Origin of the sequence: Cedecea sp. AS113 (assembly GCF_037152415.1) — a bacterium.
Lineage (GTDB): Bacteria > Pseudomonadota > Gammaproteobacteria > Enterobacterales > Enterobacteriaceae > Cedecea.
The window spans coordinates 1-56372 of record NZ_JBBCMI010000014.1; the positions used below are offsets into that span (position 1 = coordinate 1).

Here is a 56372-nt window from a genome sequence, read left to right on the forward strand (position 1 = left end):
GCGCAAGCGCTGTTCAAAAACGTTCCTGACGTTTTAGTATTCGTCTCATCCCTGAGACTCACCCCATAAGGGGCCAGCGCAAGCGCTGTTCAAAAACGTTCCTGACGTTTTTGTCCGAGTCCGGGCACCACTATTTAGAAGAACCCGCCTATGGCGGTTTTTTTGCTTTTGGCGATACGGACTCTACATCGAACTGAACGATTACACGACTGCATCGACATCGCCCTCTTCCAACCGCTTTTCCAGAGCCAAATAAAAACTACAGCGCTAATCTGCACTAGTATCTCAACCAGGCGCTGGCCTGTATTTCTGAGTAAAGCAGGGGCTGGTGGTTTTTTAGAACTCAGGAAGAACAGAATCTACTGAAGCCAAAAATTCAGCGTGATTAGGCCGCAGGTCAGCAGCGCGGTGAGGATTAATTCGAAACTGTAGCGTCGCAACATTATCTGAACTCCAGAAAGAAACACCCGGCAAGCCGGGTGTTTGTGTTAACGCTTCAAGCTAACGGGGTTGCCCCGTCAAACTTATGCAGCTGGCTTAACAGCCGGTTTTGCAGCAACTTTGTGATGTTTTTTCACGTGTTTCTTAGCAGCCTGCGCTTTCTGAGCAACAGGTTTTACTGCTTTTTTGTGGTGCTTTTTAGCAGCCTGAGCCTTCTGCGCAGCTGGTTTTACTGCTTTTTTGTGGTGCTTTTTAGCAGCCTGAGCTTTCTGCGCAGCTGGTTTTACTGCTTTTTTGTGGTGCTTTTTAGCAGCCTGAGCTTTCTGCTCGGTGGCTGGCTTAGCGGCTTTTTTGTGTTTCTTTTTAGCGGCCTGTGCTTTCTGAACGGCAGATTTTTTGTGTTTCTTGTGGTGCGTTACTTTTGCCGCTGGCGCTTTAGCAGCAGGCGCAGCGGCGGTGGTTGCCGGCGCAGCAGCTGGTGCGGTAGCGGTAGTGTCAGCAGCGAAAGCGGCGGAAGACAGACCCATAGCAGCGGCAACAACCAGAGCTAATACTTTTTTCATTTCGACATCCTCGAATTTGTTTTCGTGTTTACCCCACTGCGGGGCCGTTGAAATGAACTATAGGCGCGTGGAACAAACTCTTCAGTGAGTGATTGGTATCGGCGTGTAATGAAATGTACAACGTCAAATTGAGCGATGAGCCACCACATCATGCCGCCTCTTTCCGGCAACACGGCCGTTCACCGCTGTGCTAGATTGGCTGACAAACAGCCTTCCCCCCTACAGGAGCAAAGCATGGCCGCATACTGGATTGCCCACGTAACCGTTCACAACCCTAAGCAGTATCAAAACTATATCGATTTATCCCCGGCAGCCTTTACGCGCTACAACGCCCGCTTTTTGGCGAGAGGCGGCAAAGCGGAAGTTGTAGAGGGTGATGCGGCTTTCGCCCGGCATGTCGTCATTGAGTTCGCCGATATGGAGACGGCGCTGGCCTGCTACCACTCACCGGAATACCAGCGCGCTCGCCAGGAAAGGGCCAGCGTCGCAGAAGCGATGATCACTATTGTAGAAGGCCTGCCTGGCTGAGCCTTGTAAACCCGGCCCAGGTTTTTAGTCGTTATTTTTTGAAACGTCCCGGTACACCATCAGGTTGTTACGCTTCTCACCGGGGCGATTATCTTCCCAGAAAAAAACCATTCCCTTCGGCGCGGGCTGCAGCTTGTCGCCCAGCACAATCAGCCAGCGGCAGCGCTCAGGCTGGCGGAAGGTTGTTTGTGGCTGATGCAGGATCCCGGCAAAGTAATAAAGCATCGGCGCCTCTGACTCCCCCAGCCGGTAAGAAGCCATGCAGTCATCCGCCAGGTACTGCCCCGCCAGATGGCTTTTGAGATCCTTAAATACCCCAGCATAACCTTTGCTGTAGTCGAACCAGCCCACCATTAACGTGAACGCCACGCTCCAGACAACGGTCACGCCTAACCCCCAACTGAATGCCGCGCGCAACACCGGGTTGAGTGCCGCAGATAAACGCCCCCGACAGATCCACAGCGCGGTAACGACCAGGGCAAACACAAATGGCGGCCAGGATAAATGCAGCTCGTAGCTCGCCGGCAGCCAGCGCTCAAGCGGAGCCAGCCAGCCTTTTTGATCGCCACCCACCTTAAGCAGATAAATGCCCCAAACCCCTGCAAGCGAAGCTGACCATAGCGCGACGGCAAAACAGGAGAAATAACGCAGTGCTTTCTCTTTTATTGCAGGTAAAAGCTGGGATCCCAATATAGCCATTGGGGCCACAAAGGGCATTAAATATAAAGCGCGACTGGTGGCCGACATCTGCAGAATAATAATGCCGAGCAACGGAAAAAGCGTAATCACAAACTCATCCGGGTTTCTCAACCGCTGAAGTGGATGACGAAGAAAATAAACTGTCGCTAACATCCCGGCTGGCAGAGCAAAAAGCGCAACGGCCTCAGGCACACGCATCAGGTTTGCTTTGGCGCCCAGCTTAGCAACGGAAAAGCCAAGAAAACGGCCAATGTTATTTTCCCAAAACCACGCCATAAAAAGATCGGGATGTTTACTGTAAAGCAACACTGGCCAGGGAAGAATAAAAATAAGCGCTAGCAGTCCTGAGAGAATAACCGGATACCAAAATGCTTTAGTCCGGCATTGTGTGAAAAAGAAAGCGCTTAAAAATAAAGTTATCCATAATACGCCGGGAATAAATACGCCTTTGGATAACATCGTTGCTATTGTGCCCAGGCCAAGCCATACCGCCGAGGCGGCCACTTTCTCCTGGCGAATCAACCCGACAATGCCATACAGCGCCACGGTTGCGCCTGCGGTGAGCGCGGTATCGCTGAACATATCATGGCTGTGGCGCAGGATGCCCGGGGCGCTGATATAAACGGCGAAGGCCAGCCAGATACGGTAATCTACCAGGCTTTCACTGCGGAATACTCTTCTCGCCAGCAGAATAAAGAAGGAAAAATTAATAATTGAAAACAAAAGCGTCGCACTTCGGGCAGCATCGTGGAGCGGCATCATACCGGAAAATAAATGCGCCATTAGCGTTGCCGTCCAGTAATAAAGCGGCGGCTTTTCCATAAACGGCTCACCGGCGTTCACAGGCACTAACCAATTGCCCGTTTCATACATGGTTTGAATGACGCCGAAGGTATAGTTTTCATCCTGCTTCCACGGCGTATGGCCGTATATTCCCGGTAGCAGATAAATAATAAGGAAACTAATAAATAAAAGGAGTATTTTCCCGTCCCTGTGCAGCAACATATAAACATCACTCCTTTACATAAATTGGCTAATTGTTTCTGGCTGTATCTCATCGGAAACACGTTCGGGATAATAATATTTTCCCACCACAGGACATTACAAAGCGTCAATGCAATGGAAAATAAACGGCATTCCTCTTTCCAGACTCACTGCTTTTTTTTGTAGGTTCGTTGAGGAAATAAACAGGTTAGCAACATAAAAGTGATACGTTCTGCGCCCGGGCGCAGAAAGTTCCCCCTCTTTGGCAGGCTCACCGCGCACGGGCCCATCTCCTTTGACCAAAATCAAAGTTGCATCTGGTTAGCAGGTTAAACGGTGGATATGTACGCTACTCCTGGCTATAAAGGCGAACGATAATAAATATCATTAACGTTCACAAGGATGGGTTTATGCCAGGGAAATGTGAAACCTACGCAACCTTTTCAGTCGTACCTCTGTTGATTGCCGGCGCACTTACCGCACCGGATAGCGCTTTCGCCCAGCCAAACACCGCGCCTGATGACACGATTATCGTCAGTGCCAGCCGCACGGAAACCAACCTCTGGAACAGCCCGGTTACCGTCCAGGTGGTTGACAGCAAAACGCTGGAAAACTCCACCAGCGTCTCCATTGCAGACGACCTCAAAGATATTCCCGGGGTAGAAGTCACCGATAACGCGCTCGCGGGCCGCAAGCAAATCCGCATCCGGGGCGAAGCCTCATCGCGCGTGTTGATTCTGATTGATGGTCAGCAAGTCACCTACCAACGCGCCGGGCAGGACTACGGCGCGGGGCTGCTGGTGGATGAATCGGCTCTGGAGCGTATTGAAGTCATTAAAGGCCCCTATTCCGTGCTCTACGGCTCACAGGCCATCGGCGGCGTGGTGAATTTCATCACCAAAAAAGGCGGTGATAAGCCGTTGGCCGGGCTGGTCAAAGCAACCTGGAACTCCGCCACCGCAGGCTGGGAGGAATCCGCCGCCGCCTGGGGCAGCATCGGCCAGTTAGACTACCGCATCAACGGCAGCTACTCGGACCAGGGCAACAGAAAAACCCCGGATGGGCGGCTGGATAACACGCACTTCCGCAATAACGGCCAGGGACTGTGGCTGGGTTACCGTTTCGATCGTCAGAAAATTGGCCTGTCTCTCGACCGCTACAGCCTCGCCACGCAAACCTGGTACAACGATCCAGACCAACAGTTCGACGCCTTTAGCGTCAGGATCCCGAAAATGACGCGGGAAAAAATCGGGCTGTTTTACGACCTTGATGTCGACGGAAATTACCTGAAAAAAATCCATCTGGATGCCTACAGCCAAACCGTCGAACGCCGGTTTAACAATGAAGTCGCGACTACACAGGTGATTCCTTCGCCGGCCATTCAGGCGCTAAGCGTAAAAAATCAGACCCAGACCAATGACAAGCAGTACACCCAGGGCGTCACGCTGCAAACAAACTTCTCCCTGCCCGCCGGAAACGATCTGGTGCTTGGGGCGCAGTATCAGCACGACAAGGTAGACCAGAGCGGCAGCGGCTACACGCGGCAGACGGCCAAAACCGGGATCTTTGATACTGAAACCCACAGCCAGTCGCAGGACAAATCGGAACAAAGCAATACCTCACTGTTTGCGCAGAACGCCTGGCACCTGGCAGATGACTGGACATGGACGGCGGGTGCCCGCCAGTACTGGCTCTCCTCCAAACTCATTGATAGCAGCACACAAAAAACCCAAGGCGGCGTCACAACCCACACCGCAACCGGCAACAAATCCGCCAGCGATAACCAGTTCGTGGCGGCGACCAGCCTGAATTACTCCGGGTTTAAAGATATCGAGCTGCGTGCAGCCTTTGCCCAGGGCTACGTCTTCCCGACGCTGGTGCAGCAGTTTATGCAGACTTCCGCCGGCGGCGGCGTGACTTACGGCAACCCTGATCTGCGCCCGGAACACTCCAACAACTACGAAATTGGCGCCCGCTACAAAGGCAACCTGTGGCTGATTGACAGCACGCTCTACTATTCCGAAGCCAAAGATTACGTCGCATCACGAGCCTGCGAAGGGCAAGCCCTCTGTCTGGGGAACAGCAGCAGTTCCCGGGCCAACTACCGCTTTTATGACAACATCAACCGGGCCAAAACCTACGGCATTGAGCTGAGCGCGGAGTACAACGGCTGGGCCGTCTCCCCTTACCTGAGCGGCAATCTCCTGCGTCGTCAGTATGAAAGCGACTCGCTAAAAACCTGGGATACCGGCGAGCCTGTCGTCAATGGCCGCTTCGGGGTCAGACATACGCTGATGCTTAACGCCATGAATATCACCTCCGACGCCTTTATTCGCGCGGCCTCGCGTGCCAAAGAAAACACCGGTGACAGTGAAAGGCGCTACTCCGGCTGGGCCACGTTAAACCTGGCCGTCAACGCCGAGTTTGGTGACAACGACCAGTACCTGGTCAACCTGGCGCTGAACAACCTGACCAACAAACGCTACCAGACCGCCCACGAATCTATCCCGGAAGCGGGCTTCAACACGGCCATCGGCTTTGGGTGGAAATTCTGATGAAGAGACATTTTTTTGCCGCACTGCTGGCACTGACGACTTCTTTTTCCAGCCAGGCTAGCGAGCGGCTGGTCGTCGCTGGCGGCTCCCTGAGCGAGCTTGTTTATGCCCTCGACGCGGGTAGCCAGATGGTTGGCGTGGATGAAACCACCACCTGGCCGCCGGAAACGGCAAAGCTGCCGCACATCGGTTCCTGGATGCAGCTCAGCAGTGAATCCATCTTGTCGCTGCGCCCCGGGCGCTTCATTACCTGGCAGGACGCCGGGCCGCACATCGTCATCGGGCAGTTGGAAAAGGCAAAGGTGAATGTCCTGCAGCTCCCGCGAGTGCCCGCCACCGTCGAGCAGATGTACACCAACATTCAAACTCTGGCGATGACCTTACAGCGCCAGCCGCAGGGAGAGGCGCTGATTGCCAGCCTTAAACAGCGGCTGGAGGTGATTAGCAAACGTAACGTGCTGAAGCCACACCCCGTCAAAGCGATGTTTATTCTCTCCGCGGGCGGCAGCGTGCCGCAGGTTGCCGGCGCGGGCAGCGTGGCCGACTCCATCCTTAGCATGGCCGGAGCAAAAAATATCGCCCGGCATCGTCAGTACCAGAGCTACAGCACCGAGGCGATGATCGCCGCCAACCCTGAGGTCATCGTCGCGACGACTCAAATGACCCAGGGCAACCCCGAAGCGCTGAAGGCCATTCCCGGGATCACCCATACCTCCGCCTGGAAAAACAAGCGGATAGTCATTATCGATCAGGCTTTGATTCTGGGCATGGGCCCGCGCGTCGCAGAGGCCGTGGAACTGCTGCATCACCAGTTTTGGCCCGAGTCCGGCCAGAAAGATTAAGGATTACTTTGAAATGAGCGATGTTGAACATGAAACCTGAACTGGATCTCCAGGCGCACTTTGCGCTCCCCGGCGGGCAACCCTTTAAGGATCGTCACGCCACCATGCCGTGGCGCGGCGCAATGCCCATCGCCAAAGAACAGCTGGAGCACACCTGGCAACAGGTGATTACCAGCCCAACGCCTCCCGGCAAAAGGCTGGTTTACCTCCATATTCCCTTCTGCGCAACGCACTGTACCTTCTGCGGTTTTTACCAGAATCGTTATGAAGCAGACCACTGCGAACGCTACACCGACGCGCTGCTCAGGGAAATCGAGCTGGAGGCCAGCAGCCCGCTGCACCAGTCGGCCCCCATTCACGCCATCTACTTTGGCGGTGGCACGCCTTCGGCGCTGTCAGCCAAAGATTTAGCGCGGATCATTACCGCCCTGCGCCGCAGCCTGCCGCTGGCCCCGGACTGCGAAATCACCATTGAAGGCCGGGTGCTGAATTTTAATGATGAGCGCATCGACGCCTGCCTCGACGCCGGAGCCAACCGCTTCTCCATCGGCATCCAGTCGTTTAACAGCAAAATCCGCAAAAAAATGGCGCGCACCTCCGACGGCCCCACCGCCCGACGCTTTATGGAAAACCTCTGCAAACGCGATCGTGCCGCCGTGGTCTGCGATCTGCTGTTTGGCCTTCCGGGGCAGGATCAAAAGCTGTGGGCCGAAGACCTGGCTATCGCGCGGGACATCGGCCTCGACGGGGTCGATCTTTATGCCCTGAATTTGCTACCGCAAACGCCGCTGGGTAAAGCTGTAGAAAATGGACGCGTCACGCTGCCTTCCCCAGCCGAACGCAGGGATTTGTACCTGCAGGGCTGCGACTTCATGGACAGCGCAGGCTGGCGCTGCATCAGCAACAGCCACTGGGCTCGCACCACGCGGGAACGCAACCTTTACAACCTGCTGATTAAACAGGGGGCAGACTGCCTGGCCTTTGGCTCCGGCGCGGGCGGCTCGGTTAACGGCTACTCCTGGATGGTTGAACGCAACCTGGAGACCTGGCACGCCGCCGTCGCCGCCGGAAAAAAACCGCTGATGATGATGGCCCGCACCACTGACCCAGGCTACCGCTGGCGGCATCGCCTCCAGGCAGGCATTGAAACCGCCCGCGTGCCTCTCGACGAGTTAACCGCCGATGCGCATCTGCTCCAGCCGCTGCTGACTCAATGGCACGACTCCGGCCTGACCCGGGATGACTCAACCTGCCTGCGCCTGACCGACGAAGGCCGCTTCTGGGCCAGCAATATCTTCCAGTCGCTGCAGACGCTGGTTGCCGCCCTCAATACCCCCATAACAACGGACAAAAAACCACAAGGAGCAACGCTATGACTTCCGTTTCCCTCGCCGATTACTTAAAAACCCAGCCGGACGGCACGCTGGAATCTATTGCCACACAATATAATGTCACCCTGCTGGATGTTGTCTCCCAGCTCCCCGCTCAGGCGCTGGTTAGCGGCGAGCAGTTCGACACCGTTTGGGACACCGTTGTCGAATGGGGCAGCGTCACCACGCTGGTACACACCGCCGATGTGATTATTGAATTTTCCGGGGAACTGCCCTCCGGCTTCCACCGCCACGGCTATTTCAACCTGCGCGGCAAAAAAGGCATGACGGGGCATATCAAAGCGGCCAACTGCACCCACATCGCGTTGGTGGAGCGCAAGTTTATGGGGATGGACACCGCCTCGATTCTGTTCTTCAATCAGGCGGGCAGCGCGATGCTGAAAATCTTCATCGGGCGCGACGATCACCGCCAATTACTGACAGACCAGCTGGCAGCTTTTCGTGCGCTGGCAGAGACACTTAAGGGAAATATTGCATGACGCCATGGTTAATTTTTGGGGCCGGGGGCAAGGGCGTAGGCGCGCTAACCGCGAAGCTGGCTTTGGCAGAAAATCGCCCCGTTGTTGCACTGGTGCGTAACGAAGAAGCCGCCGCAAAACTGCGTGAGGCAGGTGCCCAGGTTATTACCGGCGACGCCTGCGACGCAGACGCTGTCGCAGAAGCCTGCCGCCTGGCGGGCAAGGACGCCACCGTCATTTCGACGATGGGCGGTTCACAGGATTACCAGGCGCACCGGACAGTTATCGACTGCGCCGAAAAAGCCGGGATCTCACGCATGGTGCTGGTCACCTCTTTAGGCTGCGGAGAAAGCTGGGCTTATTTATCCGACCGGGCAAAAGCGGCCTTTGGTCAGGCGGTACGGGAAAAATCCCTCGCCGAAAGCTGGCTGCAAACCAGCACGCTGAACTTTGCTATTGTTCGCCCCGGTGGCCTGCTTCACGGTGAACCCACCGGCAAAGCTGTGCTGAGCCAGACCCCCGAAATTCACGGTATGGTCATGCGGGCCGATGTCGCCGCGCACGTCGCAGAACTGGCAAAATCCTCCCACCTGAATCACCAGGTTTACAGCCTCGTTGAACCGGGGCTGAAACCAGCCTGATGCCACGCCGGGCTTTCGCTTTTCTGGCGGTATAGCCCGGCAGGCTCTTCCCTCTTGCTACACTTCAAGATAGTTTCATCAGATAACTAACCTGAAAAGAAGGCAGATCACGCGATGTCCGAACACAACTACCAGCCCCCAAAAGTCTGGACCTGGAACAAGACCGAAGCCGGTCAGTTCTCCAGCATCAACCGCCCAATTTCCGGCCCGACTCATGAAAAAGCGCTGCCTGTCGGCAAACACCCGCTGCAGCTCTACTCGCTCGGTACGCCGAACGGGCAGAAAGTCACGATTCTGCTGGAAGAGCTGCTGGCGCTGGGCATCAGCGGGGCAGAATACGACGCGCACCTGATTCGCATCGGCGAAGGCGACCAGTTCTCCAGCGGCTTTGTCGAAGTGAACCCAAACTCTAAAATTCCGGCGCTGTTTGACCACTCCGTCACGCCGCCGCTGCGCGTGTTTGAGTCCGGCAACATCCTGCTTTATCTCGCGGAAAAATTCGGCCACTTCCTGCCGAAGGACATCGCCGGGCGCACCGAAGCGCTGAACTGGCTGTTCTGGCTGCAGGGTTCCGCCCCTTATCTGGGCGGCGGCTTCGGCCACTTCTACCACTATGCCCCGGTCAAAATCGAGTACGCCATCAACCGCTTCGCGATGGAAACCAAGCGTCAGCTGGACGTGCTCGATAAACAGCTGGAGAAAAACCGCTTTATCGCCGGAGATGATTACACTATCGCCGATATTGCTATCTTTACCTGGTACGGCGCGCTGGCGAAAGGTGGCCTGTACGAATCTGCCGAGTTCCTCGACATAGCCTCCTACAAACACTTTGGCCGCTGGGCCGATGAAGTGGCTAACCGCCCGGCGGTGAAGCGTGGCCGCATCGTGAACCGCACCTGGGGCGATGTGCAGTTGGCCGAGCGCCACAATGCTTCAGATTTTGATGCATTAGGGCTGTAGGCCTTTCACACCAATCCTCTCTTGGGAAGGGGGAGGATCTATTTCATATCGTAGTTTTTCCGTTCACCAATAGATCGCTTTCCCCTGCACGTTCCCGGCACGGTGAACGTGTCCGGGGGATAACGCCATCCCCCGAACAGCCCCGGCGCCCGGCGAGCTCATCGCCGCTGAAGCGGTAAACCCACCGGCTATCACCCAAACATTCGGGGTCGTTCGCGATTCGTTCCCGACGATCGCTCTCTTTCACTGTTCCCGACAGCTCAACCCCGCCTGAGTTGGGTCATCACCGGGGGCGATGAGAGCCGGGGACAAGGGCGTGGCTTTGAGATCTGAAGCGAATATAACGTTTAAACGTTGCTGTAGGTTAAAAGCGAGGCACGGTTCCGGCTTAAATCGCCTCTGTTTTCTCTCCGACTGGCCAGGGTCCGGACGTCGGGAACGGCCGGAGGCTGAGAGCGTCGGGAACGCGTCTCAGCCGACCCAGGACTGGGAGATAAAACGGAGGTCTGCCGCTTCAGCGGTCGATTTATTTCGCCGGGAGTCCGGGGTCTCGGGGGAGTGACGGTGGCTCCCCCGAGCCGTTCACGGATACGGTGGCTGTATATAAAACAGGGGGAGAAGTGAACGGACCTTAGCCTGTCCGACATAGACCGAGAGCTTTGTTATGAAGAAACAACCAGAACAAGCCCCCCACATTTAAATCACACAAATGATAATAGTTTGCATTTAGTTATAGCAGCAGCTATGTTTTATAGCACTTGCTATAAACGCCGAATCTATAATCACTCGTGAGGGAAGACGATGCCCGGGAAACTGAAGTTAACGCAAAGTATTGTCGCTGCCGCCGCCGCGCTGGCGATGTTGCTGGGTGCCGCTCAGGCGCAGGCAAAATTTAAGGCGATCACCACCTTTACTATCATCGCCGATATGGCGCAGAACGTAGCCGGTGACGCGGCAGACGTGGAGTCTATCACCAAGCCCGGAGCGGAAATTCACGAATACCAGCCGACGCCGGGAGACATTCGCCGGGCGCAGGGCGCGCAGCTGATCCTGACCAACGGGCTGAATCTGGAACTCTGGTTCGCGAAGTTTTATCAACATCTGAAAGGCGTGCCCGAAGTCGTCGTCACCACCGGCATTCAGCCTACGGGCATCACCGAAGGCCCTTATAACGGTAAACCTAACCCTCACGCATGGATGTCCCCGCAAAATGCGCTGATCTATGTCGATAACATCCGGGATGCGTTCGTCAAATACGATCCAGACAACGCGGCGACCTATACCCGCAACGCCGAAGCCTACAAACAGAAAATTCAGCAGACCATCGAGCCGCTGCGCAACGAACTGGCAAAAATTCCGGCGGATAAGCGCTGGCTGGTCACCAGCGAAGGCGCTTTTTCCTACCTCGCCAACGACTTTGGCCTGAAAGAACTCTATCTGTGGCCGATCAATGCCGATCAGCAGGGCACCCCGCAGCAGGTGCGCAAAGTGATCGACAGCATTCGCCAATACCAGATCCCAACGATCTTCAGCGAAAGCACCATCTCCGACAAACCTGCTCGCCAGGCGGCGCGGGAGTCTGGCGCACACTATGGCGGCGTGCTTTATGTCGATTCTTTAAGTGCCGCAGACGGCCCGGTACCCACCTATCTTGATCTGCTGCGCGTCACCACCAGCACCATCGTGAACGGCATCAATGCAGGGCTGAAAAAATGAGTCGTCGTCCCGGCATAGTCGTTCAGGACGCCAGCGTCACCTATCGCAATGGCCACACCGCGCTGCGGGCGGCCAGCTTTGAAATCCCGACCGGCACCATTGCGGCGCTGGTCGGCGTCAACGGTTCCGGGAAATCCACGCTGTTTAAAGCGATCATGGGCTTTGTGCGCCTGGCCAGCGGTAGCATCTCGATTCTGGATATGCCCACGAAAAAAGCACTGCGCCACAACCTGGTGGCCTATGTGCCGCAGTCCGAGGACGTGGACTGGACGTTCCCGGTGCTGGTGGAAGACGTGGTGATGATGGGCCGATTTGGCCACATGGGGATGCTGCGCATTCCCGGCAAGGCCGACAAACAGGCGGTAGACAACGCCCTCGCCCGCGTCGGCATGAGCGACTTCCGCAAGCGACAAATTGGCGAACTGTCCGGCGGCCAGAAAAAGCGCGTGTTCCTCGCCCGGGCAATTGCCCAGGACGGCCAGGTGATTCTGCTGGACGAACCGTTCACCGGCGTGGACGTGAAAACGGAAGAGCAGATCATCGCCCTGCTGCGCGAGCTGCGGGACGAAGGCCGCACGATGCTGGTTTCAACCCACAACCTTGGCGCCGTGACCGACTATTGCGACTACACCGTGCTGGTGAAAGGCACCGTGCTGGCCTGCGGCCCGACCAATGTCACTTTTACGCAAGAAAACCTGGAACTGGCGTTCAGCGGCGTACTGCGCCACGTCACCTTAACCGGGAAAGAAACCAGCGTCCTCACCGACGACGAGAGGCCGTTTATCCACGGCGCGCCGTTAAAAGGGGAGCCGTAATGTCCGTCCTGCTTGAACCGTTTAGCTATGGCTACATGTTTAACGCCATCTGGGTATCAGCGCTGGTCGGCGGCGTGTGCGCCTTTCTTTCCTGCTACCTGATGCTGAAAGGCTGGTCGCTGATCGGCGACGCCCTTTCCCACTCCATCGTGCCTGGCGTAGCCGGAGCCTATATGCTCGGCCTGCCGTTTTCCATCGGCGCGTTTTTCTCCGGTGGCCTCGCCGCAGGCACCATGCTGTTTTTAAACCAGCGCACACGCCTGCGCGAAGACACCATTATTGGCCTTATTTTTTCGTCATTCTTTGGCCTCGGGCTGTTTATGGTGTCGCTCAATCCGACGTCGGTAAACATCCAGACCATCGTGCTCGGCAATATTCTCGCCATCGCCCCGTCGGATATCGTGCAGTTGGCGATCATCGGCTTTGTCTCACTGGCGATTCTGCTGCTGAAGTGGAAAGACCTGATGGTGACCTTCTTCGACGAAAACCACGCGCGGTCCATTGGCCTTAACCCTTTGTGGCTCAAAGGATTATTCTTCACCCTGTTGTCGGCCACCACCGTGGCGGCGCTGCAAACCGTTGGCGCGTTTCTGGTGATTTGCATGGTGGTCACGCCGGGCGCAACGGCTTATCTATTGACCGACCGTTTCCCGAAACTGCTGATCATTTCCGTCACGTTAGGCACCTTTACCAGCGCCTTCGGCACCTGGATAAGCTACTTCCTCGATGGCGCCACCGGCGGCATTATCGTGGTGCTGCAAACGCTTATTTTCCTGCTAACCTTCGTGTTTGCCCCCAAACACGGCCTGCTGGCTAACCGTCGGCGCGCGCGCCTGAGCCTGGAGCAAACGCCATGAGCCTGTTAGACACGCTGCTTTCGCCCTTCCAGTTTGGCTTTATGATCAACGCTCTGACCATGACCACGCTGGTCGCCATTCCGTGTGCGCTGCTCTCCTGCTTCCTGGTGCTAAAAGGCTGGGCGCTGATGGGCGATGCCATGAGCCATGCGGTCTTCCCCGGCGTGGTGATCGCCTGGATGGTCGGCCTGCCGCTGGGCTTCGGCGCGTTCGTGGCCGGGCTGTTTTGCGCCTTCGCCACCGGCTACCTGCAGGACAACAGCCGCATCAAGCGCGATACGGTGATGGGCATCGTCTTCTCCGGCATGTTTGGCGCCGGGCTGGTGCTCTACGTCTACCTGAAACCAGATATCCATCTAGACCATATTCTGTTCGGCGACATGCTGGGCGTCAGCGGCAGCGATATTCTGCAAACGGGCGCTATCGTGCTGCTAACGGTAATTGTTGTGGGGCTAAAATGGCGGGACTTCCTGCTGCATGCGTTCGACCCGATTCAGGCCCAGGTCTCCGGCCTGAACGTGAAGCTGTTGAACTATGGCCTGCTCTGCCTGGTTTCGCTGACCATCGTCGCGGCGCTGAAGGCGGTGGGGATTATCCTCGCGATTTCCTTGCTTATCGCGCCAGGCGCTATCGCTTCGCTGCTGACCCGTACCTTTAAAGGCATGATGTTGGTCGCGCTTGGGCAGGCTATCGTCACGTCGTTTCTTGGCGTCTACCTTTCCTTCTTTATCGACAGCGCCCCCGCGCCGACCATCGTTGTGCTTTCTGCCCTGGTCTTCATCGCCGCGTTTATTCGGGCCACGATCAAGCAACGACGTATGGAAGCGATTAGTGAGCCATTCTGAATCCAAGTGAAGCGACCCTGGCAACGGTTTTATGGTACAAAGTACCTTCTCTTTTTTGCACAAGTACCAGGGTCGCGCCATGAGCTACACCATCGATATTATCTCCTGCATCACCGACCGTTTCGTTGAGCTGACCGCCACCGAAAAGCGCATTGCGCAGTTTATTCTGGACGACGTGCAAACCGCCGCGGCGCTGCCCATTTCGGAAATGGCGCGCCAGACGCAAACCAGCCAGGCGTCGATAACCCGCTTTGCCCGCGCCATCGGCTGCAAGGACGTGCGCGAACTGAAGGTCAAACTAGCCCAGTCGCTGGCGGTGGGGCAGCGCTTTATTCTCGACGTGCCGGACCTCGAAGGCGTGCAGGGGATCTACGAAACCATCATCAACGTGCTGGATATCAACCGCCGCGCGCTAAACCCGGAGTCACTCAACAAGGCCGTGACCTGGCTGAGCAACGCGCGGCAAATCCTGGCGCTGGGCATGGGCGGCGGATCAACCATTTGCGCGCAGGAGTTACAGTTTCGTCTCTTTCGCCTGGGCCTGCCGGTGGTGAGCCAAAGCGATGGCCTGCTGGCGAGAATGATGGCGGCGTCGGTGGCCTCCAACGATGTGGTGGTGGCGCTATCACTGGGAGGCTACACGCCGGAAGTGGTGGAGAGCGCGGCGATTGCCCGCCAGTACGGCGCAAAGATCATCGCCATTACCCCGCAGGGAACACCTCTGGCTGAACAGGCCGATATCGTATTACCGCTGATTATTCGCGAGAACGACTACATTTTTAAGCCGAGCACTTCGCGTTACGCCATGCTGGCGATGATTGATGTGTTGGCCACCGAACTGGCGATGGCCAACAAAAGCCAGGCGAAGGACCGGCTGCGCCGCATCAAGCTGGCGCTGGACAGCCATCGCGGCGGGGCAGACAGGCAGCCGCTAGGCGATTAACCCCGGTCGGCGCGGTAGCAGGTCACATCCACTTCAACTTTACAGTCCACCACCAGGTCCGCCACGCAGCACACGCGGGCCGGCGGGTGGTCACCGAAGAACTCCCGGAACACTTTATTGAAGGACTGGAAGTAGCGGGCGTCAGTCAGGTAGACCTTCACGTGGACCACGTCAGCGAGGGTGTAGCCCGCTTCAGTCATGATATCCACGCAGTTTTGAATCGCCAGCCGCGACTGGTCGACAATCCCGCCTTCAACCACTTCGCCGTCTTTCATCGGCGTCTGGCCGGACACATACAGCCACCCGGCCGCTTCTACGGCTTTGGCAAAAGGTAGCGGCTGCCCGCCGGTGCCGGTACTGCCGCCCACGCCATAACGTTTAATGCTCATCATTGCTCCTTGTTGATCGGTTTACCCTCACCCTAACCCTCTCCCTGGAAGGGAAAGGGGACAAACGTCCAGCTCGGGAACGGCTTCACCTTTCCCCATTGAGCAGAGGGCCGGAGTGAGGAAAAAGAAAAGATCTAATCCCAAATTCACGCTTGTTTTCCCCCTCTCCCCTCTGGGGAGAGGGTCTAAATTCACTTCTGCCGACGCAGAAATCGCCCAGCTCGGCCAGTCACCTTCTGCTCGACCCCATAGCTCATCACGCCGTTCACCATCACCGCTTCAATACCCGCCGCAGGCTGCTTCGGGTTATTGAAGCTCGCGACGTCGCGCACGGTCAGCGGGTCGAACAACACCAGGTCAGCATAATAACCGCGCTTCACCAGGCCCCGTTCGGGCAACTGGAACCGTGCCGCCGACATTCCCGTCATCTTATGCACCGCCTGCGTCAGCGGGAAAAGCTTCTCATCGCGGCTGTAGTGCCCCAGCACGCGGGGGAATGCGCCCCACAGGCGGGGATGCGGCATCGGATCGTTCGGTAGCCCGTCTGACCCGACCATTGTCGCCGGGTAGCGCAGCACACGCCGCACGTCCTGCTCGTCCATGTTGTAGTAAATCGCCCCTGCGGGCATCAGTAATTTTCCCGCTTCGTGAAGTGACATCGACCAGTCATCAGCAATTTGCTTCAGCGACCGCCCGGCGACCTCCGGGTGCGGTTCAGACCAGGTAATCACGATCTCGAACTCGTCGGTGATCTGTTTCATGTCCAGCGTTGAAGAGCTGGCGGAATACGGATAGCAGTCGCAAGAGACATCCTGCTGCTCGCGTACTTTGTCGAACAACTTCAGCGTTTCAACCGTGCGGCCCCAGTTTTTCGCCCCGGCGCATTTGTGGTGCGACACCACAACCGGCACTTTCCCGTGGCGGCCAATGCGGAAAGCCTCATCCAGCGCCTCAAGAATCGGCTCAAACTCGGAGCGCAAATGGGTGGTGTAAATCCCCTTCTCCGCCGCTAATTCCTCCACCAGCGCCATCACCTCTTCGGTGGTGGACTGGAACGCGCTGGCATAGGCCAGGCCGGTGCTCAGCCCAAGCGCCCCCTGCTGCAGCGCCTGTTTTAGCTGGCCGCGCATGGCGAGAATCTCCGCTTCCGTCGCCGGGCGGAACAAATCATCCATCTGGTTGTTACGCAGCGCGGTATGGCCTATCAGCGTACCCACGTTAATCGCCGGGCGAGCCTGCTCCACGGCATGGGCGTACGCTTCGACGGTGGGATAAACAAACTGGTGCGCCTCACCCAGCAAATTCATCGGGTCGGGCACCAGCGCATTGATGGTCGCCCCCGCCGCACTGATGCCGCAGTTACCGACGATCACCGTAGTAATGCCCTGGCTAATTTTCGGCAGATACTCAGGAAAACGGATCACGTTAATGTCGTCATGGGTGTGAACATCAATAAACCCCGGCGCTAATACCCGCCCGCTGCCGTCGATCTCATGCACGGCCTCGGCGGAAATCCCCGGCGCAATATCGGCTATTCGGTCACCCTGCACCGCCACATCGGCCAGGTATTCCGCACCGCCGGAGCCGTCAATCACGGTGACATTCCTGAAGAGATAATCGAACTTCATCTGCGCCTCACACCAGTCATAATCTGCGTGCAAGTTAACCATTTACAAGCCATAAAAACAGTGAAAAACTAAACAAAATCCTTGCAAATCAATGATACTTTTATTCATAAAATTCAAGATCATTGGATAATTAATATAAATAACATCAAGTTAAAATTGATACTTAATCTGAAAGAAAGAATAATCCCGGAGGAAATACGTTATGAAATACCAGGAAATTAACCTCGTACCCCATAAGTCCGCCCTCATGCATTCCCCTGCCAATGTCCTCAACGAAGACGTCTGTTTGCCCGCCGCGCTGATCAAAAAATCTGCTTTGAAGAACAACATCCGATGGATGCAGGCCTACGCCGATGCGCGCGGCGTTTCGCTGGCGCCACACGGGAAAACCACCATGACGCCGTGGATCTTCCAGCAGCAGCAAAAAGCGGGCGCGTGGGCCATCGGCGTAGGCAGCGCATGGCAGGCGAGCATCGCGATGTCCGCGGGCATCGAGCGAGTGCTGATGGTTAACCAACTGGTGGGCAAAGCGAACATCACGCTGGTGTCGCAGCTAAAGCATAAACATACCGCCGTCGACTACATTTGCTGCGTGGACAGCGAAGCAAACGCCCGTACCCTGTCAGACTTTTTTAGCCAACAGGGGCAAACCCTCGACGTGCTGATTGAGCTTGGTGTGCCGGGTGGACGCTGCGGCTGTCGTAGCCCGGAACAAGCGCTGGCGCTGGCAAAGCGGGTAGCAGAATTACCCGGCCTGAATTTACGCGGCCTGGAGCTGTACGAAGGCGTGCTGCACGGCGACAATCCGCAGCCAAAAATAGAAGCGCTGCTGCAAGAGGCGGCCGCGTTAGCCTGCCAGATGGAACGCTATGTTGACGGCGAGTTCCTGCTCACCGGCGCGGGTTCAGTCTGGTACGACGTAGTGTGCAATATCTGGCTCGCCGCAGCAAAACCGGCCAACTGCCGCATTGCGATCCGACCGGGCTGTTACATTACCCACGATGGCGGAATTTATCAGGAAGCCCAGGATCAGCTGATGGCGAGAGATCGGATCGCCTGCGATCTCGGTGGCGATCTGGTTTCCGCGCTGGAGCTGGTGGCAATGGTGCAGTCGGTACCGGAAAGCGATCGGGCGATTGTGAATTTTGGCAAGCGCGACAGCGCGTTTGATGCCGGCCTGCCGCAGCCGATAGCCCACTATCGCCGGGGCAAGGCGCTGGCTTCGCCGTCGGAAACCATCGAAGCCACCGGGATTATGGATCAGCATGCCATGTTAAAACTCAAGCCGGGTGCGGACGTGCAGGTTGGGGATATTCTGGTGTTCAGCACTTCTCACCCGTGCCTGACGTTTGATAAGTGGAAGGCGCTGCTGCTGGTGGATGACGAATATAACGTGCTGGATGAGTTAGAGACGGCGTTCTAGATTTTACCCTCACCCTCTCCCTGAAAGGGAGAGGGTATAAAACCAATCACTTACCTAAATTCCCCCTCTCCCCCTCTGGGGAGAGAGTCAGGGTGAGGGGCTGAAGGGCCACAGAAAATTTACTTAGCCTCGGCCAGCGCCTTAGCCCTCTCCTCTTCTTCCTTCTGCTGAAGCTCGGTTTCCAGCATCTTCTTCTCATACACCTTAAAGAACGGGTAATAGATCGCGAGCGAAATAAAGAAACAGATAAACACCAGCCCACAGGCAATCAGGTTCCAGTTGGTGGTGATCAGCGCCCCTAGCGGCGCCGGAACGGTAAACGGTGGCTTCACCATCATCCGTGGGATCAGCCCGCTAATGGTGAACAGATACACCACCACGGTATTCACCATCGGCGCCAGAATAAACGGGATCGCGAGGATCGGATTCATTACGATCGGCGCGCCGAAAATCATCGGCTCATTGATGTTAAACAGCCCAGGGATAAACGACAGTTTACCCAACTGCTTCAGGTAGATAACCCGCGAGCGGATAAACAGCACCACCAGCGCAAGCGTTGAGCCGGTGCCACCCATCTGCGCATACCACTGGAAGAACTGCTCGGTGAAAATGTTCGGCAGCTCATAGGCGCTCACGCCGGACTGGAACAGCTCCATATTCTGCACAATGGCCTGATCCCACAGCGGGCGGATCAGCGGCCCCATCACCGCATGGCCGTGGATCCCCAGCACCCAGAACGCGTCGATAAAGAACTGGGTCACAATCCCGCCAAACAGGTTGGTGCCGGTCATGAAGCCCTTCAGCGGCATAATGATGTAGCTGATGATGGCGTTGATATCGATGTTCAGAAAATGACGAGGGATCCAGAATACCAGCACCACGGCAAGCGTCGGGAACAGCGCCGAAAACGAGCTGGCGACCACCGGCGGCACGCCCGCGGGCATTTTAATTTCAATATTGCGAACTTTGATAAACCGGTAGATCTCAATGGCAATCAGCGAAGATATAATCGCGCCAAACAGCCCCTGAGAACTCAGCGAAGTGATAGGGATGTAGCGCCCCGCCACCGCCTCACCCGCCACGGTTACGCCCTGCTTAATGTTCACCGGCACAATCATCAGCAGCGTCGCCAGCATCGCCAGCAGGCCGCTGGTAATGTCATTCAGCTTGTAGCTTTTGCCGAGGAACGAACCGATGGTAAACGCGGCATACAGCGACATCAGCCCTACGGTAAAGCGGAACGGCACGTCCAGCATATCGCGCCACGGCGCAATAAAATCCATGTAGCCCTTAATCGGGATGTTCAGCAAAATCACGAAGAAAGAGCCGACGATGGTCAACGGCAGAATCGAAATAAGCCCGTTGCGAATCGCCTGCATATGCCGCTGGTTGCCAATAGCGTTCGCCACCGGCATCAGCTTTTCAGCTAACTTATCGAAGCCCGACATGATCTGCCCCCTCAAACCCGTTGTGCTCAATCACGGCCCGGAACCAGCGCCCGGACTTTTTCAGCGAACGCTGTTGGGTGGCTAAATCCAGCCGGTAGAAGCCGTAGCGGTTTTTATAGGCGTTCTGCCACGACCAGCAATCGATGAAGGTCCACATCTGGTAGCCCAGGCACTGGCTGCCCTCCGCCATCGCTTTGTGCAGCCACGTCAAATGTTCCTGAAGAAACTCAATGCGGTAATCGTCCTGCACTTCGCCGTCCACCATGAACTGTTCTTCGTCCATGATGCCGATGCCGTTCTCGGAGACAAACCACGGCAGGTTGCCGTAACGCTCTTTCACCAGCATAGCGATGTCGTACAGCGCAGGCGGGTAAATCTCGATCCCGCGCGAGGTATTCATCCGCCGCCCCGGCATCACGTACTCTTCAAAAAAGCGCTCCGGCACAAAACCGTGGGGTTCTTCAAGCAGCGTCTCACGCGCTTTAACCCGGCGCGGGCGATAATAGTTGATGCCCAGCAAATCGATGCGGGTCGCGGCAATCAGCTCGCAATCCCCTGGCGCCGTCTTCGGCAGCACATCGTATTCTTTCAGCAACGCCACCAGCTCGGCAGGGTAGCGCCCAAGCAGCATCGGCTCGTTAATGCTGCGCGTATAGAACAGGTCAGCCATCTCCGCCGCCCGCAGATCTTCCGGGCTGTCGCTGCGTGGGTACACGGGAATGACATCCATGATGATGCCAATCTGCCCTTCAAGATCCAGCTCGCGCCAGGCGGCGACCGCTTTGCAGTGGGCGATAACAATGTGGTGCAGCACCTGAGCCGCACGGCGGAAATCCGTCACGTAAGGATAATGGCGAGGATGCAGATAGCCCGCTTCGGCGGGAATAAGCGGCTCGTTGAAGGTAAACCAGTAGCGCACCCGGTCTCCGAACAGGCGGTAGCAAATCCCCGCGTAGCGAGCGAAAGCGTCCACCACTTCCCGGTTCTCAAACCCGCCCTTGGCCTGCAGCGCCAGCGGCATATCAAAATGGTAGAGATTGATAAAAGGCTCAATGCCCTGGCGAATCAGCTCATCAATCACATCGTTGTAAAACTGCACGGCAAAAGGATTAACTTCCCCGTCGCCGTCGGGGATCAGGCGAGACCAGGAAATCGACGTACGGAAAGCATTCAGGCCAATGTTTTTCGCCAGCTGAATATCTTCCCGCCAGCGCTGATAAAACGTGGAAGTCTCGTCGGAGGTGACGCCGTCATAAAAACGGGCGTTAAACTCATGCGAGGCGAAATCCCAGATATTATCCCCCTTACCATCGCCCTCAACTCGCCCCTCTGACTGCGTGGCGCTGGTCGCCGTACCCCACCAAAATTTTTCAGGAAAGCGGTATTTCATACGGCCCCCTAGTCAGCAGTTTTCAGCAGCGACAGTGCGTGATCCAGCACCTTGTCACCCTGCATCGAGCCGTAATGCATCATGTCGATGGCCGCTACCGGAACGCCGTGGGGCGCTGCCGCCGCGCTCAGGTTTTGCAGTTGGAATTTCACCTGCGGCCCGAGGAGGATGACATCAGCCTCCTCGATAATTTGGTCAAAATCGGACACCGGCACGGCGGTGATTTCCACCGCCACATCACGGCTTTGCGCGGACTGCTTCATTCTTTCCACTAACATGCTGGTGGACATCCCCGCAGCACAGCATAAGAAGATTTTTTTCATCGCTTTTCCCTCAGAGAATCAATGCAGTGTCCGCGGTATGCGGCCAAATATATTCTGGGTAGCGGTGAAAAAAGCCACAAGTGAGGGTGGGCACAGATTTGCTTTTAGCGGCTGGTACTTTTGGCGAATGAATGCCAGAAATTACATTAAAAGTAATAATAAACAGACGGATAAGAATGTTACTTTTCTGGTGGCGTTCGTCTTTTAGCGCAGTTTTATTCACGAGAATGGTGGGGCGGTCACAGGCAGACGTTCATCTTAGTATTGCACCATGCCCTCACCCCGGCCCTCTCCCAGAGCGAGAGGGGGAAAACAAGTGCCAGATAACAAGGTTTATTCCCTCACTCCATCATCAAATGGGAACAGCAGCTTCGGCCTGTTTTATTTATCCCCTCTCCCTTCCAGGGAGAGGGTTAGGGTGAGGGTAAAGAGCTATAAACTCCCCACGCCACCGTCGACCAACAGATCGGTGCCGACCACGAAGGCTGATTCGTCAGACGCCAGGAACACAGCGGCTTTTGCCAGCTCCAGCGCGGTGCCGAGACGCCCAATCGGCACAAGATCGCGGATAGCCTCCCGCAGCGTGTCGGCGGCTACGCCATTGCCCAGTTTGCCCAGCGCCGGGGTTTCCGTCGGGCCAGGGCTCAGGCCGTTCACCCGAATGCCACGCGGATGCAGCTCCCCGGAAAGCGTACGAGCCAGAGAAAGGATCCCTGCTTTGCTCGCCGCATAGGCGTTAGTCTGCGGCAGGCCGATACGAGCGCTGACCGAACCGCACACAATCACCGAAGACGGGTTAGCCAGCAGCGGCAACAGCGCCTGGATCAGGAAGAACGGGCCTTTGAGATTGATGTTCATCAGTCGGTCATACGCCTGTTCGTCCCAGTCTTCCAGCGAATGGTGCGTCACATCCCCCGCATTAATGTAGAGCACATCCAGCCGCGGCCAGAGCTGCTTCAACTCTGCCGCCACCGTAGGCTGCCCGGCGATATCGCCCGCATCGCTTTTCATCAGGTGCACATTGCCCAAAACCTCTTTGGCTGCCTGTAGCCCCTCTTCGCTCCGCCCGGTGATCGCCACCGTTGCGCCCTCGGCAATAAACTGCCGCGCCGTTTCAAGTCCAATTCCGCTGGTACCGCCGGTAATTAACGCGTATTTGCCATTAAGTCTGCCCATCGTCGTGTCCTTATAAAGGGTTGGTGAGGGCATTATTTCCGCTATAGTATCCTTTAGATAGTAGGCACCAAATGGATACTAAGGAACCACAAGGGGCGCATTAGCGTGTGCCGGGAGCCAGCATGACAAAAAATTTTTCAGTCCTGCCACCGGCGGGCAGCGACTGCCCGATGGTGAATTTTGTGAACCTCATTTCAGGTAAATGGGCCATTCCGATTCTGTACCGCCTGATCCTGCTCAACGATCCGGTGCGGTTTAGCGACCTGCAGCGGGCGGTCAGCCCCATTACGCAGAAGGAGCTCACCCGCCAGCTTCGTCAATTTGAAGCTCGCGGCCTGGTGGTGAGGCAAGTTTTTGCGGAAGTCCCGCCGCGAGTGGAATATCAGATCACCGCGCTCGGTAAATCTCTGCGCCCAACGCTGGATTCACTCGCCGAATGGATGAGGGAGAATGCCGGTGAGATGGAACTGTCTCTTCCCTGAGAAAGCTAAATCAGTTAGCCAAAAACTTCATCGACCAGCGCGCTGCCGAGGCGCATGGCCGAACAAATACGCGGCATCCCCAGCGCCACGCCCTGCCAGCTCTGGGTCACCGAGTAACAGATCGGCTGGCGTTCAATGTCGCAGCCGGCGCCGAGCCAGGTTAAAGCATCTTTATGCTCCAGCAACCCCGGAGACGTTGGCGTCGCCAGCCAGTCATGGAAATAGTGGCGGGTGCGGGGGGAAGCATTCACTTCTTCCGCCAGACGGCTGATGGCGAGGCTGCGCACATGCTCAATCAACGCCTCCGCCTGCTCGGGCGTCCCCAGACGAACAGCATCACCAAAGGTGCCCCAGCGCAACTCTTCCAGCGCGACGTAGCAGCGCGCCGCCGGAGAAAATGAAAAGTAGTGCCCGCTGCGCCAGCGGGAAAAAATCTGCTCGCTGTGGACCATGCCCTGACGAACAAGATCGCTGTGCTGAAACTCTTCTTCCAGCCGGGTAAGCCGCTGAGAAAAGTGCTCGCGCAGGGCCTGAAGCCGCTCGCGAGCCGCTGCCGAATGGTGTGCCGTGCGGGCGGATACCGGCTCCAGCTGAGCAATTCTCTCGCTTATCTGGCTGTTGGCTAAGTAGCTTTTTGCCAGATCTGCCGACAGCTGGCCAAGGCTTATCAGCGACGCGTCAAGCTCGTCCTGCGGCGGTGTTCCAGCCATCCCGGCCTGTCGCCGGGCCACGACGACGAACAGCGCCAGAAGCTGCTCATAAAACGCCTGGCTTTGTGGGCTGCTCCACGGCTGGCGGGCAACATCAATCCCCATGGCAAAATCGACGACAAATTTTTCGCTAAGACAGCTGAGGGTTCTTATTGGCCCTTCCATTAATACACTGCTCATCATTGCTCCGCTGAGAAAAGCGTCTGGATATCATCGCGCAACAGGCGGGTATCCTCGTGAATGTAACGTGCCGTTCTGACACTCTGTTCCAGCTTGCTCTGGAGAGAAAACAGCACGCTGTCGTTCTGCTGCTTCGCGGAAAGACTCTGGCGTAAATTGCTGTGAATAGCGTCCAGTGCGCCGGCAAAATCGGCAAAAAACGTCGCCATCCCGGCCGTGACCGAAATATCCACCTGCGCGGTAATGGCCTGGTTTATCTGGCCCAGGAAAGTCGACACATGGTCATGCAGCTTTTGCTGTAACTTATCCAGATCAATCACGTAGCGGCTATGGGTGGCTGCGTAATCTTCCCAGCCCCAGTCCACGCCGTTCAGCCAGCGCGCCAGCACGCCACGCATCCCGTTTTGCGGCTGCATTTCCGACATCGCCACTTCCTGGTTTTCGATAACGTTGGTGAACGCCGAGTGGGTATTAAAATTAAGCTGGCTGGCCTGGAACGCAGGCAGGCTGATTTGGGCGCGGAACCCGGCTACTTTCAGGCCGTCGCTTACCCGCTGTTCAATCGGTTTCAACGCCGACTGCAGCGTATAGCCCAGGCTCGCCTCAAGGTTGCTGAGCAGCGCCCCAAGCTCCCCGCTTAGCGTCTGCTGGGCGGCAAATAAAATGCTTTCACTGGACGCGCGAACCTTGTGCAGCAGGGTGCGGGCCGTCGCTTCATCTTCGCCCATCAGCTTGTCGCTGCCCGGCGAAAAATCCACGTTTCGCGTTAAGGTATGCGGGTATAACGGATGCAGCTTCTCAGCGCCCAGCCGCCCTTCCCGGAAATAAGTTTTCAGGTCGCTATGAATCTGCGTTTCAAAGCGCTGCATAAAATCGCCTATGCCGGCGAGGGCATCGCTGACCTGCCGCTGAATCACCGCACTCACCGACTGCTGAGTCTGCAGCAGCAGTTGAATATCCTGCTCCAGTTGCTGAATATTCTCCTGCAGGCTGTCGTTAGCCACCTGCAACCCCTGGCAGCGGAAACTCAGGTAGCGTTCAGCGCCCTCGGCATAGTCCAGCAGCTTGTGGCACGCCGCGCGCAGCGTGTAGAGAGAAGCGTTGGCGTGCGCGGTATGCAGGATAGTCCCAATGGGTGACTCAAACATCGAGTCTTCCCACAGCAAGTCCGCCGCATGGCGCAGATGCTCAATATCCGCCAAATCCGCGCTGCGCCAGCGCCGGCCTAATGCCGCTTCCGCAAAGTCCTGCACCCAGCGCTGCTCTTCGGGGTCGGGCAAACGACCATGCGTGGCCAGCTCATAGCGGGCGCGGTTGGCAAGGTAGCCCCACATGCTCGATACCGGGAACACGTTTTCCGGCGCAATGCTGCCCTTCATCAGCGTCCCGGCGATCATCGCCTTCACCTGAGCGGCATCGTCGCCGTTGCGGTCCTTCTGATCGAACTTGTTCACCAGCGCATACAGCGGCACCGATTTGCTGACGCCGAGCACCGCCTCACGGACTTCTTCGTCGGAGATGGACTTAAGCTGCGTATAGTCCATCACCGCCAGCACGGCAGAAGCCTGCGCCAGCTGCTCTTTAAGCATTTTTTGCAGGTGCGGCTGCCCCGCTTCGTTCGGCCCAGGCGTGTCCAGCAGCGTCAGCTGGCCGTGGCCGTTTTTGAGGCCGGCCAGATGCACAAACTCCACCTCAATCACCGGCACATGCTCAATAGCGGCGTAGGCTTTGAAGGGGAAAGCCACATCCAGCACCCGGCACAGGCGCACCAGATCGTTCAGGCTCTTCAGGCAGTGGAAAATAGGCTGTGCGCCGAGATAATGGCGCTCAAAACCTTTTCCGTTGGCAATCCGGGCGATAAGCGCCTCCATATCCCGGTCCACTTCCAGCTTGCGCGCCAGCGCTTCCCGGTTGGTGATCAGCAGTTTCTCCTGCAACTCCCCCATCAGGCTCTCTATCGGCTGCACATAGGGAAAATGCAGCACCGGCTCGCGCTGACCAGGCGTGTGACGGATCAGCGTCGGCAGCGCCGTCATGGGCCGGTTGCGGTTAGGCAGAACCTCCGTGCCCACGATGGCATTAATGGTGGTCGACTTCCCCGCCTTCATGGTGCCGACAATCGCCAGAACCATTTCATGTTGGGTTATTTTACGCCTTTCGTTTTGCAGCATATCTTTCTGCAGTTCGATTCCGCGTGGGCTAAATTTCAATGGATGTACCGTCGCCACAGGGTTCGTTAAAGCGCTATTTTGTTCATTTTGCAAAGCCAGCGGAGCGACTTTTAAAGCGCTAAGGTTTTGCAACGCTAATTGCAAAAGCCGCTCGGCTTCCTGACTCAATTCAAAAATAGTTTGTGTGTGCATAAAAAATCTTTCCTTAACTCAAATTACCCGGCTTTATCACCGCCATCGTTTAGTTGTAATCATGGCAATACCGGTTTTTATAATTACGTGAGGGAAATAATTTATTAATTAACATTACACCATGCCGCGATCCTGGCTTTTAAGTCGCTCTGCCAGACCTGCGGAGAAATAATGGTGAGATGCGGTATCCAATACTGCACCAGCGGAAACAATTGTTCTGGCGAAGCAATATGACTCGCCAGAAGTAACTCTCCGTTATCAAGCTCTCTGACGGTTTTTTGAAAAGGTAATAGCTTGCGCTGTTTAAAATGTTCAGCCGCCTGCGCCGAAACCTGTAACAGCACTTCCGTTTTTACCCTTTCCCCACCAGGATCATCCCGATCGTCAAATAATGGATAAAAAATAGCTTTACGCTGTGGGCTATTTTCATATTCATACCCTACAACCAATAAATCTGGAATAGCGCGCAGCGTAATATATTGATTATGGCTCTTTATGTCGTACCATGGATAAAACGCAGCAAGCCCTACGCGTTTAGTAATGCGTAACAGGTCGTTTACGTTAAACTGTCCTTTTAAATGCGAAGAGAGACGCTTTTTCCCCTCGCCGACGTCCTCCAGAATAGCACCAAGCCGGTTCAAATCACGATACGCAGTTCGCATATCTACATCAAAACGCTGGCGGATAATATCAGCGGAAAGGGTTTCCCCCTGATAAAGACTTAAGACGATTTCGGCCAGTCGATCTGCAACTTTTACTTTCGCGCCTTTCATTCTCATCGGTTCCTGCCTCTGTATCGGTACATCCATAGGCCCAACCATACCCCTGTCAAGTGACAGGAGGTGTCAGCGCAATACGCTTTTTTTTATTTTTTCAAACAGGTATAGCGCAGCAGCCCCTGCTGGCAGACTTGCTCGAAGCAAAGTGAAACTAAGTTAAATTAGCCTTATTTAACGGCAATTAAAGCCTGAACTTTAAGTTAAATTTGGTGCTTATTTCTTTGAATGAAAGGTTTTTTGCACTTTATGGCGGCCAGAAAGCCCGCCGGGCATAGGTTTACGGCAATAATCCCTGCAAATGTAGGGATTTGATGTATAATCTCAGCACTTTTTCGCGATTCAGCATATTTTTACGGCCAAATCGCTATTTTTCATTACTTTATCTCACCTTGAGGATCAGATAATGCAACTCCCTCATTGCCCGAAGTGCAATTCCGAATACACCTACGAAGACAACGGCATGCTGATTTGCCCGGAGTGCGCTCATGAATGGAACCCGGCCGCGGCGAACGAAGAAGACGCCGCGCTGGTTGTAAAAGATGCCAACGGCAACCTGCTGGCCGACGGAGACAGCGTTACCGTCGTGAAAGATCTGAAGGTCAAAGGCAGCTCTTCGATGTTAAAGATCGGCACCAAAGTGAAGAATATTCGCCTGGTAGAGGGCGACCACAATATCGACTGTAAAATCGACGGTTTTGGCCCGATGAAGCTGAAGTCCGAGTTTGTGAAAAAGAACTAATCACCCCCGGCAGGTGGTCTTGCCGCCTGCCCCGCCTGGCTTACCTGCCCCGCACAACCTACACTTCTTCTGCACTCTCCTTACAGAGGATTCGGTTATGCCTTTAGGACCCTACATCTCATTAAACGGTCGCTGCGCGGAGGCCATCGCCTTTTACCAACAGGCTTTGGGCGCCGAACTGACGTTCAAAATTACCTTCGGTGAAATGCCCAAAGAAGCAACCAATGCCGAGGGCTGTAGCGGCGCGGGCGTCTATTCTGACGACAGCGTTATGCACGCAAATTTGCGGGTAGCCGGTAACGATTTGATGATGACCGACGCCAGCATGAGCGGGGAAAAACCACAGCACAGCGGCTTTTCACTCTGCCTTGCCAGCCAGGATCCGGCAGAGGGTAAACGCTGGTTTGACGCCCTCTCTGCTGGCGGCACCGTCACCATGCCCTGGAGCGAAACTTTTTGGGCAAAAGGCTATGGCTCACTGACGGATAAGTTCGGCATTCCGTGGATGGTCAACGTCGAAAGATAAAGAGGCATATTCTTTTATTCTTTTTGGGTCCGCTAATCCGGGCCCTTTATTTTTACCAATGGTTAAAAATTCAAGAAAATCAAAGCAGCTTATATATTCATTTTTTTGATGCCATTTCATTATTCCTTTTAAAAGAATTTATTCCTGACAAAAAGAGCCAACATGCCAGCGCGCAATCGGTATAACCGGTAAATTAATCATTCCGAGTCTAAGCATATTATTTCAGGAATAAGACAATATATTTAAAGAGAACCATCACCAGGATATAGAATATATTAGAAGATCAATTGCAAGCGCGCAAACATTGTTTGCTGACGATCGCTTTGACTTAACCTATCCCCGCCATCTACCGGTTTTTTTCGCTTTAACAAGGCAACTCCCTGATTCCACGAAAAACAGGGCAGCCAGCCAACCGCAAACTTCAACTCTTCATCGTACAGAAACCAATCATTAACAAAACCGTCACTTTCCCCCGGCACCATGAGGCAACTTTTGAAGGAGGCCCGTGATGCAAACGACTCTTCACCTCATCAAGCAAAACCTATGCACAGCCCAGCCGCCGTGCGTGCGCATTCGCTTTATCTGATTTGAGAGGCTTTGACTGTTATGCACTTGTCCAGACATCCGACCAGTTACCCCACGCGCTATCAGGAGATAGCCGCCCGGCTCGAGCAGGAGCTGCGCAACAACTACCGCTGTGGCGACTATCTGCCTGCCGAAACTCAGCTGGCCGCCTACTACGAAGTCAACCGCCACACGCTGCGCCGCGCCATTGACGAGCTGGTTAATAAAGGCTGGGTTCAGCGCCGCCAGGGCGTCGGCGTCCTGGTGCTGATGCGCCCGTTTGACTACCCGCTGAACGCCCAGGCGCGCTTTAGCCAGAACCTGCTGGATCAGGGCAGCCATCCCACCAGCGAACGCCTGCTGGCGGTAATTCGCCCGGCCTCCCAGGACGTGGCGGATGCGCTGGGGCTGGCCGAAGGGGACAACGTTATTCACCTGCGCACCCTGCGCCGGGTGAACGGTATCGCGGTGTGCATCATCGACCACTACTTCGCCGAGCAGGCCTGGTGGCCCGCGCTGCAAACCTTCAGCCACGGATCGCTGCACGATTTCCTTCAGGCCGAGTTAGGTATTGCCCTGACCCGCGCCCAAACCCGCATCAGCGCCCGTCGTTCCCAGGCCAAAGAGAGCCGCCTGCTGGAAATTCCCAACATGGCGCCGCTGCTCTGTGTTCGCACCCTTAACCACCGTGAAGGCGAGGCCAAAGCGACGGAATACTCCGTCAGCCTGACCCGCGCCGACATGATTGAATTCACCATGGAGCACTAAATGGACACCAGCCATTTCAACAATGAACAGCGCCGCGAGTGGATGGCGGTGCTGTCACACAGCCAGCCGCAGGAGCTTCTTGAGCGCTGGCGCAACCTGAATATTCAGGCGGACTACACGCTTATTCGCGCACCGGAAATCGGCCTGGTTCAGGTGCAGGCACGCATGGGCGGCACCGGCCAACGTTTTTTCACCGGCGACGCCACGCTGACCCGCTCGGTGGTCAAGCTGGCGAGCGGCACCTACGGCTACAGCTACCTGCTTGGCCGCGACAAACAGCACGCCGAATGTTGCGCGGTGATCGACGCCCTGATGCAGGAAGCCACGCATTTTCAAACGCTACAAGAGACCCTAATTGCACCGTTGGCGGCCAACCGTGAACAACGCCTTGCCGCTCGCCGTGCAGAAGTTAACAGCAGCCGCGTGGACTTCTTCACGCTGGTACGCGGAGACAACGCATGACTTTAATGACCGCTTTTACCCTTCCGGTGCAGGATGCCCAGCAGAGTTTTCGTCGCCTGCTCAAAGCGATGAGCGAGCCGGGCGTGATTGTCGCGCTGACTTCGCTGCAGCAGGGCTGGCTGCCGCTGAATGTGGCGACCACCAGCGTGCTCCTGACGCTGGCCGATAACGACACGCCGGTGTGGATAGACGCCACATTGGGCAACGATATTGCCGCGCAGAACATTCGTTTTCATACCAATGCGCCGCTGTGCGAACAGCCTGACCACGCGCAGTTCGCCGTGGCCAGCGACGCAATCTCTTCCGAACAGTTGAACCTGCTGGCTCAGGGCTGCGACATCGCCCCCGATACCAGCGCGACGCTGATTCTACAGGTGTCCAGCCTGAGCGGTGGGCGCATGCTTCGCCTGACCGGCGCGGGCATCAACGAAGAGCGCATGATTGCCCCACAGCTGCCGGAATGCGTCCTGCACGAACTGACCGAACGCCCGCACCCGTTCCCGCTGGGCATTGACCTGATTTTGACCTGTGGCGATCGCCTGCTGGCTATCCCACGGACTACCCACGTGGAGGTGTGCTGATGTACGTTGCCGTCAAAGGGGGCGAGAAGGCAATCTCCGCCGCCCACGCCCTACAGGAGCGCAACCGACGCGGCGATGAAACGCTAAAAGAGCTTAGCGTCGCGCAGATTGAGCAGCAGCTTGGCCTGGCCGTGGACCGCGTGATGACGGAAGGCGGCATCGCCGACCGGGAACTCGCCGCGCTGGCCATCAAGCAAGCCAGCGGCGACATGATCGAGGCGATTTTCCTGCTGCGTGCTTACCGCACCACGCTGCCTCGTCTTGCCGTCAGTGAGCCGCTGAACACCGCCGAAATGCGCCTCGAGCGCCGTATCTCCGCCGTTTATAAAGACGTCCCTGGCGGCCAGCTGCTGGGCCCAACCTACGACTACACGCACCGCCTGCTGGACTTCACGCTGCTGGCTAACGGCGAAACTCCTGACGCCGGACAGGCCGACGAGCAAAGCGCTCCAGCCCCGCATGTGTTCAGCATGCTGGCGAAACAGGGTCTGGCCAAAGTCGAAGAAGACGATGGCGCGCAGCCGGACGACATCACCCGCAACCCGCCGGTCTACCCGTGCTCACGCTCTTCGCGTCTGCAACAACTGGTGCGCGGCGACGAAGGCTACCTGCTGGCGCTCGCCTATTCCACCCAGCGCGGCTATGGGCGCAACCACCCGTTTGCCGCCGAGATCCGCAGCGGCTACGTAGACATCGAAATTGTGCCGGAAGAGCTAGGTTTTGCGGTGAACATCGGCGAACTGCTGATGACCGAATGCGAAATGGTGAACGGCTTTGTTGCCCCGGCAGACGAACCGCCGCACTTCACCCGCGGCTATGGCCTGGCGTTTGGCATGAGCGAGCGCAAAACCATGGCGATGGCGCTGGTTGACCGTGCGCTACAGGCCCCGGACTACGACGAAAACGTCGCCGGCCCCGCGCAGGACGAAGAGTTCGTGTTATCCCACGCGGATAACGTGGAAGCGGCAGGCTTTGTGTCCCACCTCAAACTGCCTCATTACGTGGATTTCCAGGCCGAACTGGAGCTGCTTAACCGCCTGATAAAGGAGCGAGCCAATGGCTAACCTGAGCGGCTATAACTTTGCCTATCTGGACGAGCAAACTAAACGCATGATCCGCCGCGCAATGCTAAAAGCGGTGGCGATTCCAGGTTACCAGGTGCCGTTTGGCGGCCGCGAAATGCCAATGCCTTATGGCTGGGGCACCGGCGGCATTCAGTTGACTGCCAGCCTGATTGGCGAGTCTGACGTGCTGAAAGTGATTGACCAGGGCGCGGACGACACCACCAACGCCGTCTCAATCCGCAACTTCTTCAAGCGGGTGACCGGCGTGAACACCACCGAACGCACCGAAGACGCGACGCTGGTGCAGACCCGCCACCGCATCCCGGAAACGCCGCTGGTAGAAGATCAGATCCTGATTTATCAGGTGCCGATCCCTGAACCGCTGCGCTTTATCGAACCACGCGAAACGGAAACCCGCACCATGCACGCGTTGGAAGAGTACGGCGTGATGCAGGTGAAACTGTACGAAGATATCGCCCGCTTCGGCCATATCTCTACCACCTACGCCTATCCGGTGAAGGTGAACGATCGCTACGTGATGGACCCGTCGCCGATCCCGAAATTCGATAACCCGAAAATGCACATGTCCCCTGCGCTGCAGCTGTTCGGTGCCGGACGCGAAAAACGCATTTACGCCGTGCCGCCGTTTACCCGCGTAGAGAGCCTCGACTTCGACGACCATCCCTTCCAGGTGCAGGAATGGGAAGAGCCGTGCGCGATTTGTGGGTCACGCCACAGCTACCTTGATGAAGTGGTGCTCGACGACGCGGGCAACCGCATGTTCGTCTGCTCCGATACCGACTACTGCCGCCAGAACAGTGAGGCCTCTCAGTCATGACCAGCCCGTTACTTTCGGTGAATAACCTCACCCACCTCTATGCGCCCGGTAAAGGCTTTATGGACGTGTCGTTTGACCTCTGGCCCGGAGAAGTGCTGGGCATTGTGGGCGAGTCCGGCTCCGGCAAAACGACGCTGCTGAAAGCCATTTCCGCCCGCCTTGCGCCGCAGGAAGGGGAAGTGATTTACCTCGACCGTTCGCTGTATGACATGTCGGAAGGCGAACGCCGCCGCCTGCTGCGCACTGAATGGGGCGTGGTTCACCAGCATCCGATGGACGGCCTGCGCCGCCACGTTTCCGCCGGGGGCAACATCGGCGAACGGCTGATGGCCACCGGGGCGCGCCACTACGGTGACATTCGCGCCACCGCCCAGCGTTGGCTGGAAGAAGTTGAGATTCCGTCGGCCCGTATCGACGACCTGCCGACCACGTTTTCCGGCGGGATGCAGCAGCGCCTGCAGATCGCCCGCAACCTGGTCACCCATCCGAAGCTGGTCTTTATGGATGAACCGACCGGCGGGCTGGATGTGTCCGTGCAGGCGCGCCTGCTCGACCTGCTGCGTGGTTTGGTAGTGGAGCTGAACCTGGCCGTGGTGATAGTCACCCACGATCTGGGCGTGGCTCGCCTGCTGGCCGACCGCCTGCTGGTGATGAAACAGGGCAAAGTGGTGGAAAGTGGGTTGACCGACCGCGTGCTGGACGACCCGCATCACCCGTATACCCAGCTTTTGGTGTCCTCCGTCCTTCAGAATTAGGTACTCGCTATGACCAGAATACGGGTTGAAAACCTGAGCAAAACCTTTGTCCTGCACCATCAGCACGGCATTCGCCTGCCGGTGCTGTCCAACGCCTCGCTGGAAGTCAAAGGCGGTGAATGCGTGGTGCTGCACGGCCACTCTGGCAGCGGGAAATCCACCCTGCTGCGCTCGCTCTACGCCAACTATTTGCCGGATGAAGGACACATCTGGGTTAAGCACAACGACGAATGGATCGACATCGTGCAGGCCCCGGCGCGCGAAGTGCTGGCGGTACGTCGCCAGACCATCGGCTGGGTGAGCCAGTTTCTGCGCGTTATCCCGCGTATTTCGGCGCTCGAAGTCGTCATGCAGCCGCTGCTGGATTTGGGCGTGTCGCGCGAAGAGTGCGAGGAAAAAGCCGCCAGCCTGCTGACCCGGCTCAATGTACCTGAGCACCTGTGGCACCTTGCCCCGTCGACCTTCTCCGGCGGCGAGCAGCAGCGCGTGAACATCGCCCGCGGCTTTATTGTTGATTACCCCATTTTACTGCTTGATGAGCCTACCGCCTCGCTGGACGCCAAAAACAGCGCCGCCGTGGTGGCTTTGATTCAGGAAGCAAAAGCGCGTGGAGCGGCCATTGTCGGCATCTTCCACGATGAAGCTGTACGTGAACAGGTGGCCGACCGCCTGCATACGATGTCCGCGATGGAGCCCCAACATGATTATCAATAATGTTCGCCTGGTGCTGGAAGAAGAAGTGGTCAGTGGCTCACTGGAAGTGGCCGACGGTGTGATTCGCAACTTTGCCGAGACCCAAAGCCAGCTGCCGGGCGCGCACGACGGCGGCGGCGGCTGGCTGCTGCCGGGGCTGATTGAACTGCACACCGACAACCTGGATAAATTCTTTACCCCACGGCCAAAGGTTGACTGGCCGGCGCACTCCGCCATGAGCAGCCACGACGCGCTGATGGTGGCGAGCGGCATTACCACCGTGCTGGACGCCGTTGCCATCGGCGACGTGCGCGACGGTGGCGACCGCCTGGAAAACCTCGAAAAAATGATCAACGCCGTGGAGGATACGCAAAAGCGCGGCCTCAACCGCGCCGAACATCGCCTGCATCTGCGCTGCGAACTGCCGCACCACACCACGCTGCCGCTGTTCGACAAGCTGGTTGACCGCGAACTGGTTTCCCTCGTTTCGCTGATGGACCACTCGCCGGGCCAGCGCCAGTACGCAGAGCTGTCCAAATACCGCGACTACTATCAGGGCAAATACCATCTCACCAACGAGCAGATGGATCGCTTTGAAGAAGAACAGCTGACGCTGGCGGCCCGCTGGTCGCAGCCAAACCGCCAGGCCATCGCCGCCCGCTGCCGCGACCGCAATATCGCCCTCGCCAGCCATGACGATGCGACGACCGCCCACGTGGTGGAGTCCCACGAAATCGGCAGCGTGATCGCCGAATTCCCGACCACGGAAGAAGCCGCCGAAGCCTCTCGTCGCCACGGCATGAGCGTGCTGATGGGCGCGCCAAACATCGTGCGCGGCGGCTCTCACTCCGGCAACGTGGCGGCCAGCCATCTTGCTCAGGCCGGGCTGCTGGATATCCTTTCCTCGGATTACTACCCCGCAAGCCTGCTGGATGCGGCCTTCCGCGTGGCGCACGACGACAGCAACAGCTTCACGCTGGCGCAGGCGATTCACCTGGTGACTCGCAATCCGGCACGGGCGCTGAACCTGGCCGACCGGGGAACGCTGGCGGAAGGGAAACGAGCGGATCTGGTGCTGGCGCACATGCACGGCGACCATATCCATGTCGATCACGTCTGGCGCCAGGGAATTCGGGTGTTCTGATGAGTAAACTAATCTGGCTGATGGGCCCGTCCGGCTCCGGCAAAGACAGCCTGCTGAGCGCCCTGCGCCAGCAGGAGCATGCCAGGCTGCTGGTGGCGCACCGGTACATTACCCGCGCCGCCGACGCAGGCTGCGAGAACCACATTGCGCTAAGCGCAAACGAGTTTGAGCAGCGCCAGCAGCTGGGGCTGTTTGCTCTGAGCTGGCAGGCGCATGAGCACTCCTACGGGGTCGGCGTGGAAATGGATATATGGCTCGAAGCCGGATTTGACGTGGTGGTGAACGGCTCGCGCCAGCACCTGAAACAGGCGCGGGAACGCTATGGCGATGGGCTGGTGCCCATCTGCCTGCAGGTTTCGTCGGACGTGCTGCGCCAGCGGCTGGAACAGCGCGGGCGGGAAAACGCAGAGCAAATCGAGCAGCGGCTGCAGCGGGCCGCGCTTTATTCGCCAGAGGGAGGCGATTGCCTGATACTCAACAACGACGGGAGTCTGCTACAGTCTGCCGCATTGTTTATGCGACTGTTAGCCCAGCACCGCTCGAACGTTATCCCTCTTCACCGCAAGGAGCCCCGCCATGTCTGATGTTGTTAAATTGAAAGCCGCCGCTATCGAAGACAGCGACACCGTTTACCGCATGATTTGCGAGCTGAAACAGGCTCAGGCCGACCGCCCAGGCTTTAACGCCTGCTTCACGGAGAACCTGCGCGATCCGAATATCTTTTATCAGCTGGCGTGGCTGGGGAATAAAGCCGTGGGGATGATCAGCCTGCACCTGCAATACCATCTGCATCACGCCCGCCGCATCGGCGAGATCCAGGAGCTGGTGGTGCTGGAAGAAGCCCGCGGCCACGGCGTAGGCAAACAGCTGCTTGCCTGGGCAGAAGCAAAAGCACGCAAAGCCGATGCGGAGCTGACGGAACTTTCGACCAGCACCAGCCGCAAAGACGCCCATCGTTTTTACGAGCGTGAAGGCTACCGCGCCACCCATATCCGCTTTACCAAACCGGTGGAGACACCTGATGACGCTGACGCTAACGCTTAGCGGCACCGGCGGGGCGCAGCTTGTCCCGGCCTGGGGCTGCCGCTGCGCCGCCTGTTCACGAGCCAGAACCAATCCGGCCCACCGCCGCCGCCCGTGCAGCGCGGTACTCAAGTATAACGATGCGATTACGCTGATAGACGCGGGGCTGCCCGACTTGATGGACAGCTGGCAGCCGGGAGATTTTCAGCAGTTTTTGCTCACCCATTACCATATGGATCATGTCCAGGGGCTGTTCCCGTTGCGCTGGGGCGTGGGCGAGAAAATCCCGGTTTACGGCCCGCCGGATGAGCAAGGCTGCGACGATCTGTTCAAGCACCCCGGCCTGCTGGACTTTAGCCATACCGTCGAGCCGTTTGTCGCCTTCACTCTGCAGGCGCTGCGCGTCACTCCGCTGCCGCTGCTGCACTCAAAGCTGACGTTTGGCTATCTGTTTGAAACTGCCTACAGCCGTCTTGCCTGGCTGAGCGATACGGCGGGGCTGCCGGATAAAACCCTGAAGTTTCTGGCCGCCAACCGCCCGGAAGTAGTGGTGATAGATTGCAGCCGCGAACCCCGGCCTGACACGCCGAAAAATCATTGCGACCTAACCACGGTGATCGCCCTGAACGAGCAGATTGGCAGCCCGCGAGTCGTGCTGACCCACATCAGCCACCAGTTTGATGCATGGCTGATGCACAACGTATTGCCTGAAGGGTTTGAAGCCGGTTTTGACGGCATGGAGATCGTGCTGGACTAGCGATCGTCGTCGTCCTGCAGGCGGCCCTCTTCGTCATCCAACTGCTGGCGCTCGCGGTCGAGCTGATTCTGCCGTTCATCAAGGCTGCGGCGTCTGTCCTCCAGCTGGCGATAGCGGGCTTCGTCCTGGCGGCTGAGCCGACGCTGATCTGCCGAATCATCACTGTCATCATGATAAACGCGGTCGCTGCCCGGCTTGTAGGCATCGCTAAACGCCTGCTGGATATTGCCAATCGCGTCATCAATCACGTCGGCCTGCGCGAACGGCGAGGCCAGGTACAGCGTGCCGAGCAGCAGCGCGGCGGCATAAGATTTCATCGGTCAGTCTCCAGGATGGACTGGCCTCAGCGTAATCAGGCGGCCTCATATGCAGTAGCGGAGGAATCTCAAATTCTCGGCGATTCCAGCGCGCCAATGGCCTCGACTCGCGCCTGATGCCGCCCGCCTTCAAACTCCCCGCTTAGCCATGCATCGACGATCATTTTAGCTAAATCCAGCCCCACCACGCGGGAGCCGAAAGCCAGCACGTTGGTATTGTTGTGCTGGCGGGAAAGCAGCGCGGAATAAGGTTCGCTGCAGACCACCGCCCGGATACCGGGAAATTTATTGGCGGTGATCGAGATCCCCACGCCGGTGCCACAAATTAAAATGCCGCCCTCGACTTCGCCATTCACCACGGCTTCTGCCACCGCGCTGGCGTAGAGCGGGTAATCGGTGCGCTCACCGGACCAGGTCCCCTTATCCAGCACCTCAATACCTTTCTCCTGAAGATGCGCCACAATCTCCGCCTTCAGCAGGAAGCCTACGTGGTCACAGCCAAATGCAATTTTTTTCATTTTATCCTCACCGTTGCCGTTACTTTACGAACCCGACAGCTTTCGTGATTTAAGACCGGCTCACTGCCCAATTAATCGGCAAAACTGCCGGATTCGTGGCCATTTCTACACCGATTCTCTTCACAACACAATGCATCAACTTGTCACTCTGGCGTCATAAAACGACTTCCACTAACGAGAAAAATTAAACTAATTCATTATTTTTCATGAAAATAAATAAATTTACGCATTCACCTAACTTCACAAAAAGTAAAACTTTATGAATTAATTATTTTTGTGAAGTATGCAGCATATTTTCTGCACATGCTGTGGTGTTATAGTGGCGTCTTCACTCTACGGACACGAGAGAACAGGATGAGTCAGTCAGATATTGATTCACAGCCGCCGTTCGGCATCGGCCTTGCCCCCTGGCTGCGCATGAAGCAGGAGGGGATGACGGACAACGAAAGCCGCATCGTCGACTGGTTGTTGAAGCCCGGTAATCTGAGCGATGCCCCGGCCATTAAAGACGTTGCCGAAGCCCTTGCGGTGTCGGAAGCGATGATCGTTAAAGTCTCGAAGCTGCTGGGGTTCAGCGGCTTCCGTAACCTGCGCAGCGCGCTGGTCACCTACTTTTCCGAGTCAGAGCAGGTGCTGCCCACCGAGCTTGCCTTCGACGAAGCGCCGCAGGATGTGGTCAACAAGGTGTTTAACATCACCCTGCGCACCATCATGGAAGGGCAGTCGATCGTCAACGTGGACGAAATCCACCGCGCGGCGCGCTACTTCGCGAAGGCAAAACAGCGGGATTTGTACGGCGTGGGGGGTTCAAACGCCATTTGTAACGACATTCAGCATAAGTTTTTGCGCATCGGCGTGCGCTGTCAGGCTTACCAGGATGCCCACATCATGATGATGTCGGCCTCGCTGCTAAAAGAAGGTGATGTGGTGCTGGTGGTATCCCATTCGGGGCGAACCGGTGATTTAAAAGCGGCGGTGGAGCTGGCGAAAAAGAACGGCGCAAAAATAATTTGTATTACTCATAGCTATCATTCGCCGATTGCCCGGCTGGCTGACTTTATTATTTGTTCGCCCGCGCCGGAGACACCTTTATTGGGCCGTAACGCCTCGGCGCGTATATTACAATTAACGTTACTCGATGCATTTTTTGTTTCAGTCGCACAGCAAAATATTGAACAGGCAACATTAAATATGCAAAAAACCGGCGCAATTGTGGATTTCTTTTCCCCAGGGGCGCTGAAGTAAAAAAGAGATCCCGCCTCAGCGGGATCTGACTGTACCCTACACTGAGAATATTATTATGAATAAATATCTGAAAATATTCAGCGGCGCTGCTATGGGCCTGATGTTATCCACCAGCGCTTTTGCGGCTGCCGATTATGCGGTGGTATTAAAAACATTATCCAACCCTTATTGGGTGGATATGAAAAAAGGTATTGAAGATGAAGCTAAAACGCTGGGCGTTAGCGTAGATATTTTTGCTTCGCCTTCGGAAGGGGATTTCCAGTCGCAATTACAGCTTTTTGAAGATTTAACCAATAAGAAATACAAAGGCATCGCTTTTGCGCCGCTCTCCTCGGTCAACCTCGTGGTGCCGGTCGCGAATGCCTGGAAAAAAGGCATTTACCTGGTCAACCTCGATGAAAAAATCGATATGGATAACCTGAAAAAAGCCGGCGGCAACGTCGAAGCCTTTGTCACCACCGATAACGTGGCGGTCGGCGCGAAGGGCGCAGGCTTCATCATCGATAAGCTCGGTGCCGCAGGCGGCGACGTCGCCATCATCGAAGGCAAAGCAGGTAACGCCTCCGGCGAAGCCCGCCGCGTAGGCGCCAGCGATGCCTTTAAGAAAGCCAGCCAGATCAAACTGGTTGCCAGCCAGCCCGCCGACTGGGACCGCATCAAAGCGCTCGATGTAGCCACCAACGTGCTGCAGCGTAACCCAAATCTGAAAGCCTTCTACTGCGCGAACGACACCATGGCAATGGGTGCCGCTCAGGCGGTGGCTAACGCCGGGAAGACCGGGAAAATTCTGGTGGTCGGCACCGACGGTATCCCGGAAGCCCGCAAGATGGTGGCTGACGGACAGATGACCGCCACCGTGGCGCAGAACCCGGCGGATATCGGCGCGACAGGCCTGAAGCTACTGGTAGATGCGGCGAAAACCGGCAAGGTGATTGCGCTGGATAAGGCCCCGCAGTTTAGCCTGGTGGATTCGGTGCTGGTGACGAAATAGTTAAGGTTTGAGTGGCTTTATCCCCTCACCCCAGCCCTCTCCCCAAAGGGGAGAGGGAGAAAGACGGAGTGACCCTCTCCCATAGGGAGAAAGTGAAAAAAGGGGTAGCTCTCCCCCGCGGGCAAAGGGGCGAAAAGAGTACTAAAAGAAAAGCAGTGGCAGCAGTTATTCCCTCTCCCTTTCGGGATGAGAGAGAAAACCAACATCAGCTCGGTACCGTCCCCTCTCCCCTGTGGGGAGAGGGTTAGGGTGAGGGGAAACCTTCGCTAAAAATGATTGAGGCTCGTCATGGTCACGCCATACATTGCAATGGCGGGGATCGGCAAATCCTTTGGTCCGGTTCACGCATTAAAATCGGTTGATTTAACAATATTTCCCGGCGAAATTCACGCGCTGCTCGGGGAAAACGGTGCAGGTAAATCAACCCTGATGAAAGTCCTGTCGGGTATTCACGAACCGACCAAAGGCACCATTACGATTAATGACGTTAATTATGAAAAACTTGATCATAAATTAGCGGCACAGCTCGGCATTGGGATTATTTATCAAGAACTCAGCGTCATTGATGAATTAACAGTTTTAGAAAATCTTTATATTGGCCGTCATACCACCAAAAAAATCTTCGGGATTAATATTGTTGACTGGAAAGAGATGCGCATTCGCGCCGCGATGATGCTTTTACGTGTCGGCTTAAAAGTGGATCTCGATGAAAAGGTGGGTAATTTATCCATCAGTCACAAGCAAATGTTAGAAATTGCCAAAACATTAATGCTGGACGCCAAAGTCATTATTATGGATGAGCCGACCTCTTCTTTAACCAATAAAGAAGTCGATTATCTTTTTCTCATCATGAACCAGCTGCGGAAAGAAGGCACGGCGATGGTGTACATCTCCCATAAACTCGCCGAAATCCGCCGCATCTGCGACCGCTACACGGTAATGAAAGACGGCAGCAGCGTCTGCAGCGGCCTGGTCAGCGACGTCTCCAACGATGACATTGTGCGCCTGATGGTTGGCCGCGAGCTGCAAAACCGCTTTAGCGCGATGAAAGAGAGCGCCGGGAACGTGGAGCCTGACGTGGTGTTTGAAGTGAAGAACGTCAGCAGCCGCGACCGCAAAAAAGTGAAAGATATTTCGTTCAGCGTGAATCGGGGCGAGATCCTGGGCTTCTCCGGCCTCGTCGGCTCCGGGCGTACCGAGCTGATGGACTGTTTGTTTGGCGTGGACAAACGTTCGTCCGGGGAAATTCTGCTTAACGGCAAAAATATCTCGCCTAGCTCACCGATGGACGCGCTGAAAAAAGGCATGGGCTACATCACCGAAAGCCGCCGCGATAACGGCTTTTTCGCCAACTTCTCCATCGCGCAGAACATGGCCGTCAGCCAGAGCCTCAAGCGCGGCGGTTACAAAGGTGCGATGGGCCTGTTTAACGAAGCCGAGGAGCGCCAGACCGCCGAAGCCCAGCGCCAGCTGCTGGCGCTGAAGTGCCACAGCGTCGACCAGAATATTACCGAGCTTTCCGGCGGCAACCAGCAGAAGGTGCTGATTTCTAAGTGGCTGTGCTGCAACCCGGAAGTGATCATTTTCGATGAGCCTACGCGCGGCATCGACGTCGGCGCGAAGGCTGAAATCTACAAAGTGATGCGCCAGCTGGCGGATGACGGAAAAGTCATCCTGATGGTGTCGTCTGAGCTTCCCGAAATTATCGCCGTCTGCGACCGCATTGCCGTGTTCTGCGAAGGGCGACTGACGCAAATCCTGACCAATCGCGACGATATCAGCGAAGAGGAGATTATGGCATGGGCATTACCACAAGAATGAAACGCGAAGAAAGCGAGAAAAAACCGTTCAATTTCGCCCAGTTTTGGGACAAATACGGCACCTTCTTCATCCTCGCGATTATCGTCGCCATCTTCGGCACGCTCTCCGCTGAGTACTTCCTGACGGCCAGCAACATCAGCGCCATCTTTGTGCAAAGCTCGGTGACGGTGCTTATCGGGATGGGGGAGTTCTTCGCCATTCTGGTGGCGGGGATCGATCTGTCGGTGGGCGCGATTCTGGCACTTTCCGGCATGGTCACTGCCAAACTGATGCTGGCGGGCGTCGATCCGTTCCTTGCGGCGCTGATTGGCGGCGTGATTGTCGGCGGGCTGCTGGGGGCGATTAACGGTTGCCTGGTGAACTGGATGGGGCTGCATCCGTTCATCATCACCCTCGGCACCAACGCCATTTTCCGCGGCATCACGCTGGTTATCTCTGATGCCAACTCGGTGTACGGCTTCTCGTTCGATTTCGTGAATTTCTTCGCCGCCACGCCGCTTGGCATTCCGGTGCCGGTGATCTTCTCGCTGATTGTCGCCGGGATACTGTGGTTCCTGACCACCCGCACGCGCCTGGGCCGCAATATTTACGCCCTCGGCGGCAATAAGAACTCGGCGTTCTACTCCGGCATCGACGTGAAGTTCCACATGCTGGTGGTGTTCATCATCTCCGGCATCTGCGCCGGGCTGGCGGGCGTGGTCTCAACCGCGCGTCTTGGTGCGGCAGAGCCGCTGGCAGGCATGGGGTTTGAAACCTACGCCATCGCCAGCGCCATCATCGGTGGCACCAGCTTCTTCGGCGGCAAGGGCCGGATTTTCTCGGTGGTGATTGGCGGCCTGATCATCGGCACCATCAACAACGGGCTCAATATTCTCCAGGTACAAACCTATTACCAACTGGTGGTGATGGGCGGGCTTATCATCGCTGCGGTGGCCCTGGATCGGTTAATCAGTAAATAAGAACGGCAGATGCGTTGGCCGCACCCGCTGTCAGAAATCCATAGATTTACAGGAGCTTGTAATGAAAATTTCCCCCTCGTTGATGTGCATGGATCTGGCAAAATTCCAGGAACAGATTGCGTTTATCGACCTGCACGCGGACTACTTCCATATCGACATTATGGACGGTCACTTTGTGCCGAACCTGACGCTGTCCCCGTTCTTCGTCGGCCAGGTCAGGAAGCTTGCCAGCAAGCCGCTGGACTGCCACTTAATGGTCACCCGTCCGCAGGATTACATCGTCCCACTGGCGGAGGCCGGGGCGGACATTATCACCCTGCACCCGGAAACCATTAACGGCCAGGCCTTCCGCCTCATCGAAGAGATTCGCCGCCACGGCATGAAAGTTGGCCTGATTTTGAACCCGGAAACGCCGGTTGAGGCGATGAAGTACTACATTCATAAGGCGGACAAGGTGACGGTGATGACCGTTGACCCAGGGTTTGCCGGCCAGCCGTTTATCCCGGAAATGCTGGACAAAGTGGCCGAGCTGAAAGCCTGGCGCGAGCGCGAAGGGCTGAGCTACGAGATTGAAATTGACGGTTCCTGCAACGCGGCAACCTATGAACGACTCATGGCCGCCGGGGCAGATGTGTTTATCGTCGGCACTTCCGGGCTGTTTAACCACGCCCGGGATATCGACGAGGCCTGGCAGGTGATGAGCGAGCAGATCCTGGCGGCCAAAGACGAGGTTATGCCCCATGCCAAAACCGCTTAACGTGGTAGCCGGAGTGGATATGGGCGCCACCCATATCCGCCTGTGTTTGCAGGACGAGTCCGGCACGGTGCTGCATTGTGAAAAACAGCGCACGGCAGACATTATCGCAGGGGGCGTGGTCTGCGGGATCGCCCATCTGCTGAACGAGCGGCTAGGCAGCCTTCACGCCCGCTGCCGCGGCATGGTGATGGGGTTCCCGGCGCTGGTGGGCAAAGACAAGCGGACGATCATCTCCACCCCCAATTTGCCGCTTTCCGCGCTGGAACTGAACGAGCTGGCAGGTAAGCTGGAGGATGCTCTCGGCTGCCCGGTCGAGTTTTCTCGGGATGTAAACCTGCAGCTCTCTTTCGATGTCGCGCAAAACGGCCTGCAGCATCAGCAGGTACTGGGGGCTTATCTCGGCACCGGCATGGGCTTTGCCGTCTGGCTGAACGGCGCCCCCTGGACCGGCGCCCACGGCGTTGCCGGGGAACTGGGCCATATTCCGCAGGGCGATATGCACCTGACCTGCGGCTGCGGCAATGCTGGCTGTCTGGAGACGGTGTGCTCGGGGATAGCTCTGAAACGCTGGTACGACGCCAGCCCGAAAACGTATGAAATTGGCGAGCTGTTTACCTTTGCCGCCCAGGCGCCGTTTGTCGCTGCCCTGCTCGACCACGCGGCACGCGCCATCGCCACCAGCATCAACCTGTTCGACCCGGATGCGGTGATCCTCGGCGGCGGAGTGATGGATATGGTCGATTTTCCGCGCGAGGCGCTGGTGGCACAGACGAAACGCTATCTGCGCCGTCCTTTGCCGCATGATGCCGTGCGCTTTATCGACGCGTCTTCCTCGGCCTTCAATGGCGCTCAGGGTGCGGCTACGCTTGCCCGCGCCTGTTTCCTGCCCGCGCTTTACGTAGCGCCTCAGCAAGCTGCGCTCGGGTAAACGGCTTACGCAGCAGCTCCACGTCGGGCAGGTGCTGTTCGCTGCGGCGAAGGTCCTGCCCGCTGATCAGCAGCAAATCCAGGTGAGGATGGTGGCGGCGAGCCTGCTGCAGCACATCCGCGCCGCTTAGCTCGCCGGGCAGCATCAGGTCGCTGATCACGAGGCCGATGTCCGGTACCTCAGCCATTAACTCCAGCGCCTGCTGGCTGTCGCTGGCTTCCAGCGTCAGGTAACCCAGCTCGTGCAGCTGTTCGCACAGGGTCTGGCGCACGTCCGGCTCGTCTTCAAGCACCAGCACAAGCTGGTCGGCGATATCAGCCTGTTCACCGGCCAGCGGCAAGGCTTCCGGCTGCACCTCCGCAGACGCACGAGGCAGTTGCAGTATGACCCGAGTCCCTTTGCCGGGCTCGCTTTCAATCTGCACTCGTCCGCCGGACTGGCGCACAAAGCCATAAACCATCGACAGCCCCAGCCCGCTGCCGCTCCCGGTCTGTTTGGTGGTAAAGAACGGCTCAAACACCTGCGCTTTCACTTCGTCCGTCATGCCGTGGCCAGTGTCGGCCACTTCAATCACCACCATATCCTGTTTGCGCCCTTCGCCACGCACCACGCGCTGGTTCCAGGTGCGGATCTTAATTTCCCCGCTGCGGCCTTCCATCGCATCCCTGGCGTTCATCACCAGGTTGATGATCGCGTTCTCCAACTGGTTGACGTCGATCCACGCGGGCCAGGCGGGCTGCTGGGCTTCAACAGCAAGCGTGAGGTGGGCGGGCAAAGAGTGGCGCATCAGCGGGTCGAGGTTTTCCAGCAGGCTTTTCATCGCCACCGCACGCGGGTGCAGCGATTGCTTACGGGAAAAGGCAAGCAGCCGCTGGGTAAGCTGCGCGCCACGTTCGGCGGCCTTCAGCGCGCGCTGAATGCGCACGGCGTCCGGTGAGTCTGTCGCGGTCAGCTCCAGGCTGCCGATGATCACCGCCAGCAGGTTGTTGAAGTCGTGCGCCAGGCCGCCGGTGAGCTGCCCCACCGCCTTCATTTTTTGACTGTGCACCAGCGCCTCCTCCAGCGCCTTGCGCTCGCTGCGCTCCAGCACCACGTTCACCATGCCCCGCCCCGGCACCGGGCTAAAGCGCAGCTCGATGGTGCGCCCGTCCGCCAGCCTCAGTTCCTGCGGCTTTGGCAGAGGTCGGGAGAGATTGCCGAGCATGTGTTCCTGAAGCGGCGTGACCTGTTTGAGCAGCCCAAGATAGTGCTGGCCGCGCTGCAGGCGCTGCGGATCCAGCCCCAGCAGCAGCGGGTACTGCTGGTTCCACACCACCAGAAAACCGTCGCTGTCGAACAGCGCAAAGCCATCGCGCATGGCGTGGAAGGTGGTTTCCAGCAGGGTACTTTTCTCTTTCAACAGGCGTGAAGTGTGCTCCAGCGACGCCGTATTGCGGGCAAAGACGTTAAACGCCCTGGCCAGTTCACCCAGCTCATCGCGCCGCTGCTGCGCGGGCACGCTGACCTCTTTTTCACCCTTCGCCAGCCGCGTCATAGCCTGGGAAATGGCCGTTAAGTTAGAGCCGAGGTTGCGGTAGATATACAGCCCGGCGAAGCCAGTGATCACCAGCGCCAGCAGGGCGAACAGGCCGATAAAGGCGATAATGGACTGCAAATCCCGGTGGCTTTGCTGGCTGCGCTGCCGGGATTCTTCCCCGACTTTTTGCACGTACAGGTTGATGTCCTGATTCAGAAAAGCCACCAGCGCTTTGATGTGATACATGTGCCAGGCGATGCCCAGGTCACTCTCCTCAAGCTGGGCGGAGAGCGGTGGCAGCTGCTGCAGGCCGCTTCTGAACTGCTGCAAAATACTGTCCGCCAGCGGCGACGGCGCTCGTTCGGGCAGAAGCCGCATCACTTCGCTCAGCTGGCGTACCGCCGGCCTCGGCGAGGAAGACTGAATCGCCACCAGCATCAGGCGATCCATCTCTTTCAGCAGCGCGGCATCCGGCACGTTCAGCCCTTCGCGCGCGTTAACCTCCTGCAGGTGCTCAAGATAGCTCTGGTTCTGGTACAGGGCGCTTAGCAGCAGGTTGCGCTGCAAGTGGCGGCGGTGCCCCATCACCAGCATGTTGGTGACGCTGCTTTCCAGCTCGTTGCTGCGGGCGATGATCCGGCCGACCAGCTGCGGTTCACGCCGGGCCAGCGGCGCGGTAGCCAGATGAGAAAGCGAGTTTTGCAGCGAAAGCTGGGTCTGTTTCAGGCTTTCCGCTTCGCTCTGGTATTCCAGCGCGCCGACGACCTGAGAAAGCCTGACCGCCGCCGTCGCCACGTTGGAGGTGTCGCGCGCCAGCTCCATGCTGCCGGACATGTCGAGCAGCGTTTGCCCCTGCACCTGTTCCTGGAGGCGGCTGGCGTGTTGAAAGCCGAGCACCGCCACGCCGCAGACCATCAGCGTGACCGCCACTACCAGCAGGTTGAAAAACAGCAGGCGGCCACGGGCGCTGGCGAAGAAGGACGGACGAGGCTGGGTCATAGGGGCTCCGTGGTTGTTTTTTTCCCCTCACCCTAACCCTCTCCCCAGAGGGTTAGGGTGAGGGGAAAAAAGGGGTAACCTCTCCCCAAATACGGACTGAGGCCAAAGCATTGCACACCGTCTTTCCCCCTCTCCCTTGCAGGGAGAGGGCCGGGGTGAGGGTCACACATTCACTCCAGTTAAGCATTGCACGAATTTTGATAAATATTTCCACACCGGGAATGTGATCCAGGTTAACTATTCAACTCTATGACAAATATGAACGGCCGCTGACATTTTGCATTTACCGGCGCGTGGTTGACTGGCCTCATAAATAACCACCACAGGCGCCGCACCATGAGCAGAGTCCCCATTCTGGAAATGCGCAATATTGCCAAGTCGTTTGGCAAATTTTATGCGCTTAAAGGCGTCGATTTAACGGTCTTTCCCGGTGAAATCCATGCACTAATGGGCGAGAACGGCGCTGGCAAAAGTACCCTGATGAAGATCCTTGCCGGGGCTTACATCGCCACCAGCGGCGAAGTGCTTATTGACGGTGAGCCCTACGCCATCAAAGGCCCCAAAGATGCCCTCAACGCGGGCATCACGCTGATCTACCAGGAGATGCAGCTCGCGCCAAATCTCACCGTGGCGGAAAACATTTTCCTCGGCAGCGAACTAGCGCGCGGCGGCCTCGTGCAGCGCAAAGAGATGGTACAGCAGGCGCAGGCGGTGATTGACCGCCTCGGCGCGCAGTTCAAAGCCACCGACCTCGTGATGAAGCTCACCATTGCCGAGCAGCAGCAGGTTGAGATTGCCCGCGCGCTCCAGCGCAACAGCCGTATTCTGGTGATGGATGAACCCACCGCCGCCCTCTCCTCTCGCGAAACGCATCGCCTGTTTGAGCTGATTTTCCGCCTGCGCGATGAAGGCATGGCGATTATCTACATCAGCCACCGCATGGCAGAGATTTATGAGCTGTCTGACCGGGTCAGCGTGCTGCGCGACGGCCAGTATGTCGGCAGCCTGACGCGCGAAAACCTGAACGCCAGCGAGCTGGTGAAAATGATGGTGGGTCGGCCCCTTAGCGACCTGTTTAACAAAGAGCGTGATATCCCGCTGGGCAGCCCGCGCCTGAATGTTCATCACCTGACGGACAACGGCAAAGTGCAGCCCGTCAGCCTGCACGTTCGCTCCGGGGAAATAGTCGGCCTGGCCGGGCTGGTAGGCGCGGGACGTTCAGAGCTGGCGCAGTTGATCTTCGGCGTACGCAAACCCGCAGGCGGATCGATTGAGATCGACGGCCAGCCTGTGACGCTGCATTCCCCCCGCGAGGCGATTCAGCACGGCATTGGCTTCCTGACCGAAAACCGCAAAGAGCAGGGGCTGTTCCTTGAGCTGGCCGCGCAGGACAACATCACCATGGCCACGCTTGAGCGTGACGCCCGCTTCGGCATGCTCGACCGCAAAAAAGCCCAGACCATTTCAGACGACGCCATCAGCCTGCTGAATATTCGCGTCCCTCACGCGCAGGTTCGTGCCGGGGGTCTTTCCGGGGGCAACCAGCAAAAACTGCTGATTTCCCGCTGGGTTGCCATTGGCCCACGCATCCTGATCCTCGACGAGCCAACGCGCGGCGTGGATGTGGGGGCTAAAAGCGAAATTTACCGCATCATGAACCAGCTGGCCCGCCAGGGCGTGGCCATTTTAATGATTTCCAGCGAGCTGCCCGAAGTGGTGGGCATGAGCGACCGGGTGTACGTCATGCGCGAAGGCAGCATTGCCGGCGAGCTGCTGCGCCACGACATTACACAAGAAAATATTATGACCCTGGCTACCGGCGTGACCGAGGCCCATAAGAAAGAGGTGCACCATGACTAACTCAGGCACGCAACCGGTGGCAAAATCCGCCTCGCTCAAAAAAGCCCTGTTCGGCGATTTGATGCAAACCGTCGGTATTTTGCCGATTCTGGTGCTCATCATTGCCGTCTTTGGCTTTGTCGCCCCTAACTTCTTCACCGAATCTAACCTGCTCAATATCGCTCGCCAGTCGTCCATTAACATCGTGCTGGCGGCAGGGATGACCTTCATCATTCTGACCGGCGGCATCGACCTGTCCGTCGGATCTATCCTCGGCACCACCGCCGTCACGGCGATGGTGGTGTCGCTGATGCCTGGCTGGGAAGGCCTGTCGATTCCAGCGGCGCTGTTGATGGGCACCGGGCTGGGGCTGTTTAACGGCATGTTGGTCGCCTGGGCCGGGCTACCGCCGTTTATCGTCACGCTCGGCACCTATACCGCGCTGCGCGGCGCGGCGTATCTGCTGGCCGACGGCACGACGGTGATTAACTCCAACATCAATTTCGAGTGGATTGGCAACGCCTATCTTGGCCCGGTGCCGTGGCTGGTGGTTATCGCCCTGCTGGTGATTGCGGTGTGCTGGTTCATTCTGCGCCGCACCACGCTGGGCGTTCATATTTATGCGGTGGGTGGCAACATGCAGGCGGCACGCCTGACCGGCATCAAAGTGTGGATGGTGCTGCTGTTCGTGTACGGCATGAGCGGGCTGCTTTCCGGCCTGGGCGGCATCATGAGTGCGTCACGGCTCTACAGCGCCAACGGTAACCTCGGCGTGGGCTACGAGCTGGACGCTATCGCCGCCGTTATCCTCGGCGGAACCAGCTTCGTGGGCGGGATTGGCACCATCACCGGCACGCTGGTGGGGGCGCTGATTATCGCCACGCTCAACAACGGCATGACGCTGATGGGCGTCTCCTATTTCTGGCAATTGGTGATCAAAGGGGCGGTGATCATCATAGCGGTGCTGATCGACAAATACCGTACCCGTCACAATCAAAGTGCATAACAACAAAACCCTACCCTACGAGTGAGGAAAACAGCATGCGTTTGAAACCTATAGTTACTGCGTTACTGGCTGGTGCAATGATCGCAGGCGCGCCGTTTGCCCAGGCGAAAGAGTTAAAGTCGATCGGCGTGACGGTGGGCGACCTCGCCAACCCGTTCTTCGTGCAGATCACCAAAGGTGCCGAGCTGGAAGCCCGCAAGCTCGCCGGTGATAACGTGAAAGTGACGCTGGTCTCCAGCGGCTACGATCTCGGCCAGCAGGTGGCGCAGATCGACAACTTCATTGCCGCGAAGGTGGACATGATCATTCTTAACGCCGCGGATTCCAAAGGGATCGGCCCGGCGGTAAAACGCGCGAAAGACGCCGGGATCGTCGTTGTGGCGGTGGACGTTGCGGCAGACGGCGCCGATGCCACGATCACTTCCGATAACACTCAGGCCGGGCAAATGGCCTGTAAATACATTTCGGATCGCCTGAAAGACAAAGGCAATGTGGTGATCATTAACGGGCCGCCGGTTTCCGCCGTGCAGAACCGCGTTGAGGGCTGCGAAACCGAATTCAAAAAACACCCGGACATTAAGATCCTTTCGTCTAACCAGAATGCTAAGGGCAGCCGCGAAGGTGGCCTGGAAGTGATGACCTCGCTGCTGGCGGCAAATCCGAAGATCGACGGCGTGTTTGCGATCAATGATCCGACGGCGATCGGGGCCGATCTGGCGGCAAAACAAGCTCAACGTAACGAATTCTTCATTGTCGGCGTGGACGGCAGCCCGGACGGTGAAGAAGCCCTGAAGCGCGGTGGCAGCTCGCTGTTTGTGGCGACCCCGGCCCAGGATCCGCAGGTAATGGCGGCGAAAGCGGTTGAGATTGGCTATGACATTTTGCAGGGTAAACCCGCGCCGAAAGGCCCGGTGCTGATCCCGGTGACGATGATCGATAAGAGCAATATCGGCAGCTACAAAGGGTGGACGGTGAAGTAATTTGCCCCTCACTCCGGCCCTCTCCCCAAAGGGGGGAGGGCGAAAATGGTTAGTCCTCTCTCCCTTCCAGGGTTAGGGTGAGAATTTATCCTCTCCGGTCGAGTCAGAACGCCGCCAGTCCCCTCTCCCTCCAGGAAGAGGGTTAGGGTGAGGGTCCACATCAAAGGAAGGCCAGATGAAACGCTCCGAGGTCAATCAGTACCTGAATGAAACCCGGCAGTTTTTTGCCCGCCACGGGGTGCAACTGCCCCCGTTCGCCAGCTTCTCGCCGCAAAAATGGCTGCAGGTTAACCCCCGCAGCTGGCAGGAGGTATTCGATCTGAAACTCGGGTGGGACATCACCGACTTCGGCGGCGGCGACTTCCTGACCATGGGCCTGACGCTGTTTACCCTGCGCAATGGCTCGCCGGAAGGCGCGCCCTACGCCAAATCCTACGCAGAGAAGGTCATGCACGTGCGTGATAACCAGATGACGCCGATGCATTTTCACTGGAGCAAACAGGAGGACATTATCAACCGCGGCGGCGGGAACTTGATTGTCGAACTGTGGCAGTCAGATCCCTTCGAACAGCCTGACGAAACAGACATCACGGTGGTGATTGACGGCTGCCGCCAGACGCACGCGGCGGGCAGCCAGCTGCGCTTATCGCCCGGAGAAAGCATCAGCCTGGTGCCGGAGATGTACCACAGCTTTTGGGGTGAGCCGGGCTACGGCGACGTGCTGGTCGGCGAAGTGTCGATGGTCAACGATGACGACCACGACAATCGCTTTTTAAAACCGCTTGAGCGCTTCAGCACCCTTACCGAAGATACCTCCCCGGACCTGCTTTTGTGCCATGAGTACCGGCAGTTTATCTAGCCGGAAAGCTTTGCGGCCGCCACGGCGGAATCTGCCACGGCCGCTTTGCCTCTGGCAAGCATCAGGCGTTCATATTCAGCTAAACCGGACAGGCCCTTGCCGTGAAGCGCGGTGGCAAGATCGGCGGCATCTCTCAACGCAGTATTAGCCCCTATGCCACCGGCCGGACTAATGGCGTGGACGGCATCGCCCAGCAGGGTGACGTTTCCGGGCTGCCAGACAATATTCGAATTGCCGTAGCGGACCGGCAGCGTCGCAATATGTTCTGGCAAAGTCCGTTGTATAAGCTTTTGCAGCATCGGGGGAAGAGACAAGCTGTCTAAGGGAACAGCTAACCGTGAACCGGGGCCGATCAGCGCCCAGTAAAGATAATCTTCGGTCTGCGTGAGACTGCCGTTAAAACCCGCCTTTGCCGCGAGCGCTGTAAAATCCTGCCGAAAGCGCATTTCATCAATAATGGCGCTGAATCCTTCGCAAAACAGCACGTTAGTGCCTTCGTACAACGCCTTCTCCACCGTTAAAGCGCTTTTGCCATACAGGCAGAGATAGCCCGAATCCGCCGGCACGGCATCAGGGGCAAGCTGTGCCCTGACCCGTGAATTGATGCCGTCCGCGCCGACCAGAAGCTGGCAGCTTGCGTCAGCCGTATGAGCAAACCTTAGCCCTACCCGGCCTTCACTTTCCTGATGGTAACCCTCTAAAGCGTGGCCGTAGCGCAGAGCCCCCTCGAGGCCACACATCAGGATTTCCCGCAGGGTCTGGCGATGAATGCTTAAATCTGGGGCAAGATCGGGGTTTTGTTCAGCCCGATGCCAGCCTTCAGGCTGACGGCCATTAGCCTGTTGTCCGGTTCTATCCAAAAAACGTCCTTCCGTACTGGCTACCGAGGCCGTTTGTCGAAAGAGTTGATAAAGCGCAGGAGGCAACACCCTGGCAAGTGCCTGCTGCCCTTGGGCGTCGATTCTAATCCGGTAGCCCTGGATACGGCTGTCGGGCGCCGGATCTGCCTCGTAAACGGTGGCGCTGATTCCATGGCTTTTCAGGCCCTGAGCCAGCGCCAGCCCGCCCAGTCCCGCACCAATAATTGCAACGCCTGAAGTACTCATGAGGTTTCCTCTGTGGTTTGTTCTGGTTCCACAAAAGAGTTGCACGGCTCGACCGCGCAAGGATAACGTTATACGGACGATAAATAGTGAAAACCGGCCATGATAAAACATCCTCCTCAGCCACCAGCCCCCGATTACAGCGAATGGCTTAGCGGCCCGGCGCTGATTGCCCTTGAAGGCAGCGTCGCCCCTGAAAGTGAATATCTGCTCGGCACGCGGGAAGTGGCCTGGCACCAGCACCTGCGCGGCCAGGTTTTTTGCGTGGAGTCTGGCTTACTGCACGTTCACACCGCTGACGGAGCCTGGTTTTTGCCTCCCCATCGCGCCAGCTGGCTGCCGCCGGGCGTAATCCACAAGGTCAGCATCAGCGGAGCCGTAAAAGGCTGGACGCTGCTGATTACGCCTGAAAGCTGCTCGGGGTTGCCGGAAAAGCCCTGCGTGATTGCCGTTTCGGAGGTACTTCACGCGCTCGCCCGTCGCGCCTGCGAATGGGATAAGCAGGCAAAACCCGAGCCGGAACATCAGCGTATGGCCGCCGTTATTTACGATGAGATTTGCCGCGCACCGCACGAGGCGCTGCATTTGCCAATGCCGACAGATCATCGGCTGAAAAAAGTGGCTTCTGCACTGCTCGCTAACCCCGGCGATGAGCGGACTTTTGAAGCCTGGGCGGCATTCGGCGCGCTTTCGCCCCGCACTCTGCGTCGCCTTTTTGTGGCAGAAACCGGCCTAAATTTTGCCCAATGGCGGAGGCAGGTCCGGCTGACCCACGGGCTGGATAAGCTGGCACAAGGCATGTCGGTATCGGAGGTTTCAGAATTACTGGGCTACGCCTCTCCGGGCAATTTTATCCATATGTTCAAAAATGCCTTTGGCACTTCACCGGCCCGCTACTTTTCGACCGGGAACTAGACGCTAAACCGCATTATTCTCGCCGTGAGTGATATCGGCGGCAAAAACGTAGCCCACGCCGCGGATGGTGCGAATCAGCGTGGGCTGGTGCGGGTTGACCTCAATTTTGCGCCGCAACCGCATGATTAATACGTCGATAGTGCGGTCGAACACTTCCAGGCTTTCGCTGTGGGTGAGCTCGAGCAACTTTTCCCGCGACAGCACTTTCCTGGCGTTCTGCACCAGGGAAAGCAGCAGGCCATATTCGCCCTGAGTGAGATCAACCTGCTGTTGCTGAGCATTCATCAACTGGCAGCGGTCGGTGTCCAGCCGCCAGCCGTTAAACTGCAGCCCGCTGGTTTTGGTCGGGTTGCTTTCTACGGCCTGCGCCCCGCTGCGCCTCAGCACCGCTTTGACTCGGGCCACCACCACGCGCCCATTGAACGGTTTGGCGATGTAGTCATCGGCGCCCATTTCCAGGCCCACGACGACGTCGGACTCGCTGCCCATGCCGGTCAGCATCACCACCGGCAAAGCGGGACGCAGTTTCTGCACCTGCTGAAGTACCAGCAGGCCGTTGGTATCCGGCAGCATCATATCCAGCAAAATCAGCGCAACAGAAGGCTCTGCCGCCACAATCTGCAGCGCTTCATTACCGCTATGGCACACAAGCACGTCAAAGACATGTTCACTGAGCACGTCGCGCAGCACGTCGCAAATGGCCTTGTCGTCATCCACCACCAGGATTGCAGGTTTCATTATTTTCTCCGGAGGGGAGGAGGTTCTTTTTAGTGTGAGCGATTGTTGATTGCGCGCCGCAGAAAGAACACAGATCCATGTAGAATTTTCTATCACTGTCACAAATGGCCGTCAGTTCGACACGTCATTTATGACGAAATCCTGCTTCTCTCGTCAGTGCTCTCGTCGGATCCCCCAGAACCCCGCGCCATTACCCATATATTCTATGTGGCATAGATAATGCATTGAGTGGCTCAGCAAGGCGGTTTGCTTTTATCGCCGCACTTAAATGACAGCATTGACTGGAGCAACATGATGAAAAAAGTCGTCACGGTTTGCCCCTATTGCGCCTCGGGTTGCAAGATAAACCTGGTGGTGGATAACGGCAAAATCGTCAAGGCGGAAGGCGCACAGGGTAAAACCAACCAGGGCGACCTGTGCCTGAAGGGGTATTACGGTTGGGACTTTATCACCGACACCAAAATCCTTACCCCGCGCTTGAAAACCCCGATGATTCGCCGCGAGCGCGGCGGCAAGCTGGAAGCCGTATCCTGGGACGAAGCGCTGGATTACGTCAGCTCACGCCTGAGCGAGATCAAAGCTAAGTATGGCCCGAACGCCATTCAAACCACCGGCTCTTCACGCGGAACAGGTAACGAAACCAACTATGTAATGCAAAAATTTGCGCGCGCCGTTATTGGAACCAATAACGTCGATTGCTGCGCACGTGTCTGACACGGCCCATCGGTTGCAGGTCTGCACCAGTCGGTCGGTAATGGCGCGATGAGTAACTCTATCGTCGAGATTGAGGATACTGATTTAGTCTTTGTGTTCGGGTACAACCCGGCAGATTCACACCCTATCGTGGCTAATCGCGTGATTAAGGCGAAGCAGAAAGGGGCTCAGATTATCGTTGTCGATCCGCGCAAAATTGAAACCGCGCGCATTGCCGATATGCATTTAAGGTTACGCAACGGCTCAAACATCGCGCTGCTGAATGCGATTGGCCACGTCATTATTGAAGAGAATCTTTACGACCACGCTTTCGTCGCTTCTCGTACCGAGGGCTTCGAGGAATATCGCAAAATTGTTGAAGGCTACACGCCGGAATCCGTAGAGGAAATCACGGGCGTCAGCGCCGGGGAAATCCGTGCGGCGGCGCGCATGTACGCCAAAGCCAAAACGGCCACCATCCTGTGGGGCATGGGCGTGACCCAGTTCTATCAGGGCGTGGAAACCGTACGCTCGCTCACCAGCCTGGCGCTGATGACCGGCAACCTCGGCAAGCCTAACGTGGGCGTGAACCCGGTTCGCGGCCAGAACAACGTGCAGGGTGCCTGCGATATGGGCGCGCTGCCGGACATGTTCCCCGGCAACCAGTATGTTCGTGACGCGGAAACCCGCAGTAAATTTGCAGCAGCCTGGGGCGTTGACGCGCTGCCGGAAGCTAACGGCTACC

The 56372-nt window shown here is 57.1% G+C and carries 55 protein-coding genes (1 of these 55 running past the window's edge); 39 read left to right on the forward strand and 16 right to left on the reverse strand.

From position 1 onward, the window contains the following. Positions 1-524: 524 nt before the first annotated feature. Positions 525-1004 (reverse strand): acid resistance repetitive basic protein Asr, encoded by a 480-nt coding sequence (gene asr, locus WFN87_RS16275; protein WP_336983357.1) that lies wholly within the window; start codon positions 1002-1004, stop codon positions 525-527. A gap of 234 nt (positions 1005-1238) precedes the next feature. Here asr and WFN87_RS16280 point away from each other — a divergent pair, with 234 nt between their 5' ends. Continuing rightward, positions 1239-1532: a DUF1330 domain-containing protein gene (locus WFN87_RS16280; RefSeq protein WP_008453781.1), complete on the forward strand. Its 294-nt coding sequence runs from the start codon at positions 1239-1241 to the stop codon at positions 1530-1532. Positions 1533-1556: 24 nt separating this feature from the next. Here the strand turns inward: WFN87_RS16280 and WFN87_RS16285 are convergent, their stop codons facing one another. Beyond that, positions 1557-3236: an ArnT family glycosyltransferase gene (locus WFN87_RS16285; protein WP_336983356.1), complete on the reverse strand. Its 1680-nt coding sequence runs from the start codon at positions 3234-3236 to the stop codon at positions 1557-1559. A 389-nt stretch (positions 3237-3625) separates the two neighbouring features. On the opposite strand from WFN87_RS16285, the gene WFN87_RS16290 reads away from it, so the two are divergent. The 11 genes from WFN87_RS16290 (at position 3626) to WFN87_RS16340 (ending at position 15238) form a co-directional block, all read left to right on the forward strand. Then, the gene (locus WFN87_RS16290) at positions 3626-5770 is read left to right on the forward strand and encodes a TonB-dependent receptor plug domain-containing protein (protein WP_336983355.1); all 2145 of its coding nucleotides are present in this window, start codon (positions 3626-3628) and stop codon (positions 5768-5770) included. Next, entirely contained in the window at positions 5770-6612 is an 843-nt protein-coding gene (locus WFN87_RS16295; protein ID WP_336983354.1) for a heme/hemin ABC transporter substrate-binding protein, read from the forward strand. The genes WFN87_RS16290 and WFN87_RS16295 overlap by 1 nt, the downstream gene beginning before the upstream one ends. Before the next feature lie 29 nt (positions 6613-6641). Further along, positions 6642-7988 (forward strand): heme anaerobic degradation radical SAM methyltransferase ChuW/HutW, encoded by a 1347-nt coding sequence (gene hutW / locus WFN87_RS16300; RefSeq protein WP_336818267.1) that lies wholly within the window; start codon positions 6642-6644, stop codon positions 7986-7988. Beyond that, the gene (hutX, locus tag WFN87_RS16305) at positions 7985-8482 is read left to right on the forward strand and encodes a heme utilization cystosolic carrier protein HutX (protein WP_336983353.1); all 498 of its coding nucleotides are present in this window, start codon (positions 7985-7987) and stop codon (positions 8480-8482) included. The genes hutW and hutX overlap by 4 nt, the downstream gene beginning before the upstream one ends. Then, a complete protein-coding gene (locus tag WFN87_RS16310; RefSeq protein ID WP_336983352.1) occupies positions 8479-9102 on the forward strand; it encodes an SDR family oxidoreductase in 624 nt (207 codons plus the stop codon). The genes hutX and WFN87_RS16310 overlap by 4 nt, the downstream gene beginning before the upstream one ends. Before the next feature lie 114 nt (positions 9103-9216). Further along, complete coding sequence (gene yghU, locus WFN87_RS16315) at positions 9217-10062, forward strand: glutathione-dependent disulfide-bond oxidoreductase (RefSeq protein ID WP_336983351.1); 846 nt, start codon at positions 9217-9219, stop codon at positions 10060-10062. Positions 10063-10863: 801 nt separating this feature from the next. After that, positions 10864-11778: a metal ABC transporter solute-binding protein, Zn/Mn family gene (locus WFN87_RS16320; protein WP_166993161.1), complete on the forward strand. Its 915-nt coding sequence runs from the start codon at positions 10864-10866 to the stop codon at positions 11776-11778. After that, on the forward strand, positions 11775-12593 hold the full coding sequence (locus WFN87_RS16325; protein WP_336983350.1) for a manganese/iron ABC transporter ATP-binding protein: 819 nt from the start codon (positions 11775-11777) through the stop codon (positions 12591-12593). The genes WFN87_RS16320 and WFN87_RS16325 overlap by 4 nt, the downstream gene beginning before the upstream one ends. Beyond that, the gene (gene sitC / locus WFN87_RS16330; protein WP_008453328.1) at positions 12593-13450 is read left to right on the forward strand and encodes an iron/manganese ABC transporter permease subunit SitC; all 858 of its coding nucleotides are present in this window, start codon (positions 12593-12595) and stop codon (positions 13448-13450) included. The genes WFN87_RS16325 and sitC overlap by 1 nt, the downstream gene beginning before the upstream one ends. Further along, on the forward strand, positions 13447-14295 hold the full coding sequence (locus WFN87_RS16335) for a metal ABC transporter permease (RefSeq protein ID WP_336983349.1): 849 nt from the start codon (positions 13447-13449) through the stop codon (positions 14293-14295). The genes sitC and WFN87_RS16335 overlap by 4 nt, the downstream gene beginning before the upstream one ends. Before the next feature lie 79 nt (positions 14296-14374). Next, positions 14375-15238 (forward strand): MurR/RpiR family transcriptional regulator, encoded by an 864-nt coding sequence (locus WFN87_RS16340; protein WP_008453334.1) that lies wholly within the window; start codon positions 14375-14377, stop codon positions 15236-15238. Here the strand turns inward: WFN87_RS16340 and WFN87_RS16345 are convergent. Both WFN87_RS16345 and WFN87_RS16350 read right to left on the reverse strand, forming a co-directional pair. Next, on the reverse strand, positions 15235-15627 hold the full coding sequence (locus tag WFN87_RS16345; RefSeq protein WP_166867347.1) for a RidA family protein: 393 nt from the start codon (positions 15625-15627) through the stop codon (positions 15235-15237). The two genes, WFN87_RS16340 and WFN87_RS16345, sit on opposite strands and share 4 nt — an antisense overlap. Before the next feature lie 191 nt (positions 15628-15818). After that, on the reverse strand, positions 15819-17255 hold the full coding sequence (locus WFN87_RS16350) for an N-acyl-D-amino-acid deacylase family protein (protein WP_336983359.1): 1437 nt from the start codon (positions 17253-17255) through the stop codon (positions 15819-15821). Between the two features lie 202 nt (positions 17256-17457). On the opposite strand from WFN87_RS16350, the gene WFN87_RS16355 reads away from it, so the two are divergent. Beyond that, positions 17458-18678, forward strand: a complete 1221-nt coding sequence (locus WFN87_RS16355; RefSeq protein WP_336983348.1) for an amino acid deaminase — start codon at positions 17458-17460, stop codon at positions 18676-18678. A 119-nt stretch (positions 18679-18797) separates the two neighbouring features. Here the strand turns inward: WFN87_RS16355 and WFN87_RS16360 are convergent, their stop codons facing one another. The 4 genes from WFN87_RS16360 to WFN87_RS16375 all read right to left on the reverse strand — a co-directional run bounded on the left by WFN87_RS16360 (position 18798) and on the right by WFN87_RS16375 (position 23015). Then, entirely contained in the window at positions 18798-20126 is a 1329-nt protein-coding gene (locus WFN87_RS16360) for a PTS sugar transporter subunit IIC (protein ID WP_336983347.1), read from the reverse strand. Beyond that, positions 20110-21516: a glycoside hydrolase family 1 protein gene (locus WFN87_RS16365; protein ID WP_336709032.1), complete on the reverse strand. Its 1407-nt coding sequence runs from the start codon at positions 21514-21516 to the stop codon at positions 20110-20112. Before WFN87_RS16365 ends, WFN87_RS16360 begins: the two co-directional genes overlap by 17 nt. An 8-nt stretch (positions 21517-21524) precedes the next feature. Further along, positions 21525-21839, reverse strand: a complete 315-nt coding sequence (locus WFN87_RS16370; RefSeq protein ID WP_008455701.1) for a PTS sugar transporter subunit IIB — start codon at positions 21837-21839, stop codon at positions 21525-21527. A gap of 432 nt (positions 21840-22271) precedes the next feature. Continuing rightward, positions 22272-23015 carry an SDR family oxidoreductase gene (locus tag WFN87_RS16375; RefSeq protein WP_336983346.1) on the reverse strand — a complete coding sequence of 248 codons (744 nt, stop codon included), beginning with the start codon at positions 23013-23015 and terminating at the stop codon, positions 22272-22274. Between the two features lie 122 nt (positions 23016-23137). On the opposite strand from WFN87_RS16375, the gene WFN87_RS16380 reads away from it, so the two are divergent. Beyond that, entirely contained in the window at positions 23138-23497 is a 360-nt protein-coding gene (locus WFN87_RS16380) for a winged helix-turn-helix transcriptional regulator (RefSeq protein ID WP_336983345.1), read from the forward strand. 14 nt (positions 23498-23511) lie between these two features. Here the strand turns inward: WFN87_RS16380 and WFN87_RS16385 are convergent, their stop codons facing one another. From WFN87_RS16385 to WFN87_RS16395, 3 genes are all read right to left on the reverse strand, one after another. Then, positions 23512-24387, reverse strand: a complete 876-nt coding sequence (locus WFN87_RS16385) for a diguanylate cyclase regulator RdcB family protein (protein ID WP_286180214.1) — start codon at positions 24385-24387, stop codon at positions 23512-23514. Beyond that, a complete protein-coding gene (crfC, locus tag WFN87_RS16390) occupies positions 24387-26750 on the reverse strand; it encodes a clamp-binding protein CrfC (RefSeq protein ID WP_336983344.1) in 2364 nt (787 codons plus the stop codon). The genes WFN87_RS16385 and crfC overlap by 1 nt, the downstream gene beginning before the upstream one ends. A gap of 104 nt (positions 26751-26854) precedes the next feature. Then, a complete protein-coding gene (locus tag WFN87_RS16395) occupies positions 26855-27523 on the reverse strand; it encodes a WYL domain-containing protein (RefSeq protein WP_008455708.1) in 669 nt (222 codons plus the stop codon). 409 nt (positions 27524-27932) lie between these two features. Here WFN87_RS16395 and WFN87_RS16400 point away from each other — a divergent pair, with 409 nt between their 5' ends. From WFN87_RS16400 to phnP, 13 genes are all read left to right on the forward strand, one after another. After that, complete coding sequence (locus WFN87_RS16400) at positions 27933-28268, forward strand: zinc ribbon domain-containing protein YjdM (RefSeq protein WP_336983343.1); 336 nt, start codon at positions 27933-27935, stop codon at positions 28266-28268. A 97-nt stretch (positions 28269-28365) separates the two neighbouring features. Next, positions 28366-28794, forward strand: coding sequence for a VOC family metalloprotein YjdN (yjdN, locus tag WFN87_RS16405; RefSeq protein WP_008455712.1), 429 nt, complete (start codon positions 28366-28368; stop codon positions 28792-28794). Positions 28795-29400: 606 nt separating this feature from the next. Beyond that, positions 29401-30126: a phosphonate metabolism transcriptional regulator PhnF gene (phnF, locus tag WFN87_RS16410; RefSeq protein WP_008455715.1), complete on the forward strand. Its 726-nt coding sequence runs from the start codon at positions 29401-29403 to the stop codon at positions 30124-30126. Then, positions 30127-30588 carry a phosphonate C-P lyase system protein PhnG gene (gene phnG, locus WFN87_RS16415; RefSeq protein WP_336983342.1) on the forward strand — a complete coding sequence of 154 codons (462 nt, stop codon included), beginning with the start codon at positions 30127-30129 and terminating at the stop codon, positions 30586-30588. Then, on the forward strand, positions 30585-31169 hold the full coding sequence (gene phnH / locus WFN87_RS16420; RefSeq protein WP_008455719.1) for a phosphonate C-P lyase system protein PhnH: 585 nt from the start codon (positions 30585-30587) through the stop codon (positions 31167-31169). Before phnG ends, phnH begins: the two co-directional genes overlap by 4 nt. Then, positions 31169-32233: a carbon-phosphorus lyase complex subunit PhnI gene (locus WFN87_RS16425; protein WP_336983341.1), complete on the forward strand. Its 1065-nt coding sequence runs from the start codon at positions 31169-31171 to the stop codon at positions 32231-32233. The genes phnH and WFN87_RS16425 overlap by 1 nt, the downstream gene beginning before the upstream one ends. Then, entirely contained in the window at positions 32226-33071 is an 846-nt protein-coding gene (locus WFN87_RS16430; protein ID WP_008455722.1) for an alpha-D-ribose 1-methylphosphonate 5-phosphate C-P-lyase PhnJ, read from the forward strand. The genes WFN87_RS16425 and WFN87_RS16430 overlap by 8 nt, the downstream gene beginning before the upstream one ends. Then, positions 33068-33826, forward strand: coding sequence for a phosphonate C-P lyase system protein PhnK (gene phnK / locus WFN87_RS16435; protein ID WP_008455724.1), 759 nt, complete (start codon positions 33068-33070; stop codon positions 33824-33826). Before WFN87_RS16430 ends, phnK begins: the two co-directional genes overlap by 4 nt. Before the next feature lie 9 nt (positions 33827-33835). After that, complete coding sequence (gene phnL / locus WFN87_RS16440; protein ID WP_336983340.1) at positions 33836-34540, forward strand: phosphonate C-P lyase system protein PhnL; 705 nt, start codon at positions 33836-33838, stop codon at positions 34538-34540. Next, positions 34527-35663, forward strand: coding sequence for an alpha-D-ribose 1-methylphosphonate 5-triphosphate diphosphatase (phnM, locus tag WFN87_RS16445; protein ID WP_008455728.1), 1137 nt, complete (start codon positions 34527-34529; stop codon positions 35661-35663). The genes phnL and phnM overlap by 14 nt, the downstream gene beginning before the upstream one ends. After that, positions 35660-36247 (forward strand): ribose 1,5-bisphosphokinase, encoded by a 588-nt coding sequence (gene phnN / locus WFN87_RS16450; protein WP_237717570.1) that lies wholly within the window; start codon positions 35660-35662, stop codon positions 36245-36247. The genes phnM and phnN overlap by 4 nt, the downstream gene beginning before the upstream one ends. Continuing rightward, complete coding sequence (gene phnO, locus WFN87_RS16455; RefSeq protein WP_166993141.1) at positions 36240-36707, forward strand: aminoalkylphosphonate N-acetyltransferase; 468 nt, start codon at positions 36240-36242, stop codon at positions 36705-36707. The genes phnN and phnO overlap by 8 nt, the downstream gene beginning before the upstream one ends. Beyond that, positions 36685-37443, forward strand: coding sequence for a phosphonate metabolism protein PhnP (phnP, locus tag WFN87_RS16460; RefSeq protein WP_336983339.1), 759 nt, complete (start codon positions 36685-36687; stop codon positions 37441-37443). The genes phnO and phnP overlap by 23 nt, the downstream gene beginning before the upstream one ends. Here phnP and yjdP read toward each other — a convergent pair. Together yjdP and rpiB are read right to left on the reverse strand one after the other, a co-directional pair. Continuing rightward, on the reverse strand, positions 37440-37760 hold the full coding sequence (gene yjdP / locus WFN87_RS16465) for a DDRRRQL repeat protein YjdP (RefSeq protein WP_008455735.1): 321 nt from the start codon (positions 37758-37760) through the stop codon (positions 37440-37442). The two genes, phnP and yjdP, sit on opposite strands and share 4 nt — an antisense overlap. Positions 37761-37828: 68 nt before the next feature. Then, positions 37829-38278: a bifunctional allose-6-phosphate isomerase/ribose-5-phosphate isomerase RpiB gene (gene rpiB, locus WFN87_RS16470; protein ID WP_166877505.1), complete on the reverse strand. Its 450-nt coding sequence runs from the start codon at positions 38276-38278 to the stop codon at positions 37829-37831. A gap of 354 nt (positions 38279-38632) precedes the next feature. Here rpiB and WFN87_RS16475 point away from each other — a divergent pair, with 354 nt between their 5' ends. From WFN87_RS16475 to alsK, 6 genes are all read left to right on the forward strand, one after another. Continuing rightward, positions 38633-39523, forward strand: a complete 891-nt coding sequence (locus tag WFN87_RS16475) for a MurR/RpiR family transcriptional regulator (RefSeq protein WP_008455739.1) — start codon at positions 38633-38635, stop codon at positions 39521-39523. A gap of 55 nt (positions 39524-39578) precedes the next feature. After that, positions 39579-40514 (forward strand): D-allose transporter substrate-binding protein, encoded by a 936-nt coding sequence (gene alsB / locus WFN87_RS16480; RefSeq protein WP_008455741.1) that lies wholly within the window; start codon positions 39579-39581, stop codon positions 40512-40514. A 288-nt stretch (positions 40515-40802) separates the two neighbouring features. After that, entirely contained in the window at positions 40803-42335 is a 1533-nt protein-coding gene (gene alsA, locus WFN87_RS16485) for a D-allose ABC transporter ATP-binding protein AlsA (RefSeq protein ID WP_336983338.1), read from the forward strand. After that, the gene (alsC, locus tag WFN87_RS16490) at positions 42314-43294 is read left to right on the forward strand and encodes a D-allose ABC transporter permease (RefSeq protein ID WP_336983337.1); all 981 of its coding nucleotides are present in this window, start codon (positions 42314-42316) and stop codon (positions 43292-43294) included. Before alsA ends, alsC begins: the two co-directional genes overlap by 22 nt. Positions 43295-43355: 61 nt before the next feature. Continuing rightward, positions 43356-44051: a D-allulose 6-phosphate 3-epimerase gene (gene alsE / locus WFN87_RS16495; protein ID WP_008455746.1), complete on the forward strand. Its 696-nt coding sequence runs from the start codon at positions 43356-43358 to the stop codon at positions 44049-44051. Then, positions 44035-44979 carry an allose kinase gene (gene alsK, locus WFN87_RS16500; RefSeq protein WP_166993132.1) on the forward strand — a complete coding sequence of 315 codons (945 nt, stop codon included), beginning with the start codon at positions 44035-44037 and terminating at the stop codon, positions 44977-44979. The genes alsE and alsK overlap by 17 nt, the downstream gene beginning before the upstream one ends. Here alsK and WFN87_RS16505 read toward each other — a convergent pair. Beyond that, the gene (locus WFN87_RS16505; RefSeq protein ID WP_336818251.1) at positions 44912-47494 is read right to left on the reverse strand and encodes an ATP-binding protein; all 2583 of its coding nucleotides are present in this window, start codon (positions 47492-47494) and stop codon (positions 44912-44914) included. The two genes, alsK and WFN87_RS16505, sit on opposite strands and share 68 nt — an antisense overlap. A gap of 336 nt (positions 47495-47830) precedes the next feature. On the opposite strand from WFN87_RS16505, the gene WFN87_RS16510 reads away from it, so the two are divergent. The 4 genes from WFN87_RS16510 (at position 47831) to WFN87_RS16525 (ending at position 52178) form a co-directional block, all read left to right on the forward strand. After that, a complete protein-coding gene (locus WFN87_RS16510) occupies positions 47831-49354 on the forward strand; it encodes a sugar ABC transporter ATP-binding protein (RefSeq protein WP_336983336.1) in 1524 nt (507 codons plus the stop codon). Continuing rightward, positions 49347-50339, forward strand: coding sequence for an ABC transporter permease subunit (locus WFN87_RS16515; RefSeq protein WP_008455753.1), 993 nt, complete (start codon positions 49347-49349; stop codon positions 50337-50339). The genes WFN87_RS16510 and WFN87_RS16515 overlap by 8 nt, the downstream gene beginning before the upstream one ends. A 35-nt stretch (positions 50340-50374) precedes the next feature. Continuing rightward, positions 50375-51319, forward strand: a complete 945-nt coding sequence (locus WFN87_RS16520) for an ABC transporter substrate-binding protein (RefSeq protein WP_008455755.1) — start codon at positions 50375-50377, stop codon at positions 51317-51319. A 175-nt stretch (positions 51320-51494) separates the two neighbouring features. Beyond that, complete coding sequence (locus tag WFN87_RS16525; RefSeq protein ID WP_008455757.1) at positions 51495-52178, forward strand: D-lyxose/D-mannose isomerase; 684 nt, start codon at positions 51495-51497, stop codon at positions 52176-52178. Here the strand turns inward: WFN87_RS16525 and WFN87_RS16530 are convergent. Next, positions 52175-53284 (reverse strand): FAD-dependent oxidoreductase, encoded by a 1110-nt coding sequence (locus WFN87_RS16530; RefSeq protein ID WP_336983335.1) that lies wholly within the window; start codon positions 53282-53284, stop codon positions 52175-52177. The genes WFN87_RS16525 and WFN87_RS16530 overlap by 4 nt on opposite strands. 99 nt (positions 53285-53383) lie before the next feature. On the opposite strand from WFN87_RS16530, the gene WFN87_RS16535 reads away from it, so the two are divergent. Further along, positions 53384-54196 (forward strand): AraC family transcriptional regulator, encoded by an 813-nt coding sequence (locus WFN87_RS16535; RefSeq protein WP_008455760.1) that lies wholly within the window; start codon positions 53384-53386, stop codon positions 54194-54196. A gap of 3 nt (positions 54197-54199) precedes the next feature. On the opposite strand, the gene WFN87_RS16540 is transcribed toward WFN87_RS16535, so the two are convergent. Then, positions 54200-54934 (reverse strand): response regulator transcription factor, encoded by a 735-nt coding sequence (locus WFN87_RS16540; RefSeq protein ID WP_336983334.1) that lies wholly within the window; start codon positions 54932-54934, stop codon positions 54200-54202. Between the two features lie 294 nt (positions 54935-55228). Between WFN87_RS16540 and fdhF the strand changes: the two genes are divergently transcribed. Beyond that, positions 55229-56372: the 5' portion of a formate dehydrogenase subunit alpha gene (gene fdhF, locus WFN87_RS16545; protein WP_336983358.1), read on the forward strand. 1004 nt of this gene lie beyond the right edge of the window; 1144 of the gene's 2148 nt are visible here — the first part of the coding sequence; it begins with the start codon at positions 55229-55231; its stop codon lies beyond the right edge, outside the window.

Bases quoted from the DNA above. Each gene is read 5' to 3' on its own strand.
- rpiB (WP_166877505.1), bottom strand. From the start codon at position 38,278: ATGAAAAAAATTGCATTTGGCTGTGACCACGTAGGCTTCCTGCTGAAG.
- yjdP (WP_008455735.1), bottom strand. From the start codon at position 37,760: ATGAAATCTTATGCCGCCGCGCTGCTGCTCGGCACGCTGTACCTGGCC.
- WFN87_RS16430 (WP_008455722.1), top strand. From the start codon at position 32,226: ATGGCTAACCTGAGCGGCTATAACTTTGCCTATCTGGACGAGCAAACT.
- phnP (WP_336983339.1), top strand. From the start codon at position 36,685: ATGACGCTGACGCTAACGCTTAGCGGCACCGGCGGGGCGCAGCTTGTC.
- hutW (WP_336818267.1), top strand. From the start codon at position 6,642: ATGAAACCTGAACTGGATCTCCAGGCGCACTTTGCGCTCCCCGGCGGG.
- crfC (WP_336983344.1), bottom strand. From the start codon at position 26,750: ATGCACACACAAACTATTTTTGAATTGAGTCAGGAAGCCGAGCGGCTT.
- WFN87_RS16285 (WP_336983356.1), bottom strand. From the start codon at position 3,236: ATGTTGCTGCACAGGGACGGGAAAATACTCCTTTTATTTATTAGTTTC.
- WFN87_RS16360 (WP_336983347.1), bottom strand. From the start codon at position 20,126: ATGTCGGGCTTCGATAAGTTAGCTGAAAAGCTGATGCCGGTGGCGAAC.
- WFN87_RS16340 (WP_008453334.1), top strand. From the start codon at position 14,375: ATGAGCTACACCATCGATATTATCTCCTGCATCACCGACCGTTTCGTT.
- WFN87_RS16335 (WP_336983349.1), top strand. From the start codon at position 13,447: ATGAGCCTGTTAGACACGCTGCTTTCGCCCTTCCAGTTTGGCTTTATG.
- WFN87_RS16395 (WP_008455708.1), bottom strand. From the start codon at position 27,523: ATGAAAGGCGCGAAAGTAAAAGTTGCAGATCGACTGGCCGAAATCGTC.
- alsC (WP_336983337.1), top strand. From the start codon at position 42,314: ATGGGCATTACCACAAGAATGAAACGCGAAGAAAGCGAGAAAAAACCG.
- WFN87_RS16310 (WP_336983352.1), top strand. From the start codon at position 8,479: ATGACGCCATGGTTAATTTTTGGGGCCGGGGGCAAGGGCGTAGGCGCG.
- WFN87_RS16525 (WP_008455757.1), top strand. From the start codon at position 51,495: ATGAAACGCTCCGAGGTCAATCAGTACCTGAATGAAACCCGGCAGTTT.
- WFN87_RS16425 (WP_336983341.1), top strand. From the start codon at position 31,169: ATGTACGTTGCCGTCAAAGGGGGCGAGAAGGCAATCTCCGCCGCCCAC.
- WFN87_RS16325 (WP_336983350.1), top strand. From the start codon at position 11,775: ATGAGTCGTCGTCCCGGCATAGTCGTTCAGGACGCCAGCGTCACCTAT.
- WFN87_RS16520 (WP_008455755.1), top strand. From the start codon at position 50,375: ATGCGTTTGAAACCTATAGTTACTGCGTTACTGGCTGGTGCAATGATC.
- WFN87_RS16400 (WP_336983343.1), top strand. From the start codon at position 27,933: ATGCAACTCCCTCATTGCCCGAAGTGCAATTCCGAATACACCTACGAA.
- phnF (WP_008455715.1), top strand. From the start codon at position 29,401: ATGCACTTGTCCAGACATCCGACCAGTTACCCCACGCGCTATCAGGAG.
- WFN87_RS16370 (WP_008455701.1), bottom strand. From the start codon at position 21,839: ATGAAAAAAATCTTCTTATGCTGTGCTGCGGGGATGTCCACCAGCATG.
- WFN87_RS16290 (WP_336983355.1), top strand. From the start codon at position 3,626: ATGCCAGGGAAATGTGAAACCTACGCAACCTTTTCAGTCGTACCTCTG.
- WFN87_RS16375 (WP_336983346.1), bottom strand. From the start codon at position 23,015: ATGGGCAGACTTAATGGCAAATACGCGTTAATTACCGGCGGTACCAGC.
- asr (WP_336983357.1), bottom strand. From the start codon at position 1,004: ATGAAAAAAGTATTAGCTCTGGTTGTTGCCGCTGCTATGGGTCTGTCT.
- yghU (WP_336983351.1), top strand. From the start codon at position 9,217: ATGTCCGAACACAACTACCAGCCCCCAAAAGTCTGGACCTGGAACAAG.
- WFN87_RS16295 (WP_336983354.1), top strand. From the start codon at position 5,770: ATGAAGAGACATTTTTTTGCCGCACTGCTGGCACTGACGACTTCTTTT.
- hutX (WP_336983353.1), top strand. From the start codon at position 7,985: ATGACTTCCGTTTCCCTCGCCGATTACTTAAAAACCCAGCCGGACGGC.
- WFN87_RS16510 (WP_336983336.1), top strand. From the start codon at position 47,831: ATGAGCAGAGTCCCCATTCTGGAAATGCGCAATATTGCCAAGTCGTTT.
- WFN87_RS16280 (WP_008453781.1), top strand. From the start codon at position 1,239: ATGGCCGCATACTGGATTGCCCACGTAACCGTTCACAACCCTAAGCAG.
- phnK (WP_008455724.1), top strand. From the start codon at position 33,068: ATGACCAGCCCGTTACTTTCGGTGAATAACCTCACCCACCTCTATGCG.
- WFN87_RS16345 (WP_166867347.1), bottom strand. From the start codon at position 15,627: ATGAGCATTAAACGTTATGGCGTGGGCGGCAGTACCGGCACCGGCGGG.
- phnO (WP_166993141.1), top strand. From the start codon at position 36,240: ATGTCTGATGTTGTTAAATTGAAAGCCGCCGCTATCGAAGACAGCGAC.
- WFN87_RS16505 (WP_336818251.1), bottom strand. From the start codon at position 47,494: ATGACCCAGCCTCGTCCGTCCTTCTTCGCCAGCGCCCGTGGCCGCCTG.
- alsK (WP_166993132.1), top strand. From the start codon at position 44,035: ATGCCAAAACCGCTTAACGTGGTAGCCGGAGTGGATATGGGCGCCACC.
- WFN87_RS16380 (WP_336983345.1), top strand. From the start codon at position 23,138: ATGACAAAAAATTTTTCAGTCCTGCCACCGGCGGGCAGCGACTGCCCG.
- phnH (WP_008455719.1), top strand. From the start codon at position 30,585: ATGACTTTAATGACCGCTTTTACCCTTCCGGTGCAGGATGCCCAGCAG.
- yjdN (WP_008455712.1), top strand. From the start codon at position 28,366: ATGCCTTTAGGACCCTACATCTCATTAAACGGTCGCTGCGCGGAGGCC.
- WFN87_RS16350 (WP_336983359.1), bottom strand. From the start codon at position 17,255: ATGAAGTTCGATTATCTCTTCAGGAATGTCACCGTGATTGACGGCTCC.
- alsA (WP_336983338.1), top strand. From the start codon at position 40,803: ATGGTCACGCCATACATTGCAATGGCGGGGATCGGCAAATCCTTTGGT.
- WFN87_RS16515 (WP_008455753.1), top strand. From the start codon at position 49,347: ATGACTAACTCAGGCACGCAACCGGTGGCAAAATCCGCCTCGCTCAAA.
- WFN87_RS16530 (WP_336983335.1), bottom strand. From the start codon at position 53,284: ATGAGTACTTCAGGCGTTGCAATTATTGGTGCGGGACTGGGCGGGCTG.
- WFN87_RS16355 (WP_336983348.1), top strand. From the start codon at position 17,458: ATGAAATACCAGGAAATTAACCTCGTACCCCATAAGTCCGCCCTCATG.
- WFN87_RS16540 (WP_336983334.1), bottom strand. From the start codon at position 54,934: ATGAAACCTGCAATCCTGGTGGTGGATGACGACAAGGCCATTTGCGAC.
- phnL (WP_336983340.1), top strand. From the start codon at position 33,836: ATGACCAGAATACGGGTTGAAAACCTGAGCAAAACCTTTGTCCTGCAC.
- alsE (WP_008455746.1), top strand. From the start codon at position 43,356: ATGAAAATTTCCCCCTCGTTGATGTGCATGGATCTGGCAAAATTCCAG.
- sitC (WP_008453328.1), top strand. From the start codon at position 12,593: ATGTCCGTCCTGCTTGAACCGTTTAGCTATGGCTACATGTTTAACGCC.
- WFN87_RS16365 (WP_336709032.1), bottom strand. From the start codon at position 21,516: ATGAAATACCGCTTTCCTGAAAAATTTTGGTGGGGTACGGCGACCAGC.
- WFN87_RS16475 (WP_008455739.1), top strand. From the start codon at position 38,633: ATGAGTCAGTCAGATATTGATTCACAGCCGCCGTTCGGCATCGGCCTT.
- alsB (WP_008455741.1), top strand. From the start codon at position 39,579: ATGAATAAATATCTGAAAATATTCAGCGGCGCTGCTATGGGCCTGATG.
- phnM (WP_008455728.1), top strand. From the start codon at position 34,527: ATGATTATCAATAATGTTCGCCTGGTGCTGGAAGAAGAAGTGGTCAGT.
- WFN87_RS16320 (WP_166993161.1), top strand. From the start codon at position 10,864: ATGCCCGGGAAACTGAAGTTAACGCAAAGTATTGTCGCTGCCGCCGCC.
- phnG (WP_336983342.1), top strand. From the start codon at position 30,127: ATGGACACCAGCCATTTCAACAATGAACAGCGCCGCGAGTGGATGGCG.
- WFN87_RS16535 (WP_008455760.1), top strand. From the start codon at position 53,384: ATGATAAAACATCCTCCTCAGCCACCAGCCCCCGATTACAGCGAATGG.
- WFN87_RS16385 (WP_286180214.1), bottom strand. From the start codon at position 24,387: ATGAGCAGTGTATTAATGGAAGGGCCAATAAGAACCCTCAGCTGTCTT.